General features: G+C 61.1%; 48 protein-coding genes (2 of these 48 running past the window's edge). 18 read left to right on the forward strand and 30 right to left on the reverse strand.

The window, feature by feature from the left end:
- The 7 genes from dnaE to recO form a co-directional block, all read left to right on the forward strand.
- Positions 1–2,081: the 3' portion of a DNA polymerase III subunit alpha gene (gene dnaE / locus GOB82_RS06620; protein WP_166121354.1), read on the forward strand. 1,339 nt of this gene lie to the left of the window's left edge; only the last 2,081 of its 3,420 coding nucleotides appear in the window; its start codon lies beyond the left edge, outside the window; it ends in the stop codon at positions 2,079–2,081.
- Positions 2,082–2,132: 51 nt separating this feature from the next.
- Positions 2,133–3,542: an anthranilate synthase component I family protein gene (locus GOB82_RS06625; protein WP_166121358.1), complete on the forward strand. Its 1,410-nt coding sequence runs from the start codon at positions 2,133–2,135 to the stop codon at positions 3,540–3,542.
- Positions 3,539–4,351 carry an aminotransferase class IV gene (locus tag GOB82_RS06630; RefSeq protein WP_166121360.1) on the forward strand — a complete coding sequence of 271 codons (813 nt, stop codon included), beginning with the start codon at positions 3,539–3,541 and terminating at the stop codon, positions 4,349–4,351. Before GOB82_RS06625 ends, GOB82_RS06630 begins: the two co-directional genes overlap by 4 nt.
- A 311-nt stretch (positions 4,352–4,662) precedes the next feature.
- On the forward strand, positions 4,663–5,790 hold the full coding sequence (locus tag GOB82_RS06635; RefSeq protein ID WP_166121362.1) for an aromatic ring-hydroxylating dioxygenase subunit alpha: 1,128 nt from the start codon (positions 4,663–4,665) through the stop codon (positions 5,788–5,790).
- Positions 5,791–5,952: 162 nt separating this feature from the next.
- Positions 5,953–6,732 carry a 30S ribosomal protein S2 gene (gene rpsB / locus GOB82_RS06640; RefSeq protein WP_166121365.1) on the forward strand — a complete coding sequence of 260 codons (780 nt, stop codon included), beginning with the start codon at positions 5,953–5,955 and terminating at the stop codon, positions 6,730–6,732.
- A 128-nt stretch (positions 6,733–6,860) separates the two neighbouring features.
- Positions 6,861–7,766 (forward strand): translation elongation factor Ts, encoded by a 906-nt coding sequence (tsf, locus tag GOB82_RS06645; protein WP_166121367.1) that lies wholly within the window; start codon positions 6,861–6,863, stop codon positions 7,764–7,766.
- A gap of 18 nt (positions 7,767–7,784) precedes the next feature.
- The gene (gene recO / locus GOB82_RS06650) at positions 7,785–8,588 is read left to right on the forward strand and encodes a DNA repair protein RecO (RefSeq protein WP_166121369.1); all 804 of its coding nucleotides are present in this window, start codon (positions 7,785–7,787) and stop codon (positions 8,586–8,588) included.
- A 42-nt stretch (positions 8,589–8,630) separates the two neighbouring features.
- Here recO and GOB82_RS06655 read toward each other — a convergent pair whose 3' ends face one another.
- Complete coding sequence (locus tag GOB82_RS06655) at positions 8,631–9,656, reverse strand: alpha/beta hydrolase (RefSeq protein WP_166121371.1); 1,026 nt, start codon at positions 9,654–9,656, stop codon at positions 8,631–8,633.
- A gap of 162 nt (positions 9,657–9,818) precedes the next feature.
- Here GOB82_RS06655 and parC point away from each other — a divergent pair, with 162 nt between their 5' ends.
- Positions 9,819–12,032 carry a DNA topoisomerase IV subunit A gene (parC, locus tag GOB82_RS06660; RefSeq protein ID WP_166121373.1) on the forward strand — a complete coding sequence of 738 codons (2,214 nt, stop codon included), beginning with the start codon at positions 9,819–9,821 and terminating at the stop codon, positions 12,030–12,032.
- A gap of 94 nt (positions 12,033–12,126) precedes the next feature.
- Here the strand turns inward: parC and GOB82_RS06665 are convergent, their stop codons facing one another.
- The 3 genes from GOB82_RS06665 to GOB82_RS06675 all read right to left on the reverse strand — a co-directional run bounded on the left by GOB82_RS06665 (position 12,127) and on the right by GOB82_RS06675 (position 15,655).
- Positions 12,127–12,894 carry an arginyltransferase gene (locus GOB82_RS06665; RefSeq protein WP_166121375.1) on the reverse strand — a complete coding sequence of 256 codons (768 nt, stop codon included), beginning with the start codon at positions 12,892–12,894 and terminating at the stop codon, positions 12,127–12,129.
- A 161-nt stretch (positions 12,895–13,055) separates the two neighbouring features.
- Positions 13,056–14,060, reverse strand: coding sequence for a porphobilinogen synthase (gene hemB, locus GOB82_RS06670; protein WP_166121378.1), 1,005 nt, complete (start codon positions 14,058–14,060; stop codon positions 13,056–13,058).
- Between the two features lie 137 nt (positions 14,061–14,197).
- Positions 14,198–15,655, reverse strand: a complete 1,458-nt coding sequence (locus tag GOB82_RS06675) for an amino acid permease (protein WP_166121380.1) — start codon at positions 15,653–15,655, stop codon at positions 14,198–14,200.
- Positions 15,656–15,836: 181 nt separating this feature from the next.
- Here GOB82_RS06675 and glyA point away from each other — a divergent pair, with 181 nt between their 5' ends.
- Positions 15,837–17,126: a serine hydroxymethyltransferase gene (gene glyA / locus GOB82_RS06680; protein ID WP_166121382.1), complete on the forward strand. Its 1,290-nt coding sequence runs from the start codon at positions 15,837–15,839 to the stop codon at positions 17,124–17,126.
- A 49-nt stretch (positions 17,127–17,175) separates the two neighbouring features.
- Here glyA and GOB82_RS06685 read toward each other — a convergent pair whose 3' ends face one another.
- The 4 genes from GOB82_RS06685 to GOB82_RS06700 form a co-directional block, all read right to left on the reverse strand.
- Positions 17,176–18,210: a M14 family metallopeptidase gene (locus GOB82_RS06685; protein ID WP_166121384.1), complete on the reverse strand. Its 1,035-nt coding sequence runs from the start codon at positions 18,208–18,210 to the stop codon at positions 17,176–17,178.
- A 196-nt stretch (positions 18,211–18,406) separates the two neighbouring features.
- Positions 18,407–19,384 carry a glycosyltransferase gene (locus GOB82_RS06690; RefSeq protein ID WP_166121386.1) on the reverse strand — a complete coding sequence of 326 codons (978 nt, stop codon included), beginning with the start codon at positions 19,382–19,384 and terminating at the stop codon, positions 18,407–18,409.
- Positions 19,385–19,394: 10 nt separating this feature from the next.
- Positions 19,395–21,461, reverse strand: a complete 2,067-nt coding sequence (locus GOB82_RS06695) for a DUF4422 domain-containing protein (protein ID WP_166121388.1) — start codon at positions 21,459–21,461, stop codon at positions 19,395–19,397.
- On the reverse strand, positions 21,385–22,614 hold the full coding sequence (locus GOB82_RS06700; RefSeq protein WP_166121390.1) for a DEAD/DEAH box helicase: 1,230 nt from the start codon (positions 22,612–22,614) through the stop codon (positions 21,385–21,387). Before GOB82_RS06700 ends, GOB82_RS06695 begins: the two co-directional genes overlap by 77 nt.
- Positions 22,615–22,733: 119 nt before the next feature.
- Between GOB82_RS06700 and GOB82_RS06705 the strand changes: the two genes are divergently transcribed.
- From GOB82_RS06705 to GOB82_RS06715, 3 genes are all read left to right on the forward strand, one after another.
- Positions 22,734–23,744 carry a mitochondrial fission ELM1 family protein gene (locus GOB82_RS06705; RefSeq protein WP_166121392.1) on the forward strand — a complete coding sequence of 337 codons (1,011 nt, stop codon included), beginning with the start codon at positions 22,734–22,736 and terminating at the stop codon, positions 23,742–23,744.
- A gap of 93 nt (positions 23,745–23,837) precedes the next feature.
- A complete protein-coding gene (locus GOB82_RS06710) occupies positions 23,838–24,098 on the forward strand; it encodes a hypothetical protein (protein WP_166121394.1) in 261 nt (86 codons plus the stop codon).
- 49 nt (positions 24,099–24,147) lie between these two features.
- Positions 24,148–24,501, forward strand: a complete 354-nt coding sequence (locus GOB82_RS06715; RefSeq protein ID WP_166121396.1) for a zinc ribbon domain-containing protein YjdM — start codon at positions 24,148–24,150, stop codon at positions 24,499–24,501.
- Between the two features lie 98 nt (positions 24,502–24,599).
- Here GOB82_RS06715 and GOB82_RS06720 read toward each other — a convergent pair whose 3' ends face one another.
- On the reverse strand, positions 24,600–24,794 hold the full coding sequence (locus tag GOB82_RS06720; RefSeq protein WP_166121398.1) for a hypothetical protein: 195 nt from the start codon (positions 24,792–24,794) through the stop codon (positions 24,600–24,602).
- 36 nt (positions 24,795–24,830) lie between these two features.
- Positions 24,831–25,724 carry a phosphoserine phosphatase SerB gene (gene serB / locus GOB82_RS06725; protein WP_166121401.1) on the reverse strand — a complete coding sequence of 298 codons (894 nt, stop codon included), beginning with the start codon at positions 25,722–25,724 and terminating at the stop codon, positions 24,831–24,833.
- A 30-nt stretch (positions 25,725–25,754) separates the two neighbouring features.
- Between serB and miaA the strand changes: the two genes are divergently transcribed.
- The 4 genes from miaA to ilvC all read left to right on the forward strand — a co-directional run bounded on the left by miaA (position 25,755) and on the right by ilvC (position 30,280).
- Positions 25,755–26,756 carry a tRNA (adenosine(37)-N6)-dimethylallyltransferase MiaA gene (miaA, locus tag GOB82_RS06730; protein ID WP_166121403.1) on the forward strand — a complete coding sequence of 334 codons (1,002 nt, stop codon included), beginning with the start codon at positions 25,755–25,757 and terminating at the stop codon, positions 26,754–26,756.
- A gap of 38 nt (positions 26,757–26,794) precedes the next feature.
- Positions 26,795–28,609 carry a biosynthetic-type acetolactate synthase large subunit gene (gene ilvB / locus GOB82_RS06735; RefSeq protein WP_377792260.1) on the forward strand — a complete coding sequence of 605 codons (1,815 nt, stop codon included), beginning with the start codon at positions 26,795–26,797 and terminating at the stop codon, positions 28,607–28,609.
- Positions 28,610–28,679: 70 nt separating this feature from the next.
- Positions 28,680–29,198, forward strand: a complete 519-nt coding sequence (gene ilvN / locus GOB82_RS06740; RefSeq protein ID WP_166121407.1) for an acetolactate synthase small subunit — start codon at positions 28,680–28,682, stop codon at positions 29,196–29,198.
- Positions 29,199–29,224: 26 nt separating this feature from the next.
- Entirely contained in the window at positions 29,225–30,280 is a 1,056-nt protein-coding gene (gene ilvC, locus GOB82_RS06745; protein ID WP_265794438.1) for a ketol-acid reductoisomerase, read from the forward strand.
- Between the two features lie 123 nt (positions 30,281–30,403).
- Here the strand turns inward: ilvC and GOB82_RS06750 are convergent, their stop codons facing one another.
- From GOB82_RS06750 to GOB82_RS06775, 6 genes are all read right to left on the reverse strand, one after another.
- On the reverse strand, positions 30,404–31,717 hold the full coding sequence (locus GOB82_RS06750; RefSeq protein WP_166121411.1) for an HAD family hydrolase: 1,314 nt from the start codon (positions 31,715–31,717) through the stop codon (positions 30,404–30,406).
- 217 nt (positions 31,718–31,934) lie between these two features.
- Entirely contained in the window at positions 31,935–32,531 is a 597-nt protein-coding gene (locus GOB82_RS06755; protein WP_166121413.1) for a nicotinamidase, read from the reverse strand.
- Between the two features lie 52 nt (positions 32,532–32,583).
- The gene (gene gltX, locus GOB82_RS06760; RefSeq protein ID WP_166121415.1) at positions 32,584–33,915 is read right to left on the reverse strand and encodes a glutamate--tRNA ligase; all 1,332 of its coding nucleotides are present in this window, start codon (positions 33,913–33,915) and stop codon (positions 32,584–32,586) included.
- 66 nt (positions 33,916–33,981) lie between these two features.
- Positions 33,982–34,389, reverse strand: coding sequence for a hypothetical protein (locus GOB82_RS06765; protein WP_166121417.1), 408 nt, complete (start codon positions 34,387–34,389; stop codon positions 33,982–33,984).
- Entirely contained in the window at positions 34,386–35,588 is a 1,203-nt protein-coding gene (locus GOB82_RS06770) for a beta/alpha barrel domain-containing protein (protein ID WP_194300401.1), read from the reverse strand. The genes GOB82_RS06765 and GOB82_RS06770 overlap by 4 nt, the downstream gene beginning before the upstream one ends.
- 103 nt (positions 35,589–35,691) lie before the next feature.
- The gene (locus tag GOB82_RS06775; RefSeq protein WP_166121419.1) at positions 35,692–37,071 is read right to left on the reverse strand and encodes a class II 3-deoxy-7-phosphoheptulonate synthase; all 1,380 of its coding nucleotides are present in this window, start codon (positions 37,069–37,071) and stop codon (positions 35,692–35,694) included.
- A gap of 466 nt (positions 37,072–37,537) precedes the next feature.
- On the opposite strand from GOB82_RS06775, the gene GOB82_RS06780 reads away from it, so the two are divergent.
- Positions 37,538–37,933: a hypothetical protein gene (locus GOB82_RS06780; RefSeq protein WP_166121421.1), complete on the forward strand. Its 396-nt coding sequence runs from the start codon at positions 37,538–37,540 to the stop codon at positions 37,931–37,933.
- A gap of 51 nt (positions 37,934–37,984) precedes the next feature.
- Here the strand turns inward: GOB82_RS06780 and GOB82_RS06785 are convergent, their stop codons facing one another.
- Positions 37,985–38,584: an IMPACT family protein gene (locus GOB82_RS06785; RefSeq protein ID WP_166121518.1), complete on the reverse strand. Its 600-nt coding sequence runs from the start codon at positions 38,582–38,584 to the stop codon at positions 37,985–37,987.
- A 355-nt stretch (positions 38,585–38,939) separates the two neighbouring features.
- Between GOB82_RS06785 and GOB82_RS06790 the strand changes: the two genes are divergently transcribed.
- On the forward strand, positions 38,940–39,311 hold the full coding sequence (locus tag GOB82_RS06790; protein ID WP_166121423.1) for a hypothetical protein: 372 nt from the start codon (positions 38,940–38,942) through the stop codon (positions 39,309–39,311).
- Between the two features lie 155 nt (positions 39,312–39,466).
- Here GOB82_RS06790 and GOB82_RS06795 read toward each other — a convergent pair whose 3' ends face one another.
- The 13 genes from GOB82_RS06795 to murG form a co-directional block, all read right to left on the reverse strand.
- A complete protein-coding gene (locus GOB82_RS06795) occupies positions 39,467–40,294 on the reverse strand; it encodes a pyruvate, water dikinase regulatory protein (protein WP_166121425.1) in 828 nt (275 codons plus the stop codon).
- 56 nt (positions 40,295–40,350) lie between these two features.
- Positions 40,351–43,023 carry a pyruvate, phosphate dikinase gene (gene ppdK, locus GOB82_RS06800; protein ID WP_166121427.1) on the reverse strand — a complete coding sequence of 891 codons (2,673 nt, stop codon included), beginning with the start codon at positions 43,021–43,023 and terminating at the stop codon, positions 40,351–40,353.
- A 191-nt stretch (positions 43,024–43,214) separates the two neighbouring features.
- Positions 43,215–45,317 (reverse strand): NAD-dependent DNA ligase LigA, encoded by a 2,103-nt coding sequence (ligA, locus tag GOB82_RS06805; RefSeq protein ID WP_166121429.1) that lies wholly within the window; start codon positions 45,315–45,317, stop codon positions 43,215–43,217.
- The gene (recN, locus tag GOB82_RS06810) at positions 45,310–47,028 is read right to left on the reverse strand and encodes a DNA repair protein RecN (protein WP_166121431.1); all 1,719 of its coding nucleotides are present in this window, start codon (positions 47,026–47,028) and stop codon (positions 45,310–45,312) included. Before recN ends, ligA begins: the two co-directional genes overlap by 8 nt.
- 146 nt (positions 47,029–47,174) lie before the next feature.
- A complete protein-coding gene (locus GOB82_RS06815) occupies positions 47,175–48,182 on the reverse strand; it encodes an outer membrane protein assembly factor BamD (RefSeq protein WP_166121520.1) in 1,008 nt (335 codons plus the stop codon).
- A gap of 91 nt (positions 48,183–48,273) precedes the next feature.
- On the reverse strand, positions 48,274–49,254 hold the full coding sequence (gene lpxC / locus GOB82_RS06820) for a UDP-3-O-acyl-N-acetylglucosamine deacetylase (RefSeq protein WP_166121433.1): 981 nt from the start codon (positions 49,252–49,254) through the stop codon (positions 48,274–48,276).
- Between the two features lie 152 nt (positions 49,255–49,406).
- The gene (gene ftsZ / locus GOB82_RS06825) at positions 49,407–50,984 is read right to left on the reverse strand and encodes a cell division protein FtsZ (RefSeq protein WP_166121435.1); all 1,578 of its coding nucleotides are present in this window, start codon (positions 50,982–50,984) and stop codon (positions 49,407–49,409) included.
- Positions 50,985–51,070: 86 nt separating this feature from the next.
- A complete protein-coding gene (ftsA, locus tag GOB82_RS06830; RefSeq protein ID WP_166121437.1) occupies positions 51,071–52,507 on the reverse strand; it encodes a cell division protein FtsA in 1,437 nt (478 codons plus the stop codon).
- Positions 52,504–53,436 carry a cell division protein FtsQ/DivIB gene (locus tag GOB82_RS06835; protein WP_166121439.1) on the reverse strand — a complete coding sequence of 311 codons (933 nt, stop codon included), beginning with the start codon at positions 53,434–53,436 and terminating at the stop codon, positions 52,504–52,506. The genes ftsA and GOB82_RS06835 overlap by 4 nt, the downstream gene beginning before the upstream one ends.
- On the reverse strand, positions 53,433–54,374 hold the full coding sequence (locus tag GOB82_RS06840; RefSeq protein WP_166121441.1) for a D-alanine--D-alanine ligase: 942 nt from the start codon (positions 54,372–54,374) through the stop codon (positions 53,433–53,435). Before GOB82_RS06840 ends, GOB82_RS06835 begins: the two co-directional genes overlap by 4 nt.
- The gene (gene murB, locus GOB82_RS06845; protein WP_166121443.1) at positions 54,371–55,318 is read right to left on the reverse strand and encodes a UDP-N-acetylmuramate dehydrogenase; all 948 of its coding nucleotides are present in this window, start codon (positions 55,316–55,318) and stop codon (positions 54,371–54,373) included. Before murB ends, GOB82_RS06840 begins: the two co-directional genes overlap by 4 nt.
- Entirely contained in the window at positions 55,315–56,751 is a 1,437-nt protein-coding gene (murC, locus tag GOB82_RS06850) for a UDP-N-acetylmuramate--L-alanine ligase (RefSeq protein ID WP_166121445.1), read from the reverse strand. The genes murB and murC overlap by 4 nt, the downstream gene beginning before the upstream one ends.
- Positions 56,748–57,435 carry the 3' portion of an undecaprenyldiphospho-muramoylpentapeptide beta-N-acetylglucosaminyltransferase gene (murG, locus tag GOB82_RS06855; RefSeq protein ID WP_166121447.1) on the reverse strand. 461 nt of this gene lie beyond the right edge of the window, so only the last 688 of its 1,149 coding nucleotides appear in the window; the start codon falls outside the window, past its right edge; its stop codon occupies positions 56,748–56,750. Before murG ends, murC begins: the two co-directional genes overlap by 4 nt.

The raw sequence follows: 57,435 nt of genomic DNA on the forward strand, positions 1-57,435 counted from the left end.
TGGGCCTGCCATACGGGATGGTGAACCGGGTTGCGGAGCTTATTCCCAACAATCCCGCCAAGCCCGTAACGCTGAAGGAGGCGATTGCGGGAGAGCCCAAACTTCAGGAAATGCGAGATAGCGACGAAGCGCTGCGCCGTCTTCTGGAAATCGGGCAGCAGATTGAAGGGCTGTTCCGGCATGCCAGTACCCATGCCGCCGGGGTGGTGATTGGGGACCGGCCTCTGGTGGAACTGGTGCCACTCTATCGAGACCCGAAGAGTGACATGCTGGTCACCCAGTACAACATGAAGTTTGTTGAGCAGGCCGGGCTGGTCAAGTTCGACTTTCTGGGGCTGACAACCCTGACCATTTTGCAAAGAGGGGTCGGGTTTCTCAAGAAAATGGGGATTGAGGTTGACCTCAGCCGTATCCCCCTGAATGACCCGGTGACGTACGAAATGCTCAGCCGGGGTGATACCGCGGGCGTGTTTCAGTTCGAAGGTGCCGGGATGCGCGATGTTCTGAAACAGATGCGCCCCACCCGGCTGGAAGACCTGATTGCGGCAGTGGCGCTGTACCGCCCCGGCCCGATGGCGAATATTCCTGATTATTGCCGCAGAAAACACGGAGAGGCATGGGAGCCGCCGCACGAGGAAATTCGTGATATTCTTGAAGAGACCTATGGCATCATGGTCTATCAGGAACAGGTGATGCAGATTGCCCAGAAAATGGCGGGCTACAGCCTTGGCGGGGCGGACTTGCTGCGGCGCGCCATGGGGAAGAAAATCCGTGCAGAAATGGACACCCAGCGTGAAATCTTCACGGAAGGGGCCGTCAAACGCGGGATTGATCGTGACAAAGCCATTGAGGTGTTTGACCTTATGGCGAAATTTGCTGACTATGGCTTTAATAAATCCCACGCGGCGGCCTACGCGCTGGTTTCGTATCAGACAGCATGGATGAAGGCCAATTACCCGGTGGCGTTCCTTGCCGGGTGTATGTCTCTGGCGCGGGAACGCACGGAAAAGCTGGCTGCCCTGCGGCAGGAAGCCGAACGGATGGGCATCAAGGTCCTACCGCCGGATGTCAATAAATCCGAGGCTGATTTCTCGGTGGAAACCCTGCCTGATGGCACCCATGGCATTCGCTACGCACTGGCCGCTATCAAGAAAGTTGGCTTCTCCGCCATGGAGGCTCTGACACAGGCGCGCGGGAAGAAACCCTTTGCCAGTATGGTGGATTTCGCCATGCGGATTGACCCGAAACAGATTAACCGCATGCAGGTGGAAAATCTGGCAAAAGCGGGTGCGTTTGAGTGCCTTGATAAAAACCGCGCACGAGTCTGCCAGTCTGCGGATACAATTTTGCGCCGGGCGCAAAGTCAGGCGCAGGAGGCGGCTTCGGGCCAGATCGGCCTGTTTGGTGGCAGCGGGGAGGTGGAACCGCTGCGTCTGGCAACTGTTCCGGACTGGCCGGAGTTTGAGCGTCTGGCAATGGAGGCGGATGCCATCGGCTTCCACATGACAGCGCACCCGCTTGATGCCTATGGAACTGTCCTGCGGAGGCTGGATGTCACGCGCTGTTCCGGCCTGCTGACTGCGGCAGAGGCCGGTATGGGGCGGGTAAAAATTGCCGGATGCGTGGTGGACCGCAAGGAACGCCCGACCCGCACGGGCAACAAGATGGCGTGGGTGCGCCTTTCGGATGCTTCGGGCGGGTGTGAAGTCACCGTGTTTTCTGAAGTGCTGACACGTGTGCGCGAAAGTCTGACCGCAGGCACGGCGGTTCTGGTCTCGGCGGAGTTGAAGCTTGAAGGGGAAGCTCTCCGGATTACCGCCACGGATATTGTCGAGCTTGAGCAGGCCGCCGCACAGGCAAAAAGTGAACTGCGGGTGTGGGTGGAGCAGGCGAATGTGCTGCCCAGGCTGAGTGAACTCCTGAGTGAGCAGAAGGGCGGTTCCAGTCGCATCGTCCTGCTGCCGGGTATGGCTGAAACCTGCGATGTCGAAATTCGCCTGCGGGGTGGGTATCGGGTGACGCCGCTTCTGGGGCAGAAACTGAAAACGCTTGAGGGTATTTCACGGGTTGAGCAGGTTTGAAAACCTGCTGCAGGCGTTCTGGGGGCGGCGTTCAGGCCGGGGAGTAAAACCATGGAAGAGGCGCGCGTCTGGGCGCAGGAACTGTTCTGGCGTGAGCCGGATACAGTGTTTGCAGCATGGGGGGAGGCTCCCTGGTGCGCGTTTCTGGATAGTGGTGGCCCCGTGGAGGAACGGAGCCGCTGGCAGATTTTCTGCCGCATGCCGCGGAACACATTTATTGTGCGCGATAAACAGATTTTCTGGGATTCAGAGCCGCCGAAGCCCTGTGACGCGGGCACATTGTTTACGCTGTTAAGGCATGTCATGCCGCCTGCGGGGCAGGTGCCCGAGAGTCTCGACGGCATCAGCCTCCCGTTTTATGGCGGGCTGATCGGGTTTGCGGGGTATGGTCTCGGGATGCAGTTGGAAGGGGTTCAGTCCCTTTCGTCCGAAGGTGACGAACCCGATTTTACTGCCGGGTTTTATGATCATGCTTTTCTGTGGGATCGTTTTTCAAAACGTGCATTTGTAGCAGGCATTGTTCTGGAAGGGCAGAGCAATGCTGCCACCGCGCAGCGTGAAGCCTGTGTTGCGGCGTGGGACGCTCTTCCGGATACGCTACCGGCGCAGCCCTCTTTGCCAAAGGTCCGTTTCTACCCTGATCAATCGCGTGCGTCCTATTGTCAGGCGGTAGAACGGGCAAAAGCCTATATTGGTGCTGGGGATATTTTTCAGGTCAATATCACGGGGCGCTATCGGGCGCAGTTCCCGGAAGAGTTTTCAAATGTCGCGCTCTTTCTCGCGTTGCGGCGGCAGGCCCCGGCCCCGTTTGGGGCCTATCTTTCCTGCGGGGCGGGGTATGCGCTGCATTCCGCATCGCCCGAGCAGTTCCTGCGGATGGATGCGCAGGGGTGGGTGGCCTCCCGCCCTATCAAGGGCACGGCCCCACGGGGCAGCACGCCGGAGGATGACGCAGACCTGTCCGCACAGTTACGCGCGGATGAAAAGGAATGTGCTGAAAACCTGATGATTGTGGATCTGATGCGCAACGATATAGGGCGTGTGGCACAGGTGGGCAGCATGCAGGTTCCGGAGTTTCTGAAGGTCGAGCGTTTTGCCCATGTGCATCATCTTGTTTCAGAAGTGCGGGGTGTTCTGGAGGCAGGGCGGGATGTCTGGAGCCTGTTGCAGGCCACCTTTCCACCCGGGTCAGTCACCGGTGCCCCAAAACATCGCGCCATGGAAATTATTGAGGAATTGGAAGTCTCTCCGCGCGGTGCTTATTGCGGAAGCATTTTTTGTGCCGGCGTGGATGGGGCTTTGCAAAGCTCTGTGATTATTCGGACACTTATCAGGAAAGAAGGATCACTTGTTCTTGCGGCCGGTGGAGGGATTACCATTCTTTCTGATGCAGAGCAGGAGTACGAGGAAATGCGCCTGAAACTCGCTCCATTTTTTGCGCTGTTTGGAGAGGTGGGATGAGTGTTGTCTGGCTGAACGGGCATCTGTGTGATGCGGCTCAGGCGCATATCAGTCTGGCAGACAGGGGGCTGACGCTGGGCGATGGTGTGTTTGAGACATTCCGCGTGAAGAATGGCGCGTTGATGCATCTTGATCTGCACATGCAGCGTTTGCAGCATGGCGGACAGGTCCTGGGGTTGGAGGTGCCAGACCGGGAGGCTGTGGCGCAGGCGGCACAGGCTCTGCTGGGGGCGACCGGTATGCGGCATGGCTCCGCGCGCCTGACGGTGACGCGTGGCGTGGGGCCACGTGGGCTTCTTCCGCCGCGTGAAGGAACGCCGACCTTGTTTATGACAGTCACTGAAGGGCATGCGCGAGTCACATCCGTGTCCCTCATGACCAGCCAGAGTGTCAGGCGGGATGAGCGCTCTGTGCTGAACACTCTTAAAAGCCTGAACTATCTTCCCAATATTTTGGCACGGCAGGAGGCCGCGCGCGCAGGGTGTGATGAAGCGCTTTTGCTGAACATAAGTGGACGGGTAGCGGAAACCACAATCAGTACGGTGGTGGTTCAGGAAGGCACTCTTTTTGTCACACCTTCTGGTGCAGAAGGTGCATTGCCGGGCGTGGCGCGGGCTGTGCTGATGCAGGCGGGCCTGCTCCATGAAGCCTGTGTGCGTGTGGAGCGCCTGAAAAAGGCGGAGGCTGTGTATCTTGTAAACAGCCTTGGCCTGCGAGTGGTGTCCACCCTTGATGGCCAGCCGGTCGGGCGGTCCCCGGCCGGGCTGGCCAGCCTCTGCGCCGCGCTGGATGTGCCGCTTTCTGCGTGAAGGGCTGCGTGACGCTGCATGGTTTGGCGGGGGGCGCCGGAGAGTTCTGCCGGGTGAGGAGTGATCTGTTAAGCGCGCTCGTTGTTGAGAGCATTTTCAGACAAGGTGCTGTTAAAGAGACGTGTGCTGTGTTTAAAAAAGAAGACGCGATCTTGTCGGCCGTTGTAACGGAGCGCGTCGCCTGGATAATCTGACATGCAGCGGCAGGGCTTGCCGGATATTTCGGGAAGTCCAATCTAGAGAGCGTAATCTCGTGAGGTGATGCCCCGACTCTGTGCATCAGTCTCCGACTTATTCTGGAAGGTGATGCCATGCAGGTAGAAGCAGTTGCGGGGAAAGCGGCTGAACAGGCTTCTGTGTCGGGAAAAGGTCCGGCTCATGAGGCGGAGTATGATTTACGGCAAATCGATTGTGATCCGAATTTCTGGTACCCTATTGCATGGTCTCACAAGGTGCGGGCTGGCAAAGTGTTTCCCGCCCGGTATGCGGGGCACCCCATAGCGCTTGTCCGACCGGAAAGCGGGCCTGTCTATGCGCTGGAAGACCGCTGTGCGCACCGGCAGGTGCCGCTGAGCAAGGGCGTGGTTGAGGGCGACTGTATCAAATGCTGCTATCACGGGTGGGCGTTTGACCGTGGCGGCAAATGCGTGACCGTGCCTTACCTGAACAAGGAAGGCGTCGGGCGGCCGGTCCGCTCCTACCCGTGCCGTGAAAAGGGCGGTCTGATTTTTGTATTCCCCGGAGACCCCGCTCTGGCGGAGAGCGTGCCGCTGCCGGAGATCGCGCAGGTCGGAAACCCGGAGTTCAAGACGCGCCGGTTCTTCCCGCGTCTGAAATGCCACTATACCTTCATGCATGAAAACCTGATGGACATGAACCATCAGTTCCTGCACCGGCGGCAGATGGGGTCCATCACGGCCCGCTTCATGGGGCAGGACAAGGGCGAGAATTTTATGGAGGCCCGTTACAGCTTTGCCCGCAAGGGGGGGAACCAGCCTCTGGCCGAGGCCCTGATTTTCGGCAAACACCGGGAGATTGAGGGGAAGGAGCAGCCGGTGGAGGAAATTGTCTCCATCCGGACCACCTATCCGTACCAGACCCTGAAAATTCATGACAAGGATGGAGATCTGGTGATGGACCTGTGGGTGGCCTATGTGCCGCTGGGGTCTGACCAGCTTGGCACGCAGACTTTCGGCCTGCTGTCTGTCAAAAAGCCGAAATGGGCCTTTCTGCTGGATCTGGCATGGCCGGCGCTGGGGCTGTTCACACACCGGATTTTTGAGGAAGACCGGGAGATTGTGGAACTGGAACAGAAGGCCTGGCGCGAACTGGGGGGTGACCACACAATCGAGGTTTTTCCGGTTGTGAAGGCGCTGCGCGCGCTGCTGGCCCGCAATGGTGTGCCCAATGCACGGGCCAGGCCGCTGGAAAAGGGCTGATATCCCGCATTTTTGCCTTGCATGGGGCGCTAAAAACCGCCATATCGGCATCGCTTGGCCCAGGCCGGGACTACGCACGCGAAGCCATACACCCTCTGGTGCCCTGAAAGAAAAGGGGCCGTGCTTCGCGGAGGATTAACCAGATAAGGTAGGATACGCCCCATGGCGATGCCAGATTTCACACTCCGCCAGCTGCTTGAAGCTGGTGTTCACTTCGGTCACCACACCCGCCGCTGGAACCCGCGGATGGAGCCATACCTCTTCGGTGTGCGTAACCAGGTTCATATTATCGACCTTCAGCAGACCGTTGGCCTGCTCGACCGCGCTCTTCAGGCTGTCCGCAACACTGTGGCCGGTGGTGGCCGCGTTCTGTTCGTCGGCACCAAGCGCGCCGCTGCGGAGCCGATTGCTGAAGCCGCACGTCGCTGCGGCCAGTATTATGTCAACCACCGCTGGCTGGGTGGCATGCTGACGAACTGGAAGACCATTACGGGCTCCATCAAGCGTCTGCGCCAGATTGAAGAAACGCTGGACGGCGGCACGGCCGGTCTGACCAAGAAGGAAATTCTTGAGCTGACCCGCGATCGTGACAAACTCGAACGCTCTCTCGGCGGGATCAAGGAAATGGGCGGCCTGCCCGATATCCTGTTCATTATCGACACCAACAAGGAAAAGCTGGCTGTTGAAGAAGCCAACAAGCTGGGCATTCCGGTTGTGGCGATTCTGGACAGCAACTCCGACCCCAAGGGTGTGACGTTCCCGGTTCCGGGCAATGATGACGCCATCCGCGCCATCTCCCTGTACTGCGATCTGGTCTCCTCCTCCGTTCTGGACGGGATCTCTGCTGAACTGGGGGCTTCTGGCCAGGATTTCGGCGCGGCTGAAGAACTGCCGCTTGACCCTGCTCTGGAAGCTGAAGCTGCAGCACCGGCTGCAAACTAAAGTTTTGCTGGCCAGCCCGCGCAGACTCTGCCGGGCTGGTCTTTCAGATATAGTAGGTGCCTGCATACAGGCATGACAGCCCTGTCCGCGCCCCCTCGGGCGCGTTGCGGTTTTCAAGGAGATGAATTATGGCGGCCATTACCGCTGCACTGGTGAAAGAACTGCGCGAAAAAACTGGCGCGGGCATGATGGACTGCAAAAAGGCTCTCAACGAGTCCAATGGTGAAATTGAAGGCGCCATTGACTGGCTGCGCACCAAGGGCCTTGCCGCTGCTGCCAAGAAGTCCGGCCGCGTGGCTGCTGAAGGTCTGGTTGCTGTTGCGTCCGTGGACAACAAGGCTGCCATGGTTGAAGTGAACGCCGAGACGGACTTTGTGGCCCGTAACGAAGCGTTCCAGGACTTTGTTGAATCTGTGGTTCAGGTTGCTCTCAAGGTTGGTGATGACCTGGAAGCCATCAAGGCAACAACGCTGGCTTCCGGCCGCACTGTGGCTGATGAACTCACGCATCTGATCGCCACCATTGGTGAGAACATGTCCCTGCGTCGCGCCCGCGTGTTCACGGTGCCGTCTGGCGTTGTGGCCACGTACATGCACGGCGCGCTGCGTCCGGGCGTGGGCAAGATCGGTGTTCTGGCTGCTCTGGAAGCCCCCTCTGCTTCTGACGCCATCAACCAGCTTGGCCGCCAGATTGGCATGCATGTTGCCGCAACACGCCCGTCCGCTCTGGATGTGGACAGCCTTGATCAGGCTGAAGTTGAGCGTGAACGCGCTGTGCTGATCGAACAGTCCCGCGAATCCGGCAAGCCGGAAGCCATTATCGAAAAGATGGTCGAAGGCCGTATTCGCAAGTTCTATGAAGAAGTTGTTCTTCTGGAGCAGGTGTGGGTGCATGACGGTGAAAGCCGCGTGAAGAAGATTCTGGAACAGGCTGGCGTGAAGCTGGTTGGCTTTGACCGCTTCCAGCTTGGTGAAGGCATCGAAAAGGAAGTCGATGACTTTGCTGCTGAAGTGGCCAAGGTTTCCGGCGTCTAAGTCAGGCGTTTCTGCGCGATGATGCAGCAGGGCGGGACTTCCCTTGAAAGGGAGGCTCCCGCCCTTGTGCTTTCTGCCGCCTTGCTGGGCGAAAATAATGCCCGCGTGCATGTGCTGACAGAAGAAAACGGGCTGGTGCGCGGCGTTGCGTACGGGGCGCGTTCCCGGAGTGGCAGTGCGCTGTGGCAGCCGGGAAATCTGGTTAAAACGCGCTTTCAGGCGCGTTCAGCCACAGGGCCGATCCGGCTTTCGGGTGAACTGCTGTATGGGTGCGGCTTCCGGCTGCTGGAGGCCCCGCTGGCGCTGGCCATGGTGCAGTCCGTATGTGTGCTGGCGGATGCCGCCTTGCCCGAGGGCGAACCATGCAGGGCGCTGTTTGCCGAGACAATCAGGCTGCTGACCTTTCTGGGGGTAGACCCTGTGGTGTCAGAGCGTGAGGGCCTGCCGCAGGTGGTGCGATGGGAACTGGCATTGCTGGCTGATCTGGGGTTTGGTCTGGACCTTACCTGCTGTGCTGTAACCGGAGCTACAACGGGGCTGAAATATGTCTCGCCACGCAGCGGGCGCGCGGTTTCGGAAGAGGGGGCCGGCGCATGGAAAGACCGCCTGCTTCCGCTACCGGCCTTTCTGCTTTCAGAGGATGAAACCGGCACGCCGGAAGAGTGGTTGGCTGGCTTGCGGCTGACAGGATATTTTCTGGCGCGTGATGCCTTTGGCCTGCGCCACAGGCCGCTGCCTGCCGCGCGGGAGCGGCTTGAAGCGCGTGTCGCACAGCATGCCTCCAAACCGGACGATGCGGGAGGCGCAGAAGAGCGCTCCTGAGTGGGCAGCCTCTCTGCGGGCTATACGGCCCTGTTCCGGATCTCAGCTTATAAAATGCTGCTGCTTCATCCAGATTTCCGCCAGATGCGGCCATGTGGATGTTTCTGTTTTGCGGTATCCAAGCCCGAAGCCGTGCCCCCCTGTGGGGAAAACATATCGCGTGACAGGAACGGTGTTGCGCTGGCAGGCCGCCTGAAGCAGGGCGGTATTGTCCGGCACGGTAATGGGGTCATCCGCCGCCTGCACCAGAAACAGGGGCGGGCAGCCTTTATGAATATAGGTCTGGATGGACCATGCCCGCGCTTCCTCTGAGGAAGGATGAGGGCCAAGCAGGTTGTGGCAGGAACGGGTGCCCTGATAGGGGGCTTCCATCGTGACGACCGGATACGCCAGAAGGGCTACGGCAACGTGTGGCTGCACGGTATCGGCCGCATCAACAGGTGTATAGCACCGCCATTCCGGACGGGCCGCGCATAACCCCAGAAGGTGCCCCCCGGCAGAAAAGCCCAGCACGCCAAGACGTGCGGGATCAAGGCCGTAGGTGCTGGCCTGTGCATGGATCAGCCGCAGGGCGCGCTGTGCGTCCTGCATCGGGGCGAGGGCCCCTGCGTGCCAGCCTTCCTGCGGCAGGCGGTAGGTCAGCACAAAAACGGTCACGCCCAGCTCCTGCAGCCAGTGTGCGGCGGGCAGGGCTTCGTGGCGCATGGAAATGCGCTGATACCCCCCACCTCCCGCGACCAGAACAGCCGCGCCATTCGGCACGGCGGGGCGGAACACCTCAAGGTGCGGGTGGGCAATGCGGGAGATGGCCCCTGAGGGAGAAACCAAAGGCAGGAGGATGCCCGGCCCTCCGCCGCCCGGGGGCGCGTCACCCGGCCAGAGCGGGATGATGGCGGCAGAACCCTCGGCGGAACCATTGGCAGAACCAGCGGGGGAACTGGCGGGCGCTGGGGGCTCCGGTGCGGAAGGAGACGCCTCAGGCCTGGCAAAAGCGGGGTGCATTGCGGCAGTCAGGGAAACTCCGGCGGGAATGCTCGAGAGAAGAGTTCTTCTGGTGAGCGAGGGCATGGGCGCGTTCCGCAAAAAGACTATGAGCCGAGTATAGCAGAACAGCAGGCAGGAATGGAAAAAGAGCGTACAGGCCCTTCTTTGCCGAGGGCTGGAACAAAATGGTAAGCAAGGGTATGTCTTTGGCGGGTGAGCGCTGGTGTTTGGTCCGGGGAGCAGGAAATGAGCGAGACATTTGAAGGCCATATCGAGGATACCAAGCTGGCGGATGCGCTCAGTGAACGGTATCTGGCCTATGCGCTGTCCACTATCATGTCACGCTCGCTGCCTGACGTGCGGGATGGCCTCAAGCCTGTGCACCGGCGGCTGGTTTACGCCATGCACCAGCTCAAGCTGGACCCTTCCTCCGGCTTCAAGAAATGCGCCCGTGTGGTGGGCGATGTCATTGGTAAATTCCATCCGCATGGGGATGCCTCGGTTTATGAGGCCCTTGTGCGTCTGGCGCAGGATTTTGCCGCCCGCTACCCGCTGGTGGAAGGGCAGGGGAACTTTGGCTCCATTGACGGTGATAACGCCGCCGCCATGCGGTACACCGAAGCCCGCCTGACAGAAGTCGCCAAGGCGCTGCTGGACGGCATTGAAGATGACGCCGTGGATTTCCGCCCCACCTATGATGGTGAGGAACAGGAACCGATGGTGCTGCCTGCGGCCTTCCCGAATCTGCTGGCCAATGGTGCCGCCGGGATTGCCGTGGGGATGGCCACCAGCATTCCGCCCCATAATGCGGCGGAAGCCTGTGCGGCGGCGGCTCTGCTGGTGCGGAAGCCTGAAAGCACCACGGCAGACCTGCTGGCCTTGATGCCCGGCCCAGATTTCCCCACAGGCGGCCTGATTGTTGAAGATTCGGATGCCATTCTGCGGGCGTATGAAACCGGGCGAGGCGGGTTCCGCATGCGGGCGCGCTGGGAGGTGGAGCAGGGCCGTTTTGGCACGTGGCAGATTATTGTTACGGAAATTCCGTATCAGGTGCAGAAGTCGCGCCTGATCGAACAGGTGGCAGATCTGCTGGAGCAGAAAAAACTGCCTCTGCTGGGAGATATCCGGGATGAAAGCACGGATGAAATCCGTCTGGTTCTGGAGCCCAAAACGCGCGGGATTGAGCCAGAAGTGCTCATGGAAACCCTGTTCCGCGCCACAGCACTTGAAAGCCGTTTTCCGCTCAACATGAATGTTCTGAGCGCGGACCGCTCTCCGGGTGTCATGAGCCTGAAGGATGTGCTGCGGGCGTGGCTGGACCACCGGCATGACGTGCTGGAGCGCCGCAGCCGCCACCGTCTGGCGGCGGTGCTGCGGCGGCTGGAAATTCTGGCGGGCTTTCTGGCGGTTTATCTCAATCTTGATGAAGTGATCCGCATTATCCGTGAAGAGGATGATGCAAAGGCCAGCCTGATGGCCACATTCTCCCTGACAGATTTGCAGGCTGAGTCCGTGCTGAACATGCGCCTGCGCAGCCTGAGGCGGCTGGAAGAAATGGAAATCCGCAAGGAGCATGACGCGCTTTCCAAGGAGAAAGCCGAGCTGGACATGCTTCTGGCGGATGAGAAAAAGCGCTGGTCCCGTATCGGGCGGGAACTGGACGGCATGGTCAAGAAGTTTGGCGAAGGGCCGCAGGGCAAGCGGCGCAGCACGCTGGCCTCCGCCCCGGCTCCCGTTGATATTTCCGTGGTAGACACAGTGGAGCGTGAGCCGCTCACACTCATTCTGTCCGAAAAAGGCTGGGTGCGGGCTATCAAGGGCCACTCCGTGGATCTGGAAAACCAGAAATTCAAGGAAGGGGATGGCCTGCGTCTGGCAGTGCCCTGCCAGAGCACGGACAAGCTGTGCTTCTTCGGGACGGACGGCCGCGCCTTTACCGTGAAAGGGGCGGACCTGCCGCGCGGGCGCGGGGATGGCCAGCCGGTGCGTCTGCTGTTTGACCTCTCCAATGATGAAGACGTGATTGCGGTCTTCCCGGTGCAGGCCGGTGCGCGCCGTCTGGTGGCGTCCAGCGCCGGGCGCGGCATGCTGGTGGATGAGGAAAGCATGGTGGCGGAAAAACGCTCCGGCCGTCAGGTGCTCAATCTGAAGGGCGACGAAAGTGCGACCCTCTGTGTGCCTGCCGAGGGGGATCAGGTGGCTGTGCTGGGTGCGAACAAGCGCTTCCTTATCTTCCCGCTGGAGCAGTTGCCCGTCATGGCGCGTGGTCTGGGGGTCGGCTTGCAGAAATATGCCAAGGCGAGTGACACGCTGAAACACGCTGTTGTCTTCAAAGCTGAGGAAGGTCTGCTGTGGCCCGGAAATGTGCGGCTGCGTCCGTTTGCAGATTTGCAGACATGGGTTGGCAAACGGGCTGGCGTGGGCAAGGAAGCGCCATCCTGGACGTTCAAGAAAGCCTGAAAACCCGCGCCTGAGGCGGCGCGCGCCAGAAGCTCCGGGGGCGGTGCATCAGGGTGGGGCGGTTCCGCCGCGGGCCGCTGCAAAGCAGGGGGTATCAGAGAGGCGGGGGGATAACTCCGCCGCCCGCTTCATCTGGCGGCCGGGGTGCTTCCAGTGCATGCCAGACGCCATGCGTCAGGATTTCCGCAGGCCGGAAGCCGGATTTGTAGGACATTTTCCGGCTCTCCTGAATCCAGTAGCCCAGATACAGGTAAGGCAGGCCCAGCCGTGCGGTTTCCTGTATCAGAAACAGGACCGCCAGACTGCCGAGTGAGCGGCGGGGCAGGTCCGGCTCATAAAAGCTGTACACAGCGGAAAGCCCATCCTCCAGCCGGTCAATCAGGCTGACAATCATCAGCTCCCCCGCCTCTGTCCGAAATTCGAACAGCATGCTTTCAACCGGCGTATCTTCCACCATGCTGCGATAGTCATCCGCCGTCATGGTCGCCATGTCGCCTTCCGTATGCCGGGCAGCCTGATAACGGCTGAAGAGGGCGTAGTGCTCAGGCGTTGCAACGGGGGGCAGGCACTGCGCCCGTAGGTCGGCATTGTGGCGCAGGGTGCGCCGCTGTGTGCGGTCTGGCTCAAACCGGTTCACGGGAATGCGGATGGGGATACAGGCTGAGCAGGTTGCGCACACCGGTGCGTACGCCAGCGTGTGGCTGCGCCGGAACCCCGCGCGGGAGAGGCGGTTATGCAGGGCATCAGCATGCGGGACGGCCAGATCGGCAATCACTTTCCGCTCAAGCTGCCCCGGCAGGTAGGGGCAGGGCTGCGGTGCCGTCGTGTAGAAAAACTGCGATTGCCGCAGTGTGGAGGCCATAGGTCCTGTCCGGAAAAGAGGTGGCAGGGTGTGCAGAAAGCATTCTGCCAGACTGTAACAGCAGCACGGCCCGGAACGCACCCGCTTTCAGCGGAACGGGAGTTTCACAGAAGGGCGAGACGCACAGGGCCGTGTTGCGAACGTGAAGCGGCGTGTGGAGATCAGACGCCGTATGTCTGTTTGATGCGTTCCGCGGCTTCAACCGCGAAATAGGTCAGCACACCGTGTGCCCCGGCGCGGCGGAAGGCCAGAAGGCTTTCCATCACGGCGCGGTCACGGTCCAGCCAGCCATTCTGGATGGCGGCCATCAGCATCGCATACTCACCGGAGACCTGATAGGCAAAGGTCGGCACGGCAAACGTATCCCGCACGCGGCGGATGATATCCAGATACGGCATGCCCGGTTTGACCATGACCATATCAGCACCTTCAGCAATATCCATCTCGACTTCGCGCAGGGCTTCATCGCTGTTGGCCGGGTCCATCTGATAGGTTTTCTTGTCACCCTTCAGCAGGTTGCCCGAACCCAGCGCATCACGGAACGGGCCGTAGAACGCGCTGGCATACTTGGCGGCGTAGGACATGATGCGGGTATCCACAAACCCGTTCTCATCCAGATCCCTGCGGAAGCTGCCAATGCGGCCATCCATCATGTCGGAGGGGGCGAGAATATCCACCCCGGCTGCGGCCTGATTGACGGCCTGCCGGGAGAGAATGGTGACGGACTCATCATTCACCACATAGCCATCACGGATAATGCCGTCATGACCATGGCTGGTGTAGGGGTCCAACGCCACATCCCCGATCAGCCCGAGCGTGGGGAATTCCTTTTTCAGGATGCGGGCGGCGCGGCACATCAGGTTATCCGGGTTCAGGGCTTCAGAGCCCTTCTCATCCCGTGCTTCCTGCGGTGTGACGGGGAACAGGGCGAGAGCCGGAATGCCCAGTTTTGCGGCGGGCTCGACATGGGCGGCCAGCCGGTCCAGCGAGACGCGCTGCACGCCGGGCATGGAGGCCACATCTGTTACGGAGTTTGTGCCCTCCGTGAAGAAAATCGGCCAGATCAGATTATTGATGCCCAGAGAGGATTCAGCGACCAGCCTGCGCGTGAATTCATCAAACCTGTTACGGCGAGGGCGGGCCTGAGGGAAACGACCAGCCAGCATAGGCGGGACTCCTAGCGTGTCGGCATGCCTGAAAGGCCGGGCATGTGGGCCGGATCAGGCAAAAACCCGACGGGGGTGAACAGCGGGAAGGGAGTATGCTCCGCTTCCCGTGTTATGCAACCCCATGCGCGCAGGGGTCAGGAGCGCGCCAGAACGCTGCGGTGGCGGCCATAGCCCAGATAGATTGCCATGCCGATGGCCAGCCAGACGATAAGACGGATCCATGTCAGCTTATCGAGAGAGATCATCACGGCGGAGCAGCTGAGAATACCCAGAATCGGAATGATATCCCCACCCGGCACACGAAAGGCGCGGGGCGCATCGGGGGATTTGCGGCGCAGGACCATCACGCCAGCGCAGACCAGCACAAAGGCCAGCAGGGTGCCGATGGAGGTCATGTGCCCGAGATCGGAAATGGGCAGGAAGGCGCTGAGCAGGCAGGTGATGATCATGAAGAAGATGTTGGACAGCCAGGGGGTCTGGAACTTGGGGTGTGTGCGGCTGAACATGGGCGGCAGCAGGCCATCCCGCGACATGGCGAAAAACACCCGGCTCTGGCCGAGAAGCATGCCCATGAGAACGGAGGTAAACCCGCAGATAATCCCGATTTTCACGGCCAGTTGCAGCCAGTGGTAAGGCGTGCGGTTAATGGCGGTGGCAACGGGTGCGGCATCGCCCAGCATGTCCTTGTAATTGACCAGACCGGTCATGACGAAGGAGAAGGCGATATAGGCCAAAGAGCAGACCAGAAGGCTGCCCAGAATGCCGATAGGCATATCCCGCGCGGGATTTTTGGTTTCCTGCGCCGTGGTGGAGACGGCATCAAACCCTACATAGGCAAAGAAGATGGTGCCTGCGGCGCGCATGATGCCGGAGAAGCCATAATGCCCGAACGTGCCATCATTCGGCGGAATGAAGGGGTGATAGTTGCCGGGGTTGATGTAGGAAATTCCGAACCCGATGAAGGCGGCAATCACCAGAAGCTTGATGACGACGATGACTGCATTCACGCGGGCGGACTGCGAAATGCCGCGGATGAGAATCAGGGAGACAAGCGCGATGATGAAAACTGCAGGCAGGTTCATGAGCCCCGCTGTCAGGCTGCCATCGGGCATCTGAACGGTTTCAAAAGGGGAGGCTGTCAGGCGGGGTGGAAGGACAAGCCCCCACGAATCCAGTAGCGAGACAACATAGCGGGACCAGCTTACCGCCACTGTGGCCGCCCCGACCGCGTATTCCAGCACCAGATCCCACCCGATGACCCAGGCCATCAGTTCACCCAGCGTGACATAGGCGTAGGTGTAGGCGCTGCCCGCAATGGGGATCATGCTGGCAAGTTCACTGTAGCACAGACCTGCGAATCCACACGCGACGGCGGCAATCAGGAACGAGAGGATCACGGCAGGCCCGGCATTTTCCGAGGCTGCGATTCCTGTCAGTGAAAAAAGGCCGGCGCCAATGGTGGCCCCCACGCCAAGGGCGACAAGACTGCCAGGACCGAGAACGCGCTTGAGGCCCTGAGAAGTTTCCAGCTTGTCCAAAGGCATGCAGCGCGTAAAAAATGACGCTGCGGAATGTCCAGGCCTTTGCATCATCGACTTTTCTCTCCTGTCTCGACCGTGAATGAAACCACGTATAGAGCAATTGGTGGTCTTCGTCCCATAGAGAGGCTAGAGTGCCGCTCTTAGCAAGATGTGTTTTAAACGTAATGAACGGTCCGGCTCCTTCAGGTCGGGATATGGGCCGTTTAAACGAGATGAATTTATGGAGCTCCTGATGAGTCAGACGGATCTGGATCGTTTCTTTCATGCGCCGGTTACAAAGACGGATCCGGATGTAGCCGCAGCGCTTGCCAGCGAGCTTGTGCGGCAGCAGGACGGCATTGAACTGATCGCCAGCGAAAACATGGTGTCCGAAGCCGTGCTGCAGGCACAGGGCAGCGTGCTGACCAACAAATATGCGGAAGGGTATCCCGGCCGACGCTACTACGGCGGGTGCTCAGAGGTCGACAAAGTCGAGACACTTGCCATTGAGCGCGTCAAAACCCTGTTCGGTGCCGGGTTTGCCAACGTGCAGCCGCACTCCGGCGCCAATGCCAATCAGGCCGCCTTCATGGCGCTCTCCAAGCCGGGTGACACTATTCTGGGCATGAGCCTTGCTGCTGGCGGGCATCTGACTCACGGGGCCGCGCCCAACTATTCCGGCAAATGGTTCAACGCCGTGCAGTATGGTGTGCGGAAAGAAGATGGCCTGCTGGACTATGAGGAAATGGAGCGTCTGGCCCGTGAGACGAAGCCGACCCTGATTGTGGCCGGTGGCTCTGCCTATCCGCGTATTATCGACTTTGCCCGCTTCCGTCGCATTGCGGATGAAGTTGGCGCGTTCCTGATGGTCGATATGGCGCATTTTGCCGGTCTGGTGGCCGCTGGCCTGTATCCGAATCCGCTCGAGCATGCGCATGTGGTGACATCCACCACGCATAAAACGCTGCGTGGCCCGCGTGGCGGCCTCATCCTGACCAATGATGAAGCTCTGGCCAAGAAGATCAATTCCGCAGTGTTCCCCGGCCTGCAGGGTGGCCCGCTGATGCATGTGATTGCCGGAAAGGCCGTTGCATTTGGTGAAGCCCTTCAGCCGGAATTCAAGGAATACCAGAAGGCGGTTCAGAAAAACGCCAATGTTCTGGCTGAAGTTCTGGTGGAACGTGGGTTTGACATTGTAACCGGTGGCACCGATTCTCACCTGCTGCTGGTTGACCTGCGGCCCAAGAACGTGACCGGCAAAGCGGCCGAGCACGCTCTGGAACGCGCCGGGATTACCGCCAACAAGAACGCCATTCCGTTTGACCCGGAAAAGCCGGCCATCACCTCCGGTGTGCGTCTGGGCAGCCCGGCGGCAACGGCACGTGGGTTCCGTGAAGCGGAATTCCGCCAGATTGGTGAAATGATTGATGATGTGCTGACCGCACTCGCCGCATCCGGTGGGGAAGGTGATGCCGCAGTGGAAAGTGCCGTGCATGACCGCGTGCGTGCTCTGTGCGCCCGCTTCCCTATCTATAACCGCTAAGAGACTCACGCTCCGGGGGCTGGGCTTTTTGCCCGGCCTTCAGGGGAAGTCAGGTGTAGCGGGCCAGCCTGACGGCTGTGTGCCCGCGCATCGGCCTGAGGTTGGGCATGACCAGCAGGCAGTTTTCATAAGGGGTTCTGATTTCTTCAGAGCCGTCAAATGCCAGTAATGTCCCCGCTTTTTTAATCACATCGCCACTGCGGAATGTTTTGACAAACACAAAACGTGACGTGAGGGCTGGCACCGTGTCTGTCACCGTAACCTGTCTGATTTTCTGGCGGCAGGGTGTGCGCGCCGTGGCCGGGGCGAGTGTGCCCATCTGCTCCAGAAAGGTCAGGCTGATGTTCAGCGCAAGGTCGGCAGCTTCGGGCTGCCAGTGTTGCCCGGTTTCCAGCAGGCAGGCCTTGGCCGTGGTGCGGTTGGAGGCAAAGCGCACGTAATCAATCAGCCGGGGGCCATCCTGATGCCCGCCATCCTGCACCACCAGAGGCGGGCGGGGCTGGAAAGCCGAGAGGGTGCAGGCCAGCGCCCGGTTTTTTTCTGTCATGCTGCTCAGAAAAAGCGGGTCTGCGGGCCAGAGCATGGAATGCAGGTCCAGAAGGGCATCAACCGTTTCAATCACCGGCGCCACCGTCCGCACACGCGCCATCTCGCAAGACGTATGGGAGGAGGCGATCAGTTCCGGCGCCCACAGGCGGTTCATATCCTCTTCAATAAAACGTGAGAGGGTGGGGCGGGCCGGATTGAACTGCGCGAACGCGTCCAGATTGAGGAAAATCAGGCTGAGGCGGCCCCGCTGCGGGCGGATGTTCTGCCTGAGCAGCGCAATCAGGGCGCAGGCTCCGGTGTATTCGTTACCGTGCATCAGCGCCGTGATGGCCACATGCGGGCCGGGCCGGGAGGCTTCAAAATGGTACACACCGGGAATGCCGCAATTTCCATCCTGCCAGGGGCCGAGGTCAGGCGGAGGGAGGATGATGTCAAACCGTGGCAGGGGCTGCTGCGGGGGCGGAAGTGTTTCAGAAAGGGTACGAAGGCGAATGCGTCCCTGATGCGCGGCCTGGCGGCGGGACGCGCAACTCATGAGGAGCCCCAGAGGCGCAGGCTGGCGCGGTGACTCTTCCCGGTGTCACACGCATATCCTGCGCATGCCGTGCGGGGAGGGGCGGCAGGGCGTGCGCAGGAGGAGGGGCGGAGAGTCCCGCCCGAGGGAAGAGAGAGACACAGCATGGCAGAGAGAAGTATTATCCCCCCTGACGCATGCTGCAATCCCATATGCTTCAGGACTTTTCGGCGAGAGCCACAACATTGGCATGCGTGCGGCTGGTATCGCTCCGCAAACCATCCCGCACGGCTGCCAGTACAAGGGCGCGGATACAGGCAAGGTCCTTGTTCCGGCGGTAGAGCTTCAGGATGCTGAGCAGCAGAAGCGGCAGGAACAGAGGGAAGACTCGCCCGGAGATTTTTTTGTAAAAAAGAATCCGGTTTCTGACGATGTAATACATCTTCCAGCGGTTGTTCATGAAGCTGACGGTCGTCTTGCAGTCATGAATGAAGTGAATGTCCGGCACGAACAGAAGTGCCAGGCCCAGACACCGAAGCTTCCATGCGTAGAGGATGTCATCCGCATAGATGAACAGATCCGTCTGCGGCAGGCCCAGTGGCCCGCGCACCAGTTCGGCCCGCACGAAAAACCCGACGAAGGAGGCATAATCAACCGGAAGAGGCGTGCTCTGCGTGTAGCGGGCCGGGTCTATGCCGAAGGAATATGTGCGCTGCCTGAGCAGGCTGAAAAATTTTCCGGCGCTGGCAAAGGGGTTGATGCCGGGGCGGTTCATGTCACACACCGCCCCGCTGGGGAAATAGACCGCCGCCGCCACGCCGCCCACGGCGGGAGGCAGGCGCAGGGCCTGAAATGTGCTGAGGGCTTCGGGGTGTGGCCAGGAATCATCGTCAAAACAGACCAGCCAGTCACAGCCTGTCTGTCGCGCGGCATAGTCCATACCGCGCGCAAACCCGCCTGCGCCGCCACTGTTTACGGTTTCATGCAGGCAGTGCAGCCGTGGGTCCGTGCAGGTTTCCAGCCATGCGGCTGTGCCATCCGTGCTGGCATTGTTGACCACCACAACGGCGGCAAAGGCTTGCGCCAGCGTGTGATCCAGAACCTTTTGCAGCATCTCCAGCCGGTTGCAGGTGACAATGACAGCCGCCACCGTGGGGAGAGCGTGTCCGACTGGTGTGGCGGGGGGTAGGGACATGCGTGTGAGCCTAAAGGACGTTCTTGAGGCGGGAGGCAACGCCGGACAAAGGGCGGCGCAGGGGGCGGGGCATCAGGTGCCAGCCGCGTGTGAGCACGCGGCGCGTCAGGCTGTGCTGATAGGGGGCGGGTTCATCCCCCGGTGCAACGCAGCCATGGAAGACAGCCTCATACCAGAAGGTTTTGCGCAGGAAGAACCAGTAAAAGAAGCCAAGCGGCGCATTGCGGTTGTTCCAGGGTTTTGCCTCATACCCGGCGTAATGCACGATTTTGGGGTCTTTCAGATCTTCCAGAACCTTGGCGCGCCATTCGGCATTCAGGTGCGGGAAGATATCACGGATACTGTTCACGCAGTTCCAGGATGTATCCAGCATCCTGACCTTGCCGATCAGATATTTGTTCAGAATATCCTGATCAAGGAACCAGTAGCGTTTGCTGCTGAGGTCCTTGATGGCGGTATCGGACAAATCTGCGGCGCGGAAGGCATCAAGGTCAAACAGGATGACCCCTGCCTGAAAATAGGAATCGCCCTTTTCTCCCAGCCCCAGATACTCGCTCAGATAGCGTGCGGCGGGCAGCGCGCCGGTTTCTTCCATGGAGCGGATGCCCGCCTGCACGAAGTTTTTCATGATCAGGTCCGGCGTGGCCCCGATGATGGCGCCGTTCAGGGGGGTGTCCCACAGCGGGCAGAGGTCGGCCAGCACGATGGTGTCACAGTCAATATAGAGCGCGCGCCGGTGGTGGGGCAGAATCTGGCCGATGGAGAGCCGATAGAACGTGGCGGGAGAAAAATGCATATGCGTGCTGATGCCGCGATACATATGCTGGCAGTCCAGAAAGGTCAGGCGTCCCTTGCTGGCGGGCAGGTTGGTGTGGAACTGGCGCTTCAGCACCCCCTGCTTGAGGGCGGGAATGCCGCCATCCAGCACGATCAGGTCCAGAAACCGGTCCGGATTGAAGGACGCCTTGATGGATTCTAGCAGGGCCGCCAGATGCGGCACGAAATTTTCATCCGCAGCGGTCACGATGGTCACGGCACCGGCAACCGGCGCGGGCGGGCTGCTGGGGAGAGCGGCTGCCGTGCCGGTTTGTGTGCTTTCGTAAAAGCAGCGTGTCAGTTCAAGCACGCCTGACTGCGGGACATGGGGGGAGGCCATGAAAATATTGAACAGTCGTTCCCCCAGATATCCATAAATCCGGCGGGCCTGTGCGGAGTAATTGGTCAGATCGGCTTTCTGCTCCACGGCGGCAAGAATGGAGAACAGCCACTGGCAGTAGCTGTCGAACAGGTCCCGCCGGAACACGAAAACATTGGTGAAATAGCCTTCTTCCGCAGCCATAACGGCGTCAAACGCAGGCAGGTCATCCGGGTACAGGTCAGCAATAACAGAGCGCGTCAGGGCAAGATCATGCTCGAAATGATGATCCGCCCTGACGTAGTGCTGATGCAGGGTGGAATAGCCAAGTCCACGCACAGACCATTTTTTGGGAAGAATGGCGCAGGCGGACGGTGCGGCTTCAAGCGTCTTTTGCACGGTGGCGGCATTGAGGCCCATGTCCGCAAGGGTCTGCGGGGTCATCTGCGCGATGGGGATACAGCCGAACTGGTCTGTCTTGCGGTTCGTGCGGGCAAAATCCAGAAACCGCCGGTAGTGCATGAGGCCAATCCATGCGGCGTCCGTATCGTTTTTCCAGGCCCAGTAGAGTGCTGTCAGTTCACAATATTCCCGGTTTTTGGCGGAAATATTGTCACCCGTGTCATCCCCCTGCATGGGCAGGGGCGTTCTGGCTATGGCCCGCCCGACCTGAATGGGGCGGAAAACCTCATCTTCAAATGTGAAACCCGCAGCATGATGGCAGACGTAGATGTGAACGGGGCCGGGGGCAGCACCAGAAACAGGAGCAGCGGAAGGGCCGGAAGCTGGGCCGGTCTGGTGCGTGGTCATCGGGCGTTCTTCGTGCAGATCATGGGAGATATCGTTCACTCTTTTCCGCCGGGGTTCAAGAGCGGCCCGGGCGGGTGGGCGCAGGTTTTTCGCCACGGGCAGGGCGGGCGGCCTGTCTGGCGGGAGGGGCATCGGGCATTGCCTGCTCCTGCGAGAGGATGCGCAGGCGGACCGAGGCCCCCAGTTCGATCTGCCGGAGTTTCGGGCGTTCCGCCGCAGAACACAGCGTAAGGGCGGAGCCGGTCTGGCCGCCGCGGCCTGTGCGGCCAATGCGGTGCAGATACGCTTCGGGTTGATCGGGCGGATCGTAATTGATCACAGTCTGCACGGAGGGCAGGTCCAGCCCGCGGGCGGCAATATCAGTCGCGACCAGCACCAGAATTTTACCCGCCGTAAAACTGCTGACGGTGGCTGTCCGCTGGGTCTGCGAGAGGTCGGCATGGAGCGGGGCGGCCTGCACGCGGGCTTTTTTGAGCGTTGCGGCAAGCTGGTCTGCTTCTGCTTTGGTTTTGACGAAAACAATCGCGCGGTTTGTCTGGTTACGCATGAAGAACTGGCGCAGGAAGCCGGTTTTCTGCGCGGGTTCGATGAACAGGGCGGCCTGACGGATGGGCCCGCGTTTTTCCGGCGCGGGTGTGATCCGGATTTCCTCTGGCCGCCGCAGCAGTTGCTGCACCGTCTGCTTCAGGGCGGCGGGCAGCGTTGCGGAGAAAAACAGGGTCTGCCGAACAGGGGGCAGCAGGCTGATAATGGCGGCGCTTTCTTCAAAGAATTCCGGGGAGAACAGGCGGTCTCCCTCATCGAGCACCACGCGGGTGCAGTCGGCAAGCTGGATTTCCCCACCATTGGCAAAATCCAGAAGGCGGCCGGGGGTGGCAATCAGTACCCGTGGGCCGTCATGCTGCAGGCGCTCGGCCTGATGCGCCCGGTCTGCGCCGCCATAGAGCGCGATAATGGCCACGCTGCCCGCTTTCTGGCGGGAGTTGTCAGCGCTCTGGCCCAGACAGGTTCTGAAAACACGCGCGGTCTGCAAAGCCAGCTCCCGGGTGGGGACCACTACCAGCACATCCTGCGCGCGCGTGCTCTCCAGAAGCTGTTGCAGCATGGGCAGGGCATAGGCGGCGGTTTTACCCGTGCCGGTCGGGGCAATGGCCAGAATGTCTTTCCGGGCGAGGGCCGCGGGGATGGCCGCCTCCTGAATAGGCGTTGGCTCATTCATGCCTGCCTGTGCGGCCCATGTGCACAAAGACGGCAGAAGGCCCATTGCCTCAAAGCTGTTGGACATGCTGTCTGGTATCCGTCCTGACCGGGGTTGAAACACTGCCTTGCATCATGCTGCTTTGTGCCAGACCCCACCTGCGGACAAAAGGGGCAGCAACAGCGCATGAAAAGCGGGAGAGCCTGATGGCTGAAGACGTATATGCCGGAAAGGTGCCGGGTTCAAACCCTGTCTCCGCACTGGTGGTGGGGGAGGATTTTGCCGGAATGCGTTCTCAGGCGCTGGGGCTGGCGGGCCGCGCGGGGTGGGAGAGCCATTTTGAGGCGGTAAGCCCCGGTCGGCTGGCCCGGCTGGCGCTGGCTGGCCCTTCAGTCCTTGCCAGACCGTTCCTGCGGGGGGTGTCCGGGGTGTCGCTCGCGGGCGGGCGTGATCTGGCGCAGGCGGATGTGGTGATCAGCATTGGCGGGAAGGGCGGGGCGGTAGGCGCTGCCCTGCGTGCGCCGGGGCGGCCTGTGGTGCAGGTTCAGAACCCGCGCCAGTCTCTGGCGCGGTTCGACCTGATTGTGGCCTGCCAGCATGATGAGATTTCCGGCCCGAACGTGCTGCTTGGGCGCACGGCCCTGCACGGGCTGACACCGGAGGTGCTGGCTGAGGCGCGCGCGGTCTGGATGCCGCGCTTTGCAGACCTTCCCCGCCCGCTTATTGCCGGGCTGGTGGGGGGCTCCAACGGGCGCTTCAGGTTTGGTGTGCGGGAAGCTCATGCGCTGGGCACGCTGCTGGCGCGGGCCGTGGCGGAGCAGGGCGGCAGCCTGATTGTCACCCCCTCCCGCCGGACAGACCCGGAGGCGCTGCGGGTGCTGACAGATCTGGTGGAAGCCGCAGGCGGCAGCGTGTGGAACGGTGAGGGTGAAAATCCCTATAGGGGGCTGGTGGCCTGCGCGGATAGTCTGGTGGTGACAATGGATAGTGTCTCCATGGTTTCAGAGGCCGTGGCCGGGTCCGCCTGTGTTTCCGTGTTTCCGCTGCCGGGGCGCTCCCGCCGGATTACCAGCTTCTTGCAGGGGCTGGAGGCTGCGGGGCGTATCCGCCTTCTGGATGCAGGCGGGGCGGCAAACGCACTGGCCCCCTGGGCCGTGAGCCCGCTGGACGATACACCGGAACTGGTGGCGGAAATGCACCGCAGGCTCGGGTTTTAGGGTCTGTTATTCAGGATCGGTGAGTGACTTCCCGGCGGCAGGCGCTTAAGAGGCTGTTTTGGGTTAGTCAGCCGCAGAGCGATGGGGAACGTCATGAACAACCGGAACAAGCAGGAAAGCGCCATCTTCAGGAAGCTTGTACAGATCAATGCCGGACGGTCTTTTCTGGCAAATCTTGGCGGGTTTGTGTGCGTGGTGATCATGCTGGGGCTGGCCAATGTTTTCTGCCACAACGTTCTGCATACCGACCTGCTGTTTGCGTTGCGGCTGCTGATTGTGGCTGTGGCCCTGTATTTTTTTGTGCCGCCGCTTGTTCTCTGGCTCTGGACCGGCAGAACATCCGACACGCAGTAAAAGCCTGACGGCTACGTTCTGGTGACGAGATCGAGAGAGGAGAGTGAGAATGGAGAGTGACGTGACGTGCTCAAAATGCGGTTCCACCTATGCCTATCAGGATGGGGCGATGTGGATTTGTCCGGAATGCGGGCATGAATGGAGCCAGCAGGATCAGACGGCGGAAGGGAGCGCTGAAGGTGCTGCGGAAATCCGCGATGCCAATGGCAATGTGCTGGCTGATGGGGATACCGTGACCGTGATCAAGGATCTGAAGGTCAAAGGCTCTTCCCTGGTGGTCAAGGGCGGGACGAAGGTCAAGGGCATCCGCCTGACCGACGGCGGAGACGGGCATGATATTGCCTGCAAGATCCCTGGGATCGGGGCGATGAACCTGAAATCCGAATTTGTGAAGAAGGCCTGAGCCTTTCTTCTTTCTGATGGCCCTGCTGATGGCAGAGGCCGGAAAGATCGCGCCAGACACTCAGCCGGAAGCTCCGTGCTGGTGTTTGACGCTGCGTCTTACACCCAGATCGTGCCCAGCAGAATGAGTGTGCCGACAATAAGTGCGGCGATGTGTCGCATCACATGCTCGGGTGAGTCTGGCGGCAGAAGCAGATAATAGTGAAAGCAGTAAGCCAGCAGGCCACAGCCCAGCACAACCATAAGCGTGCGGGCAATGGGAAAGGAAGAGAGATCACGCGGGTCAAGCTGCATGGTGTGGTCTTCCTCCTTCCGTGCCGGGGTTCGGCTTTAACTGCCTGAAAAAACGGAGGCCGGGTAGCCTTGTACGAACAGGGCTGTTCTGAGCGATGTCCGGTTGATCTGGGCAGGCACACTCTGCCGCACAATGGGTTTGGCATGGAAGGCCAGCCCGAGACCGGCTTTTTTCAGCATTGGCAGGTCATTGGCGCCATCTCCGATGGCCACGGTCTCCGCCAGCGGAATGCCGTGCGCGAAGGCCAGACTTTCCAGAAGGGCCAGCTTGGTGTTCGGCCCCAGAACCGGGTGGCCTGTCTCGCCCGTCAGGCTGGTTTGCGCATCATCCAGCAGCAGCGTGTTCGCGTGGTCTTCATCAAAGCCGCACAGGTCCGCCACGCGGGAGGTGAAAAATGTGAAGCCGCCGGAGACAAGGGCCGTGTAGGCCCCATGGGCGCGCATGGTCTGCACCAGTTCCCTCGCCCCGTCATTCAGGGTCACGTCTTTCCAGGCCTTTTCCAGCAGGGAAGACGGAAAACCCGCCAGCAGTGCCACGCGCTCCCGCAGGGCCGTGGCAAAATCCAGTTCACCATTCATGGAGCGGGCGGTAATGGCGGCAATTTTTTCGCCAAGCCCGGCATGGGCGGCCAGATCATCCAGCGTTTCGTTCGCCACAATGGTGCTGTCCATGTCCGACACCAGCAGGCGTTTGCGTCGGCCGTCCTGATGTGTCAGGACCGCATCAATCGCCCGGCCTTCCAGTGCGGCATGCAGGGCAGGCAGGCGTGCATGCGCCGTGGCGGGGCAGGGAATATCCACCGCTTCTTCCGGTGAGAGAACGGTTATATCCCGTGCGCCATCCAGCGTATCACGCGCCAGGGCGATGGTGGTGCTATCAAGAGTGGTGGTGTCGCGCTGTGCGACAAGTGTCAGGACATGGCTCATCATTTCACATCGGTGTGTGACAGGAATGCCCGCATGAAGCAAGCGGAAGACCAGCGAACCAGACCCGCAGCACTGATTATCGCGGGGCCGACCTGCTCGGGGAAATCGGCTCTCGCGCTGACTCTGGCGCAGCGGTTTGGCGGGACCATTATCAATGCGGATTCCATGCAGGTGTACACGGACCTGCGTGTGCTGACCGCCCGCCCGGACGAGGCGGATGAGCAGGCCGCGCCGCACCGGCTGTATGGCGTGCTGCCGGCCTCTGAAAAAGGCAGCGTGGCCTGGTGGCGCACACAGGCTCTGGCCGCGATGGAGGAGGCATGGGCCACAGGCCGCCTGCCTATTCTGTGCGGCGGGACAGGCATGTATCTGCGTGCCCTGACCGATGGTCTGGCGGAAATTCCCGAATGCGGGGAGGAGGCCCGTGCAGAGGCGCGCGCGCTGGTGGCGGAGGAGGGCGCGCCTGCGCTGCATGCCCGGCTGGCGGAGGTTGATCCTGAAATGGCGGCGCGGCTGCAGCCGGTTGATTCGCAGCGTGTTTCACGGGCGTGGGAAGTCTGGCGTGGCACGGGCCGCAGTCTGGCATGGTGGCAGGCGCAGCCGGGGCTGCCTCCGGCCCCGTGCCGGTTTGTGGCCGTGCGCCTGCTGCCCCCCCGGCCGGACCTGCGCGCCAGAATCGCCGCCCGGTTTGAAGCCATGCTGGCGCAGGGGGCGATGGAAGAGGTGCAGGCGCTGCTGGCACAAAAGCTGGACCCTGCCTTGCCTGCCATGCGTGCCCACGGTGTGCCTGAGCTTGCGGCCGTGCTGCGCGGGGAGATGTCCGTTGAGGACGCCACACGTCTCGCAATCCTTGCAACCGGCCGTTACACGCGGCGTCAGGCGACCTGGTTTGCGCATCATGCGCTGGCGGAAGAGGGGCTGACATACGATCTTGATATCTGCGCGTCAGCGTTTGGGAAATTTTCGGAAAGAAAGTTGGATGAAATTATTTCTTTTATTCTTTCCGGGATTGACGATGCGCATCAGGTTCCCTAAAGATGCGGCCCAGCCCTCTCATGGGAGATCAGGATAAAATGACGCCGCAAACCGCCTCTTCAGCACCCGATGCACAGAAACCGCAGACCCTTTCGGGTGCGGAAGTTCTTATGCGCGCGCTTGATGAGCAGGGTGTGGAGGTTATTTTCGGCTACCCCGGCGGTGCCGTGCTGCCGATTTATGATGCCCTGTTCCGCCAGAACCGCATCCGGCATATTCTGGTGCGGCATGAGCAGGCCGCCGTGCATGCGGCGGAAGCCTATGCCCGCTCCACCGGGAAGGTGGGGGTTGTGCTCGTCACCAGCGGTCCCGGCGCGACCAATGCGGTTACTGGCCTGCTGGATGCCCTGATGGATTCCATTCCGCTGGTCTGCCTTGCCGGGCAGGTTCCCTCTTCCCTGATCGGGAATGATGCGTTTCAGGAAGCGGATACAACCGGCATCACCCGTCCGGTGACAAAATACAATTATCTGGTGCGCAAGCCCGAAGATCTGGCGCCTGCGGTGCATGAAGCGTTCGCCATTGCCCGCTCCGGCCGCCCCGGCCCGGTGCTGATTGACCTGCCGAAAAACATCACGGTGGGGAATGCGCCTTATGCCGCGGCCAGCCAGACCACGGCGCGTGTGGCCAAACGCATGCCTGAGCCGGACCGTGATGCCGTGAAGCGTGCAGTGGCGGCCATGAAAAAATCCTGCCGCCCGCTGTTCTATATCGGGGGTGGCGTGATTAATGCCGGTCCTGAAGCCTGTGCGAACCTGCGCAAACTGGTGAAGCTGACGGGCTTTCCCATCACTTCCACGCTCATGGGGTTTGGTGCCTATCCGGGTTCGGATGCGCAGTATCTGGGCATGTTGGGCATGCACGGCATGTATGAGGCCAATCTGGCCACACATGGGTGTGATGTGCTGATTGCCCTCGGCAGCCGGTTTGATGACCGTGTGACGGGCCGGGTTGATGCGTTCTCTCCGGACTCCTTCAAGATCCATGCGGATATTGATCCCTCCCAGATCAACAAGATCATTCACGTGGATCAGCCCATTGTGGGGGATGCCGGGCGCATCATCACCATGATGATCGAGGAATGGGAAAGCCAGCCAGCCTACGGGCACCAGACAGAACTGGCGGCGTGGTGGGAGCAGATCGAGGCATGGCGTGCGCTGGACTGCCTGCGTTTCTCGCAGGACCCGGCCCCTGATGCCATTATCAAGCCCCAGCAGGCCATCCGCCGGATTTATGAACTGGCGCGTGAGACAAAGCGCGAGACCTATGTCTCGACCGAAGTCGGGCAGCACCAGATGTGGGCGGCCCAGTATTTCCGGTTTGATGAGCCGAACCGCTGGCTGACATCGGGCGGCCTGGGCACCATGGGGTATGGTCTGCCTGCCGCTGTTGGCGCGCAGGTCGCGCATCCGGATGCGCTGGTTCTGGATATTGCGGGTGAAGCCTCAACCCTGATGAACATTCAGGAGCTGGGCACCATTGCGCAATATCGCCTGCCGGTGAAGCTGTTCATCATCAACAATCACTATATGGGTATGGTGCGCCAGTGGCAGGAACTGCTGCACGGCTCACGCTATTCCGAAAGCTATAGTGATGCCCTGCCGGATTTTGTAAAGCTGGCGGAAAGCTTCCATGCCAGGGGCCTGCGTGCCACGCGTCTGGACGAACTGGATGACACCATTCGCGCGGCTCTGGCGCATGATGGCCCGGTGGTGGTGGACCTGTGCGTGACGGAGGGGGAAAACTGCTTCCCCATGATCCCTTCCGGTGCGGCGCATAATGAGATGATCCTTGGGCCGGAACAGGAAGAGCGTGGCGCCAAGGTGACGCGTGAGGGAATGATGCTCGTCTAACCGGCTTTCTTTCCTTCTCCGCCGTGCCGTGCGCACGGTTTGTTCTGGCGTGTTTTCAGGAAGTTTTTCAATGCAGCAGGAAACTCCCGGCTCTGCGGTCATCTCTCTTCTGGTCGATAATGAAAGCGGGGCGCTGGCCCGTATTGTCGGCCTGTTTTCCGGGCGCGGCTATAACATCCAGAGCCTGACCGTGGCTCCGGTGGATGAGCTTGGCATGCAGTCCCGTGTGAATATCGTGACTACCGGCACCCCTGCCGATATCCGGCAGATCAAGGCACAGGTGGAGCGTCTGGTGCCGGTTTCCCGCGTGGTGAACCTGACAGCGGAAGGCCCGCATGTCGCGCGGGAAATGGCGCTGATCAAGGTGGTGTCTTCCGGTGAGCCCCGCACCGAGGCGCTGCGCATTGCGCAGGCCTTCCGGGCGCGGGCGGTGGATACCACGGCGTCGTCTTTCGTGTTTGAGCTGACAGGCTCCACGGACAAACTTGACAGTTTCATCGAACTGATGCGTCCGCTTGGGCTGGTTGAGGTCTCCCGTACGGGAGTTGCTGCAATCTGCCGTGGGCCACAGACGATTCAGTCCCTCTGAAGGTGAAAGAGCAGGGCGCAACCGCTCTGACAGAGACAGATAAGGAACAAAGAGAAATGACAATGCGCGTGTATTACGACCGCGATTCCGATGTGAATCTGATCAAATCCAAAAAAGTTGCTGTTATCGGATACGGCAGCCAGGGCCATGCCCACGCCAACAATCTGAAAGACAGTGGCGTAAAGGATATCGTGATCGGCCTGCGTGAAGGCTCTTCCGCTGTTGAAAAGGCCCAGCAGGCCGGCTTTACCGTGATGACACCGGACAAGGCAGCCGCCTGGGCCGATGTTGTCATGGTGCTGACACCGGATGAAGGTCAGGGCAGCCTGTACAAGGACTCTCTGGAAAAGAACCTGAAGCAGGGTGCGGCTCTGGCGTTCGCGCATGGTCTGGCCATTCATTTCCGCATTATTGAAGCCCGCCCGGATCTGGACGTGTTCCTGATTGCGCCCAAAGGCCCCGGCCACACGGTGCGTTCTGAATATCAGCGTGGCGGCGGCGTGCCCTGCCTCGTCGCGATTGCGCAGGACAAATCCGGCTCCGCTCTGGATATCGCGCTCTCCTACGCTTCCGCTATTGGCGGTGGCCGCGCCGGCGTGATCGAAACCAGCTTCAAGGAAGAAGTGGAAACCGATCTGTTTGGTGAACAGGCTGTTCTGTGTGGTGGTCTGGTCGAGCTGATCCGCGCTGGCTTTGAAACGCTGGTTGAAGGCGGTTACGCTCCGGAAATGGCATATTTCGAGTGCCTGCACGAAACAAAGCTGATTGTGGACCTGATTTATGAAGGCGGTATCGCCAACATGAACTACTCCATTTCCAACACGGCTGAGTATGGTGAATATGTGTCCGGCCCGCGCGTGATTACGCCGGAAACCAAGAAGGCCATGAAAGGCATTCTGACTGACATCCAGAACGGCACGTTTGTCCGTAACTTCATTCTGGAAAACCAGTCCGGTAACGTTGGGTTCAAGGCAACCCGCGCCCGGAATGATGCGCACCAGATTGAAGCCGTTGGTGCAAAACTGCGTGGCATGATGCCGTGGATTGCAAAATCCCGTCTGGTTGACAAAACCAAGAACTAAGAAGACTGCCAGAGACTGGCATTTTTCAGGAAGAGGCCCGCCGGTTTGTCCGGCGGGCCTTTTTTACGCCCGGTGCTCTGTGTGCCTCAGCCTTGCTTGCCTCAGCACTGGGGGCTCTGGATGTTATGGCAGGCGCGGCGTGGTCTCGCCCAGAAAAATGCTGGCTTCATCCGGGCGCCATTCCCCGGTGTTTTCATCGCGCCCCTGCAGCACGTAACGCGGGGTGGCGGTGCCGCGCTGGCTGAGGGCTTTTTGTAGAAAAGGCTGCATGGCGGCTGGGTATTTCCGGTTGATCAGGCAGCATAAGGGTGTTTCCGGGAAAGCGGATAACAGGTCTGCCGAGCTGTCTTCTCCCGCGAAAACGAGCAGTGGCGGTTTTTTCCGAAGCGCCATATGAGCGCGGAGAAGGGCGGTTTTTCCTGCGCCGAACGGGAAAGGGGAACTGGCATCTTCGGTGGCGCTATACACGCCCTTATGGTGGGCGAGGCGTGCGCCAAGAATATGCTCCCGAGGTAAATTATAGCCATATTCGGCAGATGTTGCGAAAATGGCAACGCAATCTTCCAGTGACGATGTGCAGATAACCGGGTCTATGCCCTGTTCCTGCAAAATCTGGAAAAGATCGGCCATTTCCGGGGTCAGCCGCAGCCCCTGCGTGATGGTCACGCTCACGGGGCCGGTTCGGCCTGCACGGCTTGCCGGGCTTTTCCATGTGCTCTGGCCGATGGATTGGCCAAGTGCGTCTTCATTGGCGGCGCGGGTCAGGGCCACACCATCCTGTATGGTTTGGCCTGCCAGCAGGCGGACCAGCATTTTCTGTGCGGCCTCCTCACCCTGTGCGGCGCGCAGGGCCTGATGATACAGGGCCATTCTGGCCCGGAAGGCCAGCAGGGCGGCATCTTCCATCAGCTCTTCATGCGGGAGCGGGTGCGGCCTGTGCCCGTAATGGGCGGCCAGTGCCTGATAATCTTCCAGAATATCCTGTCTCAACCCGGAAAAACTGATGGTGTGTCCGGCCATGTTTCTGAAGGGAGCCGGAAGGAGTGTCTCTCCCATGCCTGTATCCAGCAGGTGTTGAAACTGTGCGGCGGGGAGCAGGAAGCTGAAATGGTCCAGCATGTAATGGAACAGGGTTTCCTGAACATTGCCGGCAATGGCGCTTTCATCCCAGTCGATCACTGCATAGGGGCGCTGGGTGGGGTCATAGCCCTCGGCATAGTGGCCGTGTGCATCCATCAGCGTTTGCAAGGCCCGGCGTGTGGCGGGAGCCCATTTCAGGATTTCCAGAGTGGGTGGCGGCACATCCGAGGTCATGACGGGGGAGGCCATGCTGGGGGAGGAGGCAGCCTGTGCTGCGCGGGGAAGAGCCGGAAGGCCAGTCAGGCCCAGACCAAACAGGCTCAGACCGAAAGAGCGGCGGGAGAGAGACGGCTGCATACGGATTCCAGACTGTCGGACACGGATGTGATCAGAACAGGTGGCAAGAGTGCCTTATGTTCCAAGGTCTGTCACGGCTGGAAAGTGTGTTTGGAGGAAAAGATATTTCCTGAGAGACGCAGCTTCGCTGTGCGGATTTCCGGGCTGCGGGTTCAAGGCTGTGTCAAAGGGCGTTTGAATACACGGCGTGCCTGAATTCAAACGATGCCGGAAAATCTCAGCCGTCGAGTTGTTGCGAGGTGCGCAGTAATACTCCGGCAGCGCGCAGGGTCTGGAGCGTTTCCGTCTGGTCGGGCGCAATGCCACGGCAGGCGTCCATCAGGACAAGGGTCTGAAGGCCGTTGGCGCGTGCATCCAGTGCTGTGGCCTTCACGCAGTAATCCAGCGCCAGTCCGCACAGGAAAACGCGGGTTATAGAATGGCGCTGCAAAAGGGTGGCCAGCGGTGTGCCGTGCTCGTCCGCCCCGCCGAAAGCGGAGTAACTGTCCTGCTCCGGCAGCGTGCCTTTGAAAACGGCTTGTGCCGTTGCGGGCAGGGAAAGTCCTGCGGCGAGAGCCGCACCCTCTGTCCGGGCAACGCAATGCGGCACCCACGGGCCTTGTGGCTGAAATGAAATGTGCTGGCTTGGGTGCCAGTCCTGCGAGGTGACAATCATGCCAAACGGCAGGCGCACCAGATGCTGGAGGGCGGGCAGAATGGCGTTGCCATCCGGCACGGCCAGAGCGCCACCGGGCAGAAAATCATTCTGCACATCAATAATCAGCAGGGCATCGGCAGGGCCGGGTTTCTGTGGAGGCATGGTGTCTGTCATCATGGGGCAGGCCTCCTTATGGCCCCCGCCGTGCCGGGGCGGGGGAGTGGGTCTTCTAGAGGGTTCCGGGCACCAGCCGCGAGAGGGCGCGGGCGCGGCCAATCAGTGGCAGGAGGTCACTGAGTTCGGGGCCATGCTCCTCAGCCGTCAGCGCCAGACGGAGGGGGCGGAACAGGGCCTTGCCGGAGCGGCCTGTCTGCTCACGCAGGGCGGTGGTCCATGTTTTCCACGTTGTGGTGTCCCACGGTTCCGCAGGCAGCAGCTCGGCCGCCAGTTTCAGGAAATCCTGCTCATCTTCCTGCACGGGGGGAACCAGCGTGCCGTCGGTTACGGTGAGCCACGGGCGCGCTTCGGAGAGCATGTCCAGATTGCCGCGCACAGCCAGCCAGAAGGCTTCCGTCGCGCCTTCGGGCAGGCGGTCCTTCACGGCTTCAAAGGGAAGCTGGCCCAGTAGCTTGTGGTTCAGCCCCAGCATCTGGTGCGTGTCAAACCGCGCAGCGGAACGCGAGATGTGGGAGATATCATAGACCGCAGCCTGCTCCGTGAAGGGCAGCAGAACCGGATCATCCGAACTGCCCAGGCGCGCCAGATAGGACGTGAGGGCTTCAGGTTCAATGCCATCCTGACGCAGCGTGCGCAGGGAGAGGGAATCAAAGCGTTTGGAGAGCTTGCCGCCATTCTCGTCCAGCAGCAGAGGCAGGTGCGCAAAGCGGAAATGGTCCGGTCTGGCCCCCAGTACTTCCGCAATATCCAGCTGAACGCCTGTGTTGGTCACATGGTCTTCACCCCGGATAATGTGTGTGATGCCTGTTTCCAGATCATCCACCACAGAGGCCAGCGTGTAGAGCACGGTGCCGTCCGTGCGCACCAGAACCGGGTCAGATACGGAGGGGAGTTTGACATGGCAGTCTCCCATCACCAGATCGCGCCAGCGGACAACGGTATCGGATAGTTTGAAGCGCCAGTAAGGCACTTTGCCATTGGCTTCAGCCTGCGCGCGCTGCTCCGGTGTCAGTTTGAGCATGGCGCGGTCATACACCGGGGCGCGGCGCTGGCGGATTTGTGTTTCCCGCTTGGCGGCGAGTTCATACTCGCTTTCAAAGCAGGGATAGAGGCGGCCAGAGGCCTTCAGCTTTTTGATGGCCTGCGCGTAGCGTTCCAGCCGGTCGGTCTGGCGGAAGCTTTCATCCCACGTAATGCCCATCCATGTCAGATCGGTACGGATCGCCTCGACATGGCTTTCACGGGAGCGTTCTGTATCCGTGTCATCAATACGCAGCTGAAAGCTGCCGCCGTGGCGGCGGGCAAACAGGGCATTGGCAAGAGCAAGACGGGCATTGCCAACATGCAGCATGCCGGTGGGGCTGGGCGCAAAACGAAGCTTCATGAGGTCTCTATGCCGTGGGCAGAGGGGAAATACCAGCCCTTTGCTGTGGAGGTTTCAAACGGGCTTTCAGTCGGCTGCGGGGTCTTCAGGGGTGTCGGGCAGGTCTTCCCCTTCGTCTTCCTCTTCCACCAGTCGGCGGGGGTCCAGCGCCCGCCAGTCGCGCTCCATGGGGGTGGCGCGGGTGGCCACAAAATCATCCAGCTCATTGGCGGAATGCCAGCCGTCTTCCCCTGCTTCCAGCACGACGGCATCCTCCCCGAAGCTGAGCCATGTGCTCAGCACATCCTTGGCGGAGGCGCCCGGCGTCCGGCAGCGTTCCACGCTGTCCCGCACGTAGCAGCGGGCGAAGGCGTTTGCGTGCGCCAGGTCATGAAAACCGCCGATTTCTTCAACAATATTATCTTCCGCGCCACCGGACAGGTCCATAATGCGTACGCGCCATGTCTTGTCTTCAGGAGAGGTGGAGTCAGTCATTCAGGTTTGCCTTTCTGGGCCTTGCGGCAGGACGGGAGCAGAAATTCACGTCCGATTTTCACACGTTCCGCGCCGTTGTAAGAGACAATATCGGCTGTGGCATAGGTTTCGTTCCATCGGTCGGGAATAAAAGAGCCCGTGCCGACAACATCAATGGGTGCGCGCGCGTCCGCCATGCAGGCGCATTTGGTCACGCCGAAGCCGGAGGAGGCGATGATTTTCACCTGTGGGAATCCGGCCTCATCCAGCGCATCCCGCATCCGCCAGATCGCCGCGGCGGAAACGCCTGTGCCGATCAGATAGCGCAGTTCGGAATCCGAACGGTACCGGCGGAGCGACTCCGGGGCATGCCGGTCCAGCACAGCATAGGAAAGCTGGGGGTTCAGCCCTTCCAGAAAGCGGCCGCCATGGGTGTCCAGCCGCACGGCCAGACGGCCTTGCGCGGCAAGATCGGGAAAGCGGTGGCAGACAGCCAGAGCATCCGTAATTTCCTGCCCGAAATAGTCCACCAGCACGACCAGATTGGTCTCGGGATACAGCTCATGGAACATTTCCGCCGCGCGGACGGTGGAGCCCGCATAGCCAATCAGCGCATGCGGCATGGTGCCTGCGCCGTGTTCTGTCTCGAAAAACGGCGCAACAGCATCATTCGCCGTGCCGATAAAGCCGATTGCGCCATCACGCTGTGCAGCGCGACCGCCCACGGAGGCCGCGTAGGCCATGAGTTCCTGCATTTCAAACCCGGCGCAGTGGCGGGCATCCATGGCCAGAAATCTGGTGTTGGGCAGGGAGATGGCTATCTGGTAGGCGCGGTGTGCCGCCACGCAGGGGCTGCCCAGCTTTTGCAGCAGAAGCGTTTCAAGGTCCGCCAGATGGCTGAAGGAGCCGGTGATGTACATCAGAGGCTCACCAGCCCCCACCCAGTCTCCTTCGGGGTGAACGAGGTCAACCGTATAGGGGCTGTTCCGCTCCGCCATGACGTTTTTCAGCCATGTCAGCATCAGCCCCGGCGCGGAAATAACCGGGCGACGGATGAAGAAGGCGTACGTGACCTCACAATCGCCAAAGCGGGAGACGATCTCCCGCGTGCGATTGAAGTAGGAGTCCGTGCGGGCGTGGATGGTGGCATCGGACAGGGGGGCCGATGTGTAGGCGGTGGTCAGGCCGGGCGCATCCGTGCCCATCGTGGAATGCGTCATGCTTTCAGCGCTCCGTTCCGGTTTTGGCTGCACGGATGATGGTCCGTCCGGAGGGCGCGGTAAAGGCACCCCCCGGCTATGTGATGCCCCCGGCCTGCGGGCCTTAGCGTTTGCCTGTCAGTTCTTCAGCCAGCAGGAAGGCAATTTCCAGAGATTGTTCGGCATTCAGGCGCGGGTCACAGAAGGTTTCATAGCGGCTGCCCAGATCATCTTCCGTCAGGCAGTTGGCGCCACCCACACATTCCGTCACGTTCTGGCCGGTCATTTCCAGATGCACGCCGCCTGCATGAATGCTCTCGGCCTTGCTGACATCAAAGAAGCCTTTGATCTCCTTCATGATGGCGTCAAAGGACCGTGTCTTCACGTTCTGTGAGGTGGAGATGGTGTTGCCGTGCATCGGGTCTGTCAGCCATGTCACGGTGCGGCCTGTCTGTTTGACGGCGCGCATCAGCGGCGGCAGGTGCTGTTCGAGCTTGTCCGCGCCCATGCGGGAGATCAGGGTGATGCGTCCGGCTTCATCCTGCGGGTTCAGGATTTCCAGAAGCTGCTCCAGATCTTCAATACGGCTTGTCGGCCCGACCTTGATGCCGATGGGGTTACGCACCCCGCGCAGGAATTCCACATGCGCACCATCCGGCTGGCGGGTGCGGTCACCAATCCAGACAAAATGGGCGGAGCAGTCATACCACTCGCCAGAGGTGGAATCGACGCGTGTCAGCGCCTGTTCGTAGGGCAGCAGCAGGGCTTCGTGCGAGGTGTAGAATTCTGTTTCATCCACCTGCGGTGCAGAGGCGGCGTCAATCCCGCAGGCCTGCATGAAGGAGAGGGTCTCCCCAATACGTTCGGCCATCACGCGGTAGCGGTCTGCCAGCGGAGAGCGCTCCACAAAGCCGAGGTTCCAGCGGTGCACTTCATGCAGGTTGGCATAGCCCCCGCGTGAGAAGGCGCGCAGCAGGTTCTGAATGCCGGTGGACTGGAAATAGCCGGTTTCCATCCGCAGCGGGTCCGGCACACGGGCTTCGGAGGTGAAGGCCGGTCCGTTGATAATATCCCCGCGGTAGGACGGCAGCGTGACATCCCCTTGCGTTTCCGTATCGGAAGAGCGGGGTTTTGCGAACTGGCCAGCCATGCGGCCGAGTTTGATAACCGGCACTTTTGCGCCAAAGGTCAGCACCACAGCCATCTGCAGCAGCACACGGAAGGTGTCCCGCACCACATCGGCCTTGAATTCACCAAAGCTTTCCGCACAGGCGCCGCCCTGCAGAACGAAGGCTTCCCCCTTGGCGGCCTTGGCAAGCTGCGCGCGCAGGCGGCGCACTTCACCGGCGAACACCAGAGGCGGGTAGGAGCTCAGGCGGCCTTCAACGGCTTTCAGAGCCTCCTGATCCGGATAGGTGGGCATCTGCCGGACCGGAAACGACCGCCAGCTCTCCGGCATCCAGGCTTTAGACGTCGGGTGGGGCTGGTTGAGCGAGGCACTCATGGGTCGATCCTGTCTGTTCATTCTTGGGTGGGGATGAAGGCTGGGAGAAAAATAACAGCACTCCTCCGGGTTTTTTCTCCGGCAGGGGTGTCTTTATGTCTAAAACTGCCAGAATACGCAAACTTTGTTAAGCCGACGTGGTGCCATTCTTTAAGGACTGCAATAGGGAATGCGTATGCGGAATGGCGCCATTGTCGCGAAGGTATAGCTATTGCGGCAGCAAACCGGACTGGTCTGTAACCGGATGGCCAGAGGGCGCTCCAGAGAGCGCATCAGCGGGCGCACCAGAGCGCGCACGGAAGAAGGCGTGAGCCTGCCAGAGGATATGGGTCGGGCGGAGGGAGATAGCGGGGGCGCGAAAGCCGATTGGATTTTTTTGCAGGTTGATGCGATACTGAACTCTTGTCGCCCGCGCCAGGTCTCTGAGTGCAGGTTAAGGTTCATTTCTTTCGCGGGGTGACGCGCAATGGCGCAACTGCGTAAACCATCTTTCATGCTGCTCATGGGGCTTTGCCTCGGCCTCGGTCTGGCTGCCGGCAATTCCATTGCCCATGCGGACCCGGCCCTGACGCCTGATGACTCCATTTCCTTCGGAGATGGCGGGGCGGCTTCATCCACCAACAGCAAATCCGCGGAGAAGAAAACGGTGCATGGTCACCGTAGCCTGCCTCCGGGCTATCAGGATGCGCCGTCCATGGAATTCAACCACGGGGCAGACCCGGACCATCTGGCAAAAGTGCATCGTGATGCCGTAACAGGCACCGATCTCTCCCGCTACGGTTCCGCTTATGAAACCAGTGGCCCATACGGCTCCGGCCAGATGGGTGACGCCACAGGGAACGGCTGGGTTACCCCCCGCTAAACCCGGACAGACGGGACGCTTGCCTGCGTGCTGCGCGCGCAGCGCAGGTTTCTAGTCTTCCACAACACTCACGTGCGCCTGACCACTGGTTAAATCCAGAATCCGGTGCGTAAGGCTCTCCTGCTGCTCAGCCGGAAGAGTCAGCACGATAGTCGCCCCTGTGCTGTCAAAATCAGGGGGAGCCATTTCTATTCCCGCCCAGTCCTGCATCCTGGCCTGCATAAGGGCGAGCAGGGAAAACGGGCAATGAAAGCGCAGCCTGATGCGCTCTATCAGCTCTTCTTTCGGGGCTTCGCGCAGGCACTCAGCGGCAGTGCCGCCATAGGCGCGCACCAGCCCGCCCGCACCAAGCTTGATACCGCCAAACCAGCGAGAGACGACTATTGCGACCAGATCGAGCTTTTGCGCGGTTATAATCTGCAGAATGGGGCGGCCTGCCGTGCCGGAAGGTTCTCCGGCATCATGGCAGCGGCAATGTGGCCCGACCTGCCACGCCCAGCAATGATGGGTGGCCTCCGGTGCCGCAGCGGCAATGCCGGATATAAAAGCGTCTGCTTCCTTAATGCTTTTTACAGGCATGGCCTGTGCCAGAAACCGGCTTTTTTTGATTTCCCGCTCCAGCGTGAACGGTCCGGTGAGTGTTTCTGTCATGGCGGGCATGATACTGGCCGTGCCGGACGGCCGACAAGAGCTGTGGTCTGGGAAAGTGTCTTTTGCACGCCTCAAAGTTAAGACCGTGCCCCAAAAACCCAGCAGTGCAGGAAACTCTGGCGTTCCGGGGCGTGAAGCGTCTTGCGGAGCCCGTCTTTCAGGTGATCTGCGAGACGTTGGTCGCAATACACCGCGCGTAACCATTCAACGCACAGGCTCCTTCTCCACCGCCTCGCCTGTTCAGCGGCTTTGGTGGAGGGGCGTGTGCGGAGAGGTGTCCTCATTGCGCAACCAGCCAAAACCGGGCAGAGTTCAGCATGGTTGAGGCAGTTTGAACGTGGGAGATCACCGCGCAATGGCACACTGGTTCCGTAAGGGCTGTTTTCTGTTTGCTGGTCTGTGGACTGTGGCATTACCCGTTCTGACAGTCTCTCCTGCACTGGCAGATGATGATGACGGTGAGGAAGGCCACAAAAGCCCGGATATGCACCATCTGGCGGCAAAACCGCCCCTGCCGCGCGCGCACAAGGATTTCAGCAAGTTCCGTTATCGCCCGGAAGGGGACAAGGTGCAGGAACAGGCTGATGCAAACCGTCTGCTGTTCTGGACGCAGGACGGGCGACCCGACGGCTATGCCGAGCGCCGGGGCAGCAGCGTTATTTATTATAATGCGCAAGGTCAGGCTATTCGGGTGCAGCGTCTGGATCCGTCAGAAATGGCGGACTGACCGGTCGGGCCAGTCTGGCGGACGCTGCGTCCAGGCCGAGATCAAGGCATAGGCTCTTGGGCTGAGGTGCCCGGAGCGGCTCTGCCTGAACTGGTCACAGAATGTGTTCACGGCAGAGCTTTCCGAACGCCAGAGTGGCGTTCGTGCGCTTCGGCTTATTGCGTTGCTGTCAGATCCAGAATGGAGGCTGACGTTTCTTCAATAGAGCGACGGGTGACGTCAATCACCGGCCAGTTATGGTGGCGACAGAGGCGCCGTGCCCAGCGCAGTTCCTCCTGCACTTTTTCCAGATCAATATAGGCATAATCTGCCGCCGGGTCCGACTGGCGGCTTGTCGGCATCATCTGGGAAAGGCGGGTGCGCCGGATTTCAATCAGTGTTTCCGGATCAATAGTCAGGCCGATCACCGGGCATTGCAGTGTAAACAGGATGGGGGGCGGCTCAATGCCCATAACCAGTGGCACGTTGGCGGCCTTGATGCCCCTGTTTGCAAGGTAAAAGCAGGTGGGTGTCTTGGAAACGCGGGAGACGCCCACCAGCACCAGATCCGCTTCCTTGAGGTTATCCGTTTCCTGCCCGTCATCATGGGCCAGCACGTAGTGCATGGCCTCTATCCGCTGATAATAGTTCTCATCCATGATGTATTGACCGCCAGGGTGACGGGTTGCGGTTTCTCCCGTCTCGGTCGAAAGAAACGCCACCGCGTTATCCAGCACATCCAGCAGGCGTACCTGAAGGCTTGTACAGCCCGCTTCCATATCAGCCTGCAAGGCGGGGTCCGTCAGGGAAGACATGACCGGCCCACGGTCCAGCGCAATATGGCGGAGAACGCGCCGCAACTGGAGGCGTGAGCGGATGAGGTTCCAGTGGCGCAGCCGGACATCTGTGTTGGGGAACTGGGCAATACACGCCCGAGCGACAGCATCCAGCGTCTGGCCGGTGGCCTCAGAAACAAGATGCAGGGTTAAGGAATTCTGCTGCATGGCTGGGTGAAGTAAAGCATTGGCCGCCCCTCTTTAAAAGGGGCGGCCAGCCCTGTTCAGGCTTTGACTGCTTTGCGGCGGGCAGCCAGCGCGGCCTGCGCGCTTGCCAGACGCGCCACAGGGACGCGGAACGGAGAGCAGGAGACGTAATCCAGCCCGACCTCTTCAAAGAAGGAAATGGAGAGCGGATCGCCCCCGTGTTCCCCGCAGATGCCAAGCTTGATGTCCGGCTTTGCCGCACGACCTTTTTCAACACCCATGCGCACCAGAGCGCCAACGCCTTCCTGATCAATGGAGATGAAGGGGTCCTGCGGGAGCAGGCCTTTTTCAACATACTCAGGCAGGAAGGACCCGGCATCATCACGGGAGAGGCCGAGTGTGGTCTGTGTCAGGTCATTGGTGCCGAAGGAGAAGAAGTCCGCACTTTCTGCGATCTTGTCCGCAGTGATGGCAGCCCGCGGCAGTTCGATCATGGTCCCGATGCGATAGTCGAGTGTCGCGTTCTGTTCCTTCAGAACATCAGCAATCACAGCCTCACACGCTTTGCGCACCAGATCCAGCTCGGCCTTGGTGCCTACCAGCGGGATCATGATTTCCGGAATGACAGCCTTGCCGGTTTCCTTGGAGACGGCCAGAGCGGCTTCCGCAATGGCACGCACCTGCATGGCGTAGATTTCCGGGTAGCTGATACCCAGACGGCAGCCACGGTGGCCAAGCATGGGGTTTGATTCGGAAAGTGCGGAGCGGCGGGCGCGCAGGGCTTCAATATCCTGCCCCAGAGCCGTGGCAACGTCTTTCAGTTCCGCTTCACCATGCGGCAGGAACTCGTGCAGCGGCGGGTCCAGCAGGCGGATGGTTACGGGCAGGCCCGCCATGATGCGGAACAGCTCCGTGAAGTCACCACGCTGGAACGGCAGCAGGGCATCAATCGCCTTGGCGCGTGCCTTCGGTTCTTCCGTCATGATCATCTGGCGGATATGGCCAATCCGGTCCGGGCCGAAGAACATGTGTTCCGTGCGGCACAGGCCAATGCCTTCTGCGCCGAAGCGGCGGGCGGTGGCTGCATCTTCCGGTGTTTCCGCATTGGCGCGCACACCAAGGCGGCGCACGGAGTCCGCCCAGCCCATAAGGGTGGAGAAGTCACCGGAGAGGGTGGGCGGAATGGTCGGCACGCGGCCAAGATAGACAGCACCTGTGCCGCCATCCAGCGTCAGCCAGTCTCCGGCTTTCAGCGTATGGCCGTTTACGGTCATGGTCTGTGCGCCGTAATCAACCTGAATGCTGCCTGCACCAGCCACGCAGACACGACCCATGCCACGCGCCACAACGGCGGCGTGGGAGGTCATGCCACCACGGGTGGTCAGCACGCCACGGGCGGCGTGCATGCCGTGCACGTCTTCCGGAGAGGTTTCGATACGCACCAGAATGACGTCTTCACCCTTGCTGGCGCGGTCTTCCACATCTTCAGCAGAGAAAGCGATCACACCGGTTGCAGCGCCAGGAGACGCGGGCAGGCCGCGTGCAAGCTGCTTGCGCTCAGCCTTGGGGTCCAGAATCGGGTGCAGAAGCTGGTCCAGAGAGGCGGGCGGCACGCGGGAGATGGCTTCTTCCTTCGTGATCAGGCCTTCCTGCGCCATATCGATGGCAATGCGCAGAGCCGCCGCAGCCGTCCGTTTACCGGAGCGGGTCTGGAGCAGGTAGAGCGTGTTGCTCTGCACGGTGAACTCGATGTCCTGCATGTCCTTGTAGTGGCGTTCCAGCAGGTCACGCACCTTCAGCATTTCCTGATAGGCTTCAGGCAGGGCCTTTTCCATCGGGTTCTGGTCAGGCGTTGCGCGTTCGGCGGCCATGGGCTGCGGGGTGCGGATACCCGCCACCACGTCTTCGCCCTGCGCGTTGATCAGATATTCCCCATAGAACACGTTTTCACCCGTGGACGGGTCACGCGTGAAGCACACCCCGGTGGCGCAGTCTTCACCCATGTTGCCGAACACCATGGACTGCACGTTCACAGCCGTGCCCCAGCTTGCCGGAATATCGTGCAGCCTGCGGTAGGTGTTGGCGCGCGGGTTCATCCAGGAGCCGAATACGGCGCCAATGGCACCCCAGAGTTGATCCTGCGGGTCTTCAGGGAAGGGGGTGCCGGTTTCGTTCAGCACGATGTCCTTATAGCCTTTAAGGACCATCTGCCATTCTTCGGCTGTCAGTTCGGTATCATCATGTTTGCCGAGTTCACGTTTGGTCTGTTCAAGCAGATCTTCAAAGCGATGATGAGAGACACCGAGCACAACGGAGCCGTACATCTGGATAAAGCGGCGGTAGCTGTCCCATGCGAAGCGGGCATCGCCCGAAGAGCGGGCCAGCCCTTCAACGGTCTGGTCATTCAGGCCGAGGTTCAGCACGGTGTCCATCATGCCGGGCATGGAAACACGCGCACCAGAACGCACGGAAACCAGCAGGGGGGCGTCTGCATCGCCAAAGCGCAGGCCCATGGCCTTTTCGACGGCAGCCATGGCATCATCCAACTGGGCTTTCAGCTCAGGGGGATATTGGCGGCCATTGTCATAAAAGGCTGAGCAGACTTCAGTGGTAATGGTAAATCCGGGCGGTACGGGCAGGCCGATATTGGACATTTCTGCCAGATTGGCGCCCTTGCCGCCGAGGAGATTGCGCATTCCGGCGTTGCCGTCATTTTGGCCTGCGCCGAAACTGTAGATCCACTTGGTCATGTTGCCGTTCACTTTGGTTGTTGCGAACGCAGAAGCCCTGTTACCCGCACGACGGGGAGGAGAACGAAACGGAGGAACAGGTTGGTCTGCGAGCGAAATTTTATTTTTATTTTGGACGACGAAATCCACCCCATCGGTGCTGCAGAGAATGGCGCAGATTTCACGCTCCGGCAACGACTCTTTTTACGAGATCAGGCAGAAAAATCCGTCTCCAGCCCTGCGCAAAACGCATTCCAGCCAGCTTCATCAAGTGTGGCGATTTTGAGCTCTTCCGCTTTTTTGGCTTTTGATCCGGCTTTTTCTCCCAGAATGACCAGATCAGTCTTTCTGGAGACAGAGTCAGAGACTTTTGCCCCCATACGCTCGGCCATGGCGCGGGCTTCCTGACGGCTCAGGGTATGGAGCGTTCCGGTGAAAACCACGGTCTTGCCCGCCAGTGCGCCGCCGGACACGGCCTCTTCATCCGTGATGTTCAGAGAGACTGTGAGATCCGCCAGAGTCTTGAGGTTATGCTCTTCCTGCATGAACGCCACCAGATCATCCGCGATAACGCTGCCAATGCCTGTGATGGAGCCGAGTTCCAGCCGTTCATCCGAGCCGATAACGGCGGCCTTGCGCAGTTGCGCTACCCAGTTCTCGCAGGAGCCGTAATGGCGGGCCAGCAGGCGGGCATTGCTTTCCCCCACACGGCGGATGCCCAGAGCATAGATGAAGCGTGAGAGCGGAATGGTCCGCCGGGCCTCAATGGCCTGCATGAGGTTGCGCACGGACTGCTCCCCCCAACCTTCGCGCGTCATGATCTCTTCGGCATGGGTGTGCAGCCGGAAGATATCGCCGGGGGTGTGGAGGTATCCTGCCTCGTAAAATTCCCGGATGCTGCGTTCACCAAGGCCTTCAATGTCAAACGCTGTGCGCGAGACAAAATGGATCAGCCGCTCCACAATCTGTGCCGGGCAGGTCAGCCCCCCCGTGCAGCGGCGCACGGCCTCGCCTTCCGGCCGCACGGCCAGAGCCCCGCATGCCGGGCAGTGATCAGGGAAGTGAAATGCCTCCTGCCGGGCCGGAGCATCCGGGGCAGGCGGAACCACACACAGGATTTGCGGGATGACATCTCCCGCACGCTGGATTTGCACCTTGTCCCCCGGACGGACATCCTTGCGGGCAATTTCATCTTCATTATGCAGCGTTGCGCGGGTGACGAGCACACCCCCCACATTGACCGGCTCCAGATGTGCAACCGGCGTGAGCGCACCGGTGCGGCCCACCTGAATTTCAATGGTCTTGAGCGTTGTAATGGCCTGTTCAGCAGGGAACTTCCACGCAACGGCCCAGCGAGGCGCGCGCCCTGCAAAGCCCAGACGCTCCTGCAGGGTCAGGTTATCGATTTTATAGACAACACCATCAATATCATACGCCAGAGCCGCGCGTTCCTGACCGATCCTGTCAAAAAACGCCTCCGCGCCGCTCGCGGCTTCCAGACGCTGCGAGAGCGGATTGACCGGGAAGCCCCATGCCTGCAACTGCTCCAGATACTCCCAGTGGCTGAGGGTGATTTTTTCCGAGCAGAACCCCATGGCGTAGGCAAAGAGGGAGAGGGGCCGCCGTTCCGTAACGCGCGGGTCCAACTGGCGCAAAGACCCTGCGGCAGCATTGCGCGGGTTTGCAAAAGGCTTGCGCCCCAGAGCTTCCTGCGCCGCATTGAGAGCCAGAAAATGCTCTTTTGAAAGAAAGACCTCACCACGGATTTCGATGAGTTCCGGCGCGCGCCCCTGCAACTGGAGCGGCAGGTCTTTCAGGGTGCGCAGGTTGGCGGTCACATCCTCCCCCTCGGTGCCATCCCCCCGGGTGGTGCCGCGCACAAACTGGCCGTTCTCATACGTCAGGCTGATGGAAAGCCCGTCAATCTTGGGTTCGGCCACAAAAGCCAGCGCCTGAGCCTGTTCGTCGTTCAGCCCCAGAAAGCGCGTGGCGCGGCTGATAAAGGCTTCGAATTCCGCCTGATCGAACACGTTGTCCAGCGAGAGCATGGGCACCAGATGCCGGTGTTTGCCAAATGCGCTGTCCGGCGCGGCGCCCACGGCGCGGGCCGCGCTGTTTTCCGGCTCCGCCTCGGGGTGCAGGGCCAGAAGCGCGTCGTAGCGCTGGCGGAGTGCGTCATAGTCCGCATCACTGACTTCTGGGGCATCGTCCGCATAATAGGCGGTATTATAGCGGCCAATAAGCTCCGCCAGACGCGCCAGTTCAGCACGGGCCTGCGTTGGAGTGAGTGTGGGGAGGTCGGGGAAATCAGTCATTGTCACGTTTCAGCAGGCTGGCCGCGGCAGCGCGGGCGGCATCGGTAATCACATCACCCGCCAGCATGCGGGCAATTTCTTCCTGTCGTTCGGCATGGCTGAGGGGAGCCGCATGTGTGGCGGTGCGGCCATCCCGCACAATTTTGCCAATCCGCAGGTGGGCGTCCGCACTGGCGGCAACCTGCGGGCTGTGCGTGACAGCCAGCACCTGCACCGAGCGCGCCAGCCGGTGCAGGCGTTCACCAATGGCGGCGGCTGTGGCCCCGCCCACGCCTGCGTCAATTTCATCAAACACCAGCGTGCCAATGCCGGATTGTCCCGCCAGAACCAGTTTGAGGGCCAGCATCAGGCGGGAGAGTTCCCCGCCGGATGCAACCTTGGCCAGAGGCCCGGGGGGCTGGCCGGGGTTGGCGGCAATCAGGAACGTGACCTGCTCCATGCCCTGCCGGCTCCAGCTTTCAGGGGCAAGGGGCTGAAGCTGTGCGAAGAAGCGGGCCTTGTCGAGCTTGATGGGCTTGAGTTCCCCCGTGACGGCCTGCTCCATTTTCCGCGCGGCTTTTTCCCGTGCGGCAGAAAGCCGCGCGGCGGCTTCCTCATACTGCGCGCGGGCGTTTTTGACGGCCTGTTCCAGCGCGTCGAGATGGGTGGCGCCGGTTTCCAGTGCGGTCAGCCGAGCGGAGAGATCCGCCAGAAGTGTAGGCAGGTCGTCTACTGTCACGTCATGCTTGCGGGCCGCTGCGCGCAGGGTGAAGAGGCGTTCCTCAATCTCTTCTAGCAGGCGCGGGCTGGCTTCAGAGTCGTCTGCCAGACGGGAAAGCATGGTTTCCGCTTCCGCCAGAGCGTTTTCCGCACTTTCCAGTGCGGCGAGGGCTTCGTTCGTGCGGGCTTCCAGCGGGTCTGTTGCTGTTTTTTCAGCCGAGGGAGGGGGGAGCAGCCGTTGCAGGGCGCGGCTGGCCCCCCGCAGGGCGGCGGCAGGCCCGCTGTTGCGGCGGTCTCGCGGGGTGAGTTCCGCCAGCGCGGCGGCAATGGCTTCAGAGCGCCGTTCTGACTGTTGCAGGCTATGGCGCTGCGTGGCCAGTTGCTCTTCTTCATCGGGCTGCGGGTTGAGTGTTGTCAGCTCATCCACCGTATGGCGCAGCCACTCTTCTTCCCGCGCGGCCTCAAGCAGGCTTTTCCGGGCGGCGTCCAGTTCCTTGCTGAGCGCCTGCCAGGCATCAAACGCCTGCGCCACACTGGCCAGCAGGGTGCCGGAAACGCCATAGGCATCCAGAAGGCCGCGATGCGTGCTGGAATCAGCCAGCCCCATCTGTTCATGCTGGCCCTGAATTTCGACAAGCGAGACCGCCACGCGGCGCATCAGGGTCAGGCCGACGGGCTGGTCGTTGATCCACGCGCGGGAGCGCCCCTCCCGGGAGACAATGCGACGCAGCATCAGCGGTTCACCCGCCTCGGCGGGAATGTCCTGTTCTTTCAGGAGGGCATAGGCCGCGTGGGTTTGGGGAATATCAAAGCTGGCTGTTACGCGGGCTTCTTCGGCTCCGGCGCGGACCAGCCCTGCATTGGCGCGCTCCCCCAGTGCCAGCCCGAGGCTGTCCAGAAGGATGGATTTCCCCGCCCCGGTTTCACCCGTCAGGGCTGTAAACCCGGAATGCAGGGAAAGATCCAGTGCTTCAATCAGTACGACGTCCCTGATGGAAAGGTTTGTCAGCATGATGATGTCCGGCCTGAAAGACTGTTCACTATACGTTCCAGAAGCTTATAGTCTTTGTCTTCCGTCTTGTCTGCCCGCAAAACAGCAAACCCACGCGGAGCGCGGGGCTCTGGCGTGGGTCTGGTTTTTGGCTCATCCCGTTCCGCTTAGCGCAGGGCCGGGGCCTGATCGACTTCCTGTTCAACCGGCTGTTTTTTGACAGGCACAACCGGCGCTTTTTTAATGTCCATCGGCTGGGGTGCGCCCGACATGGCGGAGGGCGCAGGGGCCGTGCCTGTGGCTGCCGGCTGCTGGCTGGTAGCGCCAGAGGAGGCGGGGGCGCTGATCACCTTGCCCGGAATGGGGAAATTGTTGCTCAGCAGCTTGTAGCGCTTCAGGTCGTTATAGGCATAACGGTACCACTTGCTGCCCGGATAGTTATAGCCGAGCACGATAGCGGATTTACGGGCCTGATCCGTCAGGCCGAGGTCCAGATAGACTTCCACCATACGTTCAAGCGCTTCAGGCACATGGTTGGTGGTCTGGAAATCCTGCACAACGCGCTGATAGCGGTTGATGGCGCCTTCGTAATTGCGTTCCTGCTGGTAATAGCGGCCAACCAGCATTTCCTTGCCCGCCAGATGGTCTCGGCAGAGGTCAATCTTCAACTGGGCATCACGCGCATATTGTGACTGCGGGAAGCGGGTAATCACTTCTTCCAGCGCATCCATGGCTTCCACGGTGCCCTGCTGGTCCCGTTTGACGTCCGCAATCTGCTCATAGAAGCACAGGGCGCGCAGATAATACGCATAAGCAGCATCCGCACTGGTGGGGTGCAGGCCGATAAAGCGGTTCAACTGCTGCACGGCTTCGGGGTATTTGCCTTTCAGATAATAGGCATACCCTTCCATGAGCTGCGCATTTGCGATGTATCCGGAATAGGGGTAATTCTGCTGGAGAACCTCAAACTCGGCGGCGGCCAGCACGTAACGCTGGGTGCGCAGAGCATCAATCCCGTTATTGTACAGGGTTTCCGGTGAGGCCAGCTTGGGAACCTGCGCGGGCTTCCCGCCGCCAAACAGGCCGCACCCGGACAAGCCCAAAAGCAGACCAGCCGACGCCAGATGGCGTATGCGGCAGCGAACGGAAAGAGAATTGATGAGGCTCACAGATATCCCGGCTCTTCAAATGGAACCCGTCTTATAGCACGCATAGCGCTCAAGAAAAGGGAATGAAGGCGCTCTTTGCATTTTGGGGTGGTTGAACTCAGGCCGCGGCGCGGGAAAAACCTGCGTGTGCAGGCACATAGCGCCAGGCTGTGGGGTCAGCAAACAAGGCGCGGAGAACCTTGTTATTCAGGCAGTGGCCGGAGCGATGGCCGGTAAAGCGGGCGCGAAGGGGTGCGCCAGCCAGATACAGATCACCCACGGCATCCATCACCTTGTGGCGGATGAATTCATCCGGGCAACGCAGGCCGGATGGATTGAGAATCTGGGCTCCATCCACAACAATGGCGTTATCAAGCGAGCCGCCACGCGCCAGACCGGCTTTATGCAGGGCTTCAATTTCCTGCCGCAGGGTAAAGGTTCTGTTGCGGGCAAGGTCATGGCGGAAGGTGTCGGCTGTCAGTTCCGTTTCAAAGGCCTGTTTGCCGATGGCTTCTGCCGGGAAATCAATGCTGAGCGCCAGATGCAGGTTCTTCACCGGGGCGGGAGTGAGTTCAGCAAACCCGTCTGCCTGCTCCACCCGGATGGGCCGAAGCACGTCAATACGATGCCGCACGGCATCCTGCGCAACGCGGCCCGCGCAATCCAGCAGGAACACGAAATCCGCTGCGGAGCCGTCAAAAACCGGGACTTCCGGGCCGCTTACCAGAACCAGCACGTTATCAATGCCGCAGCCGTTCAGGGCGGCCATCAGATGTTCAACAGTGGCAACCCGGTTGGCCGGGTTGGTGGCATCTCCCAGCACGGTGCTGAGGCGCGTATCCACCACATAATCGAATCGGGCCGGCAGGGAGGCTGCGTTCAGGTCCGAGCGTTTGAAAACAATGCCGTGGCCGGTGGGAGCCGGGTGCAGGGTGAGGGTAATCCGCGCGCCGGTATGCAGCCCCGTGCCAACACAGGAGATGGACTGATGCAGCGTGTGCTGCACAGAGGGCTGGTATTTTACAGCTGCGGGGGCGGGTCCGGAAACAGGCTCCGGCGTGGCGGAGCGACTCATCGGTTCCATAAGCAGACTGTCCATGACTCTGGCTTTAATCCCTGCGCGGTTTACAAGACGTGCAGCCTGACGCTAGAGACCGCCTGCCGTTATGGCGAGTCAATCATTATTGCCGTCTATTACATAAAAAACCGCGCCACCCACTGGGGGTGACGCGGCAGAAAACTGCGCCTTATTTACTGGCGGCGCAGGAAGGTCGGAATTTCAAGTCCTGTATCATCCGTGTCAGCCGGACGCACGCTCGGCCCCTGTGCCACAGGGCGGACCATCGGGTGGGAGTCCATAGCGGGTTCATTGTGCTGGTCCGGAGCGCCCGTGCGGCGGAACGCACCGGTCACCCGCCCGAACAGGCTGCGTGAAGAGGGCTGGCTGGAATCCGGCAGGTAAGGAGAGCGAGGCGCTTCCGTGAACAGGCCTGCACGCGGGGAGGCGGCGGGGCGCTGCGGCTGGGGCTGTGCCTGAGCGGCAGCGGCCGGTGCCGTGTTCATCTGGCTGGGAAGGCTGTGTGCCGGCGGGGGAGAGGCATGCTGGCCAGCCGGCTGAGGCTGGGGCTGATAAGCCTGCGCGGCAGGAGCAGCCTGACGAGGCTGCTGCGGCGGCTGCTGCATGCCCATGCCGCCCATATCGTAGCGCGGCGCTGCCGGGGCAGGCTGCTGCATGGTGGGGGCGGGCTGGGCCTGATTGGCCATGACAGACGGGCCGGTGCCGGTTGCCAGTGTCTGCTGTTCGGTCGGCGCTTCGGTTTCAACGGCCATCAGATGAGGGCGGTCGTTCCCCTGAGAACCGATATCAATACCCGTTGCCACAACGGACACGCGGATCTTGCCGTTCATGTTTTCATCGATAATGGAGCCGAAGATCATGTTCGCATCTTCAGCCACTTCGCGGCGGATGCGGTTACAGGCTTCATCCACTTCGAAGAATGTCATGTCTTCGCCGCCGGTGACGTTCACAAGCAGGCCCTGCGCACCGGACATGCAGGTATCTTCCAGCAGCGGGTTGGCAATGGCGGCCTCGGCGGCTTCAACCGCGCGGTTTTCGCCTTCGGCTTCACCTGTGCCCATCATGGCCTTGCCCATTTCCGCCATAACGCTGCGGATATCGGCAAAGTCGAGGTTGATGTAGCCGGGAGCCATCATCAGATCCGTCACGCCACGCACGCCCATGTAGAGAACATGGTCAGCCATCTTGTAGGCTTCACGCAGCGTTGTACGCTCGCTGGCCACGCGGAACAGGTTCTGGTTGGGGATGACAATCAGCGTATCAACATACTGCTGAAGTTCCTTGATGCCTTCTTCCGCAACACGGGCGCGGCGCTTGCCTTCGTAATCAAAGGGCTTGCTGACAACGCCAACCGTCAGGATATTCCGCTCACGCGCCATACGCGCGATGACCGGAGCCGCCCCGGTGCCGGTGCCGCCGCCCATGCCTGTGGTGATGAACACCATGTGGCAGCCATCAAGATAGCGGGCCAGTTCATCCGCTGCTTCTTCCGCAGCGCCGCGGCCGACTTCCGGTTTCGCACCAGCGCCCAGACCGTGTGTGAGATGCGGGCCAAGCTGCACGCGGCGGTCTGCACGGCTCTTGGCCAGGCTCTGCGCATCCGTGTTGGCAACAACAAATTCCACACCCTGAAGGCTGGACGCAATCATGTTGTCCACTGCGTTCGTGCCGCCGCCACCAACGCCGAAAACCGTAATTTTCGGGGAAAAATCAGCATGTGTTTGAGGTGGAACGGTCAGGTTCAGTGTCATCAGGCTCTCCCGGGCAACTTAACGGCAAACTAACGAAGTCTTCAGACGGATGCTAGAGTGAAGTTATCAATATTTCTCTAAGTATACTAAACCCGGCCACGAATAAAAGCGACCAGTCTTTGTAACATGCCCGAAGGCAGGGCCTCCCGGAACTCGACATCACCGAACGGACGCTCGGCGCTGGCCGCCCAGGACAGAAGCCCCGCGGCTGTGGCAAATCCGGCTGCGGCGGCCGTATTTTCCGGAAGCCCGAGGATATGCTTGGGCCTTCCGAGCCGGACGGACCGCGTGAACGCCGGGCCTTCGGGGCGACCTTTGGAAGCCGGAGCCCCCAGAATACGTTCGGCCAGCGGGCGCATGCCATCCAGCAGGGAGGCACCGCCTGTCAGCACAATGCGGCCGCTGGCGGCATTTCCCAATCCGGCACCATCCAGCTTCGCACGGACCAGCTCCAGCGTTTCTTCCATGCGCGGGCGGATGATACGGCCAAGCTGTGCACGAGAAATCTGTTCAAAATGAGGAACGTCATTGCCCAGAAGCTCGACCGTTAAAATTTCGTCTTCCACATCGGAAGAAAGATCGGCGCTTCCGTAAACGGTCTTGAGCCGCTCGGCATTTTCCAAAGAGGTGCTCAGGCCGCGTGCAATATCACGGGTGACATGCAGCCCGCCCACACCGATCTGCGCGGTATGCAGGATCTGCCCTTCTCCAAACACGGCCAGAGAGGTTGTGCCGCCCCCCATTTCCACCACGGTGGTGCCCAGTTCCCGCTCATCCGCATCCAGCACGGACAGGCCGGAAGCGAGGGGGGAGGAGACGAGTGCTTCCAGCTTGAGTTCCGCACGGCTCAGAACTGTTTCAAGGTTCAGCAGGGCTGTGGCTGCGGCATCAATAATATGCAGGCGGGCCTTCAGGGTTTCGCACAGATGCCCGCGCGGGTCCGAAACGCCTTCTGTATCATCCACCGTGAAATCAATCGGCAGGGTGTGCACCACGTCCCGCCCGTCCACGGTTGCCTGAACGCGGCCTTCCGTTACCACGCGGCGGATGTCGGCCTCAGTCACCACGCGGCCGCCAACCGGCCAGCGCACGTTGAAGAGCCTGCTTGCCGGATGCCCGCAGGAGAGATTGACCACCACGCGGTCAATCGTGCGTTCCGCCATCAGCTCAGCCTGCCCGACTGTGGCGCGGATGGCGGCTTCCGCCGCATGCAGGTCTGTAATGGCACCGTTACGCACCCCGGCGGAGCGCCGCCAGCCGCACCCGACCACCTTCAGGCTGCCATTGGGCTCGCCCTTGCCAATCAGGCAGGTGATCTTGGTCGAGCCGATATCCAGCACGGCGGAATATCCGCTGCGCCAGCTATTGGAGCGCTTGTTGGCTTCAGAGGGGGGGAGCGGCAGGATGGTCTCGCCACCGCTCATCCGCAGGCCGGATGTGGTGCTGGTGGAGCCACCCTTTTTGCGCAGGCGGGCCTGAGCCCCGGAATTGAGCGAGAGGGAAGGGCGCGTGCGGTTGGTCATGCAGGGCTTCCCTGTCGGGCGGCGGGGGATGAGCCCCCGGGTTGCGGGCTGTGCGGTTGTGCGGGGTGGCTGCCGGGGGCGGCTGCGTCCGTGTCAGTCTCCGCAGGGGGGGCGGGGGGCTGTGGCGGCTTTTCCCGAATGGTCAGGCGGTCGGGCAGGCGCATGTCAATCAGCACCACAGGGCGGTCCAGCAGATGCATGGACGTATCGAACTGGCTGAGCCGGTGGAGTGCCGGCGTTTCCTCACCTTCAGGAAGCAGAACTGTCGCGCCATCCCGCAATGTCAGATCCCACCGGCGGTTGCTGACCCGCACGGCCGCAATCACATGGGAACGGACGGCGGGTTCCTTTGTCAGTGCATCAATCAGGGCGGAGGCCGCCTCGTTCGCGCCATCCCCCACAACCAAGGGGAGCTTGGTAAAGGCCTCGGCATCCTTGCCGGTCATGCCCTGATCCGGCACGCGCTTGCCTTGCCGGTCGATCAGCTCGAAATGCCCCTGATGCTGCCACACGGCAAAAGGCGGCCGCTCTGTAATGGTGACCTTGATGTCTCCCGAGAGGTGCCGTTCCACCGTCACATGATCAACAAAGGGCAGCGCGTTCAGCCGGTCCCGCGCTTCGGAGACACTGAAATTCAGAACCGGATCTCCAACAGAGACCCCCAGCGCCTTGTGGATGGCGGCCTCACTGGTGAGTTGGGCGCCATCAACCTGAATTTGGGTGATCCGCAGCGGAGTGGCACTCAGAACCTTGTCCCGCAGTGGGGCAAGGCGTTCCTGCGCGCCGGGCTGCTGCAGATACAGATAGCCTCCTCCCCCCAGCGCCGCCAGAAACAGCAGGCCGGACAGCGGGCGGATCAGCCGCTTCTGTCTCCGGGCAAACAGCCCGAAGCGTGACGGACGATCAGAGGGGGAGGACGGGATTCTCATTGGCGGCAGGCGGCCTGATCAACCAGCCAGTCACAGAGTTCCGGGTAGCTGATGCCACAATAGGCGGCCTGCTCCGGCAGGAGGGAGGTGGCCGTCATGCCCGGCTGGGTGTTTACTTCCAGCAGGATCAGGCGGGCCGGACCGGGGCCGGTATCATCCAGCCGGAAATCCGAGCGTGAGGCCCCGGAGCATCCGAGCGCCTTGTGCGCGGCGACCGCCACGGCACAGGCCTGCTGGCTCACGGCCTCATCAATAGCCGCGGGCAGGACATGGCTGGAGCCGCCGCTGGTGTATTTGGCCTCATAATCATAAAAATCATGCCCGGCACCGGGGGTGGGGGTGATGTCTGTGACCGTCAGAGCGCGGTCTCCCATCACGCCGACCGTAATTTCCTTCCCCGGAATAAAAGCTTCCACAAGGGCATATGGCCCGTAGGTCCAGTTTTTGAGGATCTCCTGCCGTGTGTTGGAGCCAGCCCGCACAATGGAAACGCCGACGGACGATCCTTCACTGACCGGCTTGACCACATAGGGAGCAGGCATGGGGTCCGCCGCCGCCAGATCTTCAATCGGCACCAGACGGCCTTCCGCCACAGGTAGCCCGGCGGAGAGGAAAACGGCGCGGGCGGCGGCCTTGTCCATGGCGGTTGCGGAGGCGCGCACACCCGAATGCGTGTAAGGAATGCCGATCCAGTCCAGCACGCCCTGAATGCAGCCGTCTTCTCCAAACCGGCCATGCAGGGCATTGAACACCACATCGGGCTTTTGTTCGGTCAGGGTTGTGACCAGAGCCGCCAGATCAGCCCCGGCATCCAGCGTGCTGACGGTATGACCAAGGCTGCGCAGGGCGTCCACCACGCCTGCGGCGGAGGAGAGGCTGACCTCCCGTTCGGAAGAAATACCGCCCATCAGAACGGTAATCCGTTTGCCGGTGCTCATGCGGGGGTTCCTTCTGCCTTGCCCATGCGTTTGATTTCCCAGTGCAGTTCAACGCCGAACTGCTGGGCAACGCGCTGCCGCACGTCCTCCCCCAGCCCTTCAAGGTCAGCCGCGGTGGCCTGATCCAGATTAATCAGGAAGTTGCAGTGTTTTTCACTCACCTGCGCATCTCCGCGCCGCAGGCCGCGGCAGCCTGCCGCATCAATCAGTTCCCACGCCTTGCGGGGCGAGATGTCCGGGTCCGGGTTCCGGAAGGTGGAGCCCCCGGTTCTGGCGCGCACGGGCTGGGAGAGTTCGCGCGCTGCGCGGATTTCGGCAATCCGGGCGGCAATCTCCGCCGGTGCGTCCGGTGTGCCCCGCAACCGCGCCCGGATGACCAGCGCGCCTTCCGGCAGGCCGGAGCGACGATAGCCAAACCGGAGTGCTCCGGCTTCCAGCCGGATCAGGCTGCCATCCCGCGTGATGATCTCGGCCCAGTCCAGCACCGCGGCGATGTCGGACCCGTAGGCTCCGGCATTCATCCGCACGGCCCCGCCGATGGAACCGGGGATGCCCGCCAGAAATTCCAGACCGCCAAGGCCGGCCTGCGCGGCATACTCCGCCACTGTGGCGTCCAGACAGGCACTGCCGACCACAAGCCCGTCTTCCTCGATTATGATGTCTGAAAACCCGCGCGCCAGCCGGATGACAACGCCATCCAGCCCGCCATCACGGATAATCACGTTCGAGCAGGCCCCCAGCGCGGTTACGGGCAGTTCAGGCGAGAGGCGCTGCATGACCGAGGCAAGATCTTCCGCATCCGCGGGCTGGAACAGCCATTCGGCGGCTCCGCCCACACGGAACCAGGTGCGCGGGCCAAGGGGCGCCTGCGGTGTCAGGCGGCCACGGGTTTCCGCAAAGGCTTCCCGCACGAGTTCCGTAACAGACGCGGCGGAGAGGCTCATGCCGCCTGCCCGCCCTTGGCAGAAGTGCCCTGCAGGGCAGAGAGTTCAGCCGGAAGCGCCTGAGCCCAGTTGGTAATGGTGCCAGCCCCGAGGCAGACCACATAATCTCCCGGTTTGGCGATGGCATTGATCATTTCAGCCAGATGGTCCGGGCTGGAAAGCGGCACAACGGAGCGGTGCCCGCGTTCGCGCAGCCCTTCAATCAGCTTGTCGCGCGAGACGTCCGGGTCCGGCTGTTCGCCCGCGGCGTACACATCGGCCACAACCACTGTATCGGCATCATTCATGCAGGTGCAGAAATCCGGGAACAGCATTTTCAGGCGCGAGTAACGGTGCGGCTGCACAACCGCAATCACGTTATTCGCCCCGGCCTGCCGCGCGGCTTTCAGCACGGCTGCAATTTCCACCGGATGGTGGCCGTAATCATCAATCACGGTCACGCCGTTGCTTTCCCCTGTGCGGGTAAAGCGGCGCTTCACACCCCGGAACGCGGCCAGACCGGAGCGGATGACATCATCACTGATATCCATCTCGGTCGCCACGGCAATGGCGGCGAGGGCATTCTGCACGTTGTGCGAACCCAGCATGGGCAGGCGGAACGGGCCTGCCTTGCGGGTGCGGCGGGTGGAACGGTCTGTCAGGGTGACTTCAAACGTCGCGCCCATTTTGTCGGTAATCAGTTTTTCAGCGCGCACATCCGCCTGTGGAGAGAACCCGTAGGTGACAATCCGGTGGTCGGACATGCGGGGGATCATCTGCTGCACGGCAGGGTGATCAATGCACAGCACGGCAAAGCCGTAGAACGGTACATTGGAGACAAACTGGTCATACGCCGCTTCCATGGCCTCTGCCGAACCCCAGTGGTCCAGATGTTCGGGGTCCATGTTCGTCACAACGGAAATCACGGAGGGCAGGCGCAGGAAGGAGCCATCGCTCTCATCCGCTTCCGCCACCATCCAGTCTCCCTTGCCCATGCGGGTGTTGGTGCCGTAGGCCTCGATAATCCCGCCATTGATCACGGTGGGGTCCAGATGCGCGGCTTCCAGCACGGCGGCAATCAGGCTGGTGGTGGTGGTCTTGCCATGTGTGCCGCCCACCGCCACGGACCAGCGCAGGCGCATCAGCTCGGCAAGCATTTCCGCGCGGCGCACCACAGGGATCAGGCGGCTGCGGGCTGCAACCACTTCCGGGTTATCCCGGCTGACCGCGGTTGAGATAACAACAACCTGAGCTTTCCCCAGATTTTCCGCGTCATGCCCCACGGTCACGGGAATGCCCGCGGCCCGCAGCCGTTTGACATTGGCGTTTTCCGCAATGTCGGAACCCTGCACGGAATAGCCCAGCATGGAGAGCACCTCGGCAATGCCGGACATGCCAATGCCACCAATCCCGACAAAATGAATGGTTCCAATGGAAAGGGGCAGGGCTCTCATACGCTGAACTCCGTCTGGCTGGGAGGTGTCGGATAGGCTGGCGAGGGGGAAAGGTGCAAACATTCTTCTACAATATCGGCCAGGCGGGTGGCGGCATCCGGACGGGCGAGTGAGGCTGCGGCGGCCGCTGCATGCGCCAGCTCTTCCGGTGCCGTAAGGAGGTCGGTCAGGCGGTCAGCCAGAGCGGTGGGGGTGAAATCCGGCTGGCGGATAACCCACCCGGCTCCGGCCGTGGTGATGGCGCGGGCATTTTCGCTCTGCTCATCACTCGCGGCAATGGGCAGGGGCACGAGAATGGAGGGGCGGCCCGCGGTGGTGATTTCGGCCACGGAGGAACCACCTGCCCGGCCGATAACCAGATGCGCGCCCTGCAGCAGGGCCGGGACATCATTCAGAAATGGCTCCACGCGGGCGGTAATGCCCATGTCCGCATAGGCCTTGCGCGTGGCGTCCACATCATCCTGCCGCGCCTGCTGGGTGACATGCAGGCGCTTACGCAGATTTTCAGGCAGTTTTCCAAGGGCGGCAGGCACCACTTTGGCAAAAACACTGGCCCCCAGAGACCCACCCCACACCAGAAGGGAGAAGGTCTCCCCCGGAGCAGTCCAGCCTTCACCCGCAAGGGCGGCAATGGCCGGGCGCACCGGCATGCCGGTGAACGCCGTGCGGGCGCCAAGCGGCAGT

The organism is Acetobacter farinalis (genome assembly GCF_011516935.1).
GTDB lineage: Bacteria > Pseudomonadota > Alphaproteobacteria > Acetobacterales > Acetobacteraceae > Acetobacter > Acetobacter farinalis.

Excerpts from the sequence above, each read along its gene's own strand:
- gltX (WP_166121415.1), bottom strand. The coding sequence starts at position 33,915 with ATGAAGCTTCGTTTTGCGCCCAGCCCCACCGGCATGCTGCATGTTGGC.
- serB (WP_166121401.1), bottom strand. The coding sequence starts at position 25,724 with ATGATGAGCCATGTCCTGACACTTGTCGCACAGCGCGACACCACCACT.
- GOB82_RS06665 (WP_166121375.1), bottom strand. The coding sequence starts at position 12,894 with ATGGCCTCCACACTGCGGCAATCGCAGTTTTTCTACACGACGGCACCG.
- ilvB (WP_377792260.1), top strand. The coding sequence starts at position 26,795 with ATGACGCCGCAAACCGCCTCTTCAGCACCCGATGCACAGAAACCGCAG.
- GOB82_RS06710 (WP_166121394.1), top strand. The coding sequence starts at position 23,838 with ATGAACAACCGGAACAAGCAGGAAAGCGCCATCTTCAGGAAGCTTGTA.
- GOB82_RS06705 (WP_166121392.1), top strand. The coding sequence starts at position 22,734 with ATGGCTGAAGACGTATATGCCGGAAAGGTGCCGGGTTCAAACCCTGTC.
- GOB82_RS06655 (WP_166121371.1), bottom strand. The coding sequence starts at position 9,656 with ATGCCCTCGCTCACCAGAAGAACTCTTCTCTCGAGCATTCCCGCCGGA.
- hemB (WP_166121378.1), bottom strand. The coding sequence starts at position 14,060 with ATGCTGGCTGGTCGTTTCCCTCAGGCCCGCCCTCGCCGTAACAGGTTT.
- tsf (WP_166121367.1), top strand. The coding sequence starts at position 6,861 with ATGGCGGCCATTACCGCTGCACTGGTGAAAGAACTGCGCGAAAAAACT.
- GOB82_RS06785 (WP_166121518.1), bottom strand. The coding sequence starts at position 38,584 with ATGACAGAAACACTCACCGGACCGTTCACGCTGGAGCGGGAAATCAAA.
- GOB82_RS06720 (WP_166121398.1), bottom strand. The coding sequence starts at position 24,794 with ATGCAGCTTGACCCGCGTGATCTCTCTTCCTTTCCCATTGCCCGCACG.
- ilvN (WP_166121407.1), top strand. The coding sequence starts at position 28,680 with ATGCAGCAGGAAACTCCCGGCTCTGCGGTCATCTCTCTTCTGGTCGAT.
- GOB82_RS06780 (WP_166121421.1), top strand. The coding sequence starts at position 37,538 with ATGGCGCAACTGCGTAAACCATCTTTCATGCTGCTCATGGGGCTTTGC.
- GOB82_RS06750 (WP_166121411.1), bottom strand. The coding sequence starts at position 31,717 with ATGCAGCCGTCTCTCTCCCGCCGCTCTTTCGGTCTGAGCCTGTTTGGT.
- ligA (WP_166121429.1), bottom strand. The coding sequence starts at position 45,317 with ATGACTGATTTCCCCGACCTCCCCACACTCACTCCAACGCAGGCCCGT.
- recN (WP_166121431.1), bottom strand. The coding sequence starts at position 47,028 with ATGCTGACAAACCTTTCCATCAGGGACGTCGTACTGATTGAAGCACTG.
- GOB82_RS06765 (WP_166121417.1), bottom strand. The coding sequence starts at position 34,389 with ATGACTGACTCCACCTCTCCTGAAGACAAGACATGGCGCGTACGCATT.
- ftsA (WP_166121437.1), bottom strand. The coding sequence starts at position 52,507 with ATGACCAACCGCACGCGCCCTTCCCTCTCGCTCAATTCCGGGGCTCAG.
- lpxC (WP_166121433.1), bottom strand. The coding sequence starts at position 49,254 with ATGGACAGTCTGCTTATGGAACCGATGAGTCGCTCCGCCACGCCGGAG.
- GOB82_RS06770 (WP_194300401.1), bottom strand. The coding sequence starts at position 35,588 with ATGACGCATTCCACGATGGGCACGGATGCGCCCGGCCTGACCACCGCC.
- GOB82_RS06625 (WP_166121358.1), top strand. The coding sequence starts at position 2,133 with ATGGAAGAGGCGCGCGTCTGGGCGCAGGAACTGTTCTGGCGTGAGCCG.
- recO (WP_166121369.1), top strand. The coding sequence starts at position 7,785 with ATGATGCAGCAGGGCGGGACTTCCCTTGAAAGGGAGGCTCCCGCCCTT.
- GOB82_RS06715 (WP_166121396.1), top strand. The coding sequence starts at position 24,148 with ATGGAGAGTGACGTGACGTGCTCAAAATGCGGTTCCACCTATGCCTAT.
- GOB82_RS06700 (WP_166121390.1), bottom strand. The coding sequence starts at position 22,614 with ATGTCCAACAGCTTTGAGGCAATGGGCCTTCTGCCGTCTTTGTGCACA.
- GOB82_RS06790 (WP_166121423.1), top strand. The coding sequence starts at position 38,940 with ATGGCACACTGGTTCCGTAAGGGCTGTTTTCTGTTTGCTGGTCTGTGG.
- GOB82_RS06630 (WP_166121360.1), top strand. The coding sequence starts at position 3,539 with ATGAGTGTTGTCTGGCTGAACGGGCATCTGTGTGATGCGGCTCAGGCG.
- GOB82_RS06675 (WP_166121380.1), bottom strand. The coding sequence starts at position 15,655 with ATGATGCAAAGGCCTGGACATTCCGCAGCGTCATTTTTTACGCGCTGC.
- rpsB (WP_166121365.1), top strand. The coding sequence starts at position 5,953 with ATGGCGATGCCAGATTTCACACTCCGCCAGCTGCTTGAAGCTGGTGTT.
- GOB82_RS06685 (WP_166121384.1), bottom strand. The coding sequence starts at position 18,210 with ATGAGTTGCGCGTCCCGCCGCCAGGCCGCGCATCAGGGACGCATTCGC.
- GOB82_RS06635 (WP_166121362.1), top strand. The coding sequence starts at position 4,663 with ATGCAGGTAGAAGCAGTTGCGGGGAAAGCGGCTGAACAGGCTTCTGTG.
- GOB82_RS06695 (WP_166121388.1), bottom strand. The coding sequence starts at position 21,461 with ATGCCCCTCCCGCCAGACAGGCCGCCCGCCCTGCCCGTGGCGAAAAAC.
- glyA (WP_166121382.1), top strand. The coding sequence starts at position 15,837 with ATGAGTCAGACGGATCTGGATCGTTTCTTTCATGCGCCGGTTACAAAG.
- GOB82_RS06835 (WP_166121439.1), bottom strand. The coding sequence starts at position 53,436 with ATGAGAATCCCGTCCTCCCCCTCTGATCGTCCGTCACGCTTCGGGCTG.
- murC (WP_166121445.1), bottom strand. The coding sequence starts at position 56,751 with ATGAGAGCCCTGCCCCTTTCCATTGGAACCATTCATTTTGTCGGGATT.
- parC (WP_166121373.1), top strand. The coding sequence starts at position 9,819 with ATGAGCGAGACATTTGAAGGCCATATCGAGGATACCAAGCTGGCGGAT.
- GOB82_RS06795 (WP_166121425.1), bottom strand. The coding sequence starts at position 40,294 with ATGCAGCAGAATTCCTTAACCCTGCATCTTGTTTCTGAGGCCACCGGC.
- GOB82_RS06775 (WP_166121419.1), bottom strand. The coding sequence starts at position 37,071 with ATGAGTGCCTCGCTCAACCAGCCCCACCCGACGTCTAAAGCCTGGATG.
- ftsZ (WP_166121435.1), bottom strand. The coding sequence starts at position 50,984 with ATGACACTGAACCTGACCGTTCCACCTCAAACACATGCTGATTTTTCC.
- ppdK (WP_166121427.1), bottom strand. The coding sequence starts at position 43,023 with ATGACCAAGTGGATCTACAGTTTCGGCGCAGGCCAAAATGACGGCAAC.
- miaA (WP_166121403.1), top strand. The coding sequence starts at position 25,755 with ATGAAGCAAGCGGAAGACCAGCGAACCAGACCCGCAGCACTGATTATC.
- GOB82_RS06840 (WP_166121441.1), bottom strand. The coding sequence starts at position 54,374 with ATGAGCACCGGCAAACGGATTACCGTTCTGATGGGCGGTATTTCTTCC.
- GOB82_RS06755 (WP_166121413.1), bottom strand. The coding sequence starts at position 32,531 with ATGATGACAGACACCATGCCTCCACAGAAACCCGGCCCTGCCGATGCC.
- GOB82_RS06690 (WP_166121386.1), bottom strand. The coding sequence starts at position 19,384 with ATGTCCCTACCCCCCGCCACACCAGTCGGACACGCTCTCCCCACGGTG.
- murB (WP_166121443.1), bottom strand. The coding sequence starts at position 55,318 with ATGAGCCTCTCCGCCGCGTCTGTTACGGAACTCGTGCGGGAAGCCTTT.